Here is a 54,818-nt window from a genome sequence, read left to right as displayed (position 1 = left end):
CGGCGCGGCTCTGGTGGCTGGAGCTGGAGGAGGCGATCCGGGCCCTGCCGCGCATCTCGCTCGACCTGCCCGATGGCCGGTTCGATGCGCCGGCCGGCAGCGATGTCGAGAAGCAGAGGGCGTTCGACCAGCTCTACTGGCGTCTGCGCAAGGGACCGGAAGCGATTCTGCTGTCAACGATTTCCGAGCTTGGAAATCAGGCCGGCATCGATCCCTCGGCGCTGGTCGAGCGCGAGTGTTTGCCTGCGCAGACCCTGCGCTCGCTCGCCGGCGCTCCCGGCGTCACCATCGGCGCCCATACGCTGAGCCATCCGATGCTGGCCAAGCACCCGGAGGAGGTCGCGCGCCGCGAGATCATGGCGAGCAAGGCCTGGCTGGAGGAGACGCTTGGCATGCCGATCCGCCACTTCGCCTACCCCGTCGGCGATCCTGGCTCCGCCGGGCCGCGCGAATTCGCACTGGCGAAGGAAGCGGGGTTCGCCAGCGCCGTGACGACCCGTCCGGGCCATCTCTTCGCCGAGCACGCCCAGCATCTGCACGCGCTGCCGCGCGTCTCGCTCAACGGCCTGCACCAGAGCGAGGCGGCGCTCAAGGCGCTGCTGTCGGGACTGCCGTTCCTGCTGTGGAATCGAGGCAGGAAGGTGAGCGTCGGTTAGCCGCGGGCCAGAAAGCGTCAGCGGATCGGCGGGGCGTAGTGCAGGCCGCCTTGCTTCCAGGAGGCATTCAACCCGCGCTCGATCTTCAGGGGGCTGTCCTTGCCGATGTTGCGGTCGAAGACCTCGCCATAGGCGCCGACCTTCCGGACGATGTTCAGCGCCCAGTCGCGCGATAGCCCGAGCGATTCGCCGATCGCGCCTTCGCGGCCGAGCAGGCGCAGGATGTTGGGGTCCTTCGTCGATGCCGCGATCTGCTCGACGGTGCTCGACGTCAGCCCGAATTCCTCGGCCGCATGCATCGCATAGGCCGACCACTTGACCACGTTGTACCAGGTATCGTCGCCCTGCCGAACGGCGGCGCCGAGCGGCTCCTTGGAGAGCGTGTCGGGCAGCACGACGTGCTTTTGCGGCTCCGTCAGCTTCGAGCGAAAGGCGTAGAGGACCGAGCGGTCGGAGCTGAAGGCGTCGCAGCGGCCTGATTGGTAGCCCTGCAGCGCCTCCTCCTGGGAGGCGAACGCCACGATCTCGTTCTTCAGATTATTGGTGCGGAAGAAGTCCGTCAGGTTGAGCTCGGTCGTCGAGCCCTGGTTGGTGCAGAGCGTCGCGCCGTTCAGTTCCTTGCCGGATTTGACCTCACCCGAGCGCACCATGATCCCCTGGCCGTCGTAATAGGTCACGGCGGCGAACAGGATGCCGTTGGTGGTCTCGCGTCCCATCGTCCAGGTCGTCGTGTTGAAGAGGATGTCGACCTCGCCGGATTGAAGCGCCGTGAAGCGAGCCGCAGCCGGGAGCGGCACGATCATGATCTTCTCGGGATCGCCGAACACGGCTGCGGCCACCGCGCGGCAGACATCGACATCGAGGCCGCGATGGCGGCCGGTCGCGTCGGCCAGGGAGAAGCCCGGCGTGCCCATGGTCGAGCTGCATTTCAAGACACCGCGCTGTCTCACGGTTTCCAGTGTGCCGGCTTCTGCGAGCCCTCCGCCAAGCACCAGGGCCAGAGAAGCCAGCTGCAACAACGTCTTCATGACCCGAGCCCCCCATCTCATCCGCGACATGCATCATGCCGGGCGACACTTTCGATCGCGGCGAAACGTTATTGCGGTTGCGACGAGAGAAGCGCTCTGAATGGTCGGTTCGGCCGCACGTTTTTTAAGATCGGCGGCTCAAAAATGCAGGAAACGACAAAGCGCCCCTGGAGGCGCTCGAGTCTGTCGCAATTGGCTTGGGGCGGGCGCAGCCGCGCCAGAGGGCGGATGCGGCGCTCAGGCCTCGTCCTTGCGCTCCATCCACTTGATCAGTGGCAGCAGCGGCAGCACCCAGACCAGCCCGAGCACGACATAGGCGATGGTCTGCACGAGCTTCGAGGCTTCGGTGATCCGGCCCTGCGCCAGCGCCATGGCGACGAGCGCGTAGACACAGACGAAGACGATCATCACGACCGTGCCGACGAGCTTGCGATGGGTCTGCCTCATGGCGATTCTGGTCCGGGCTGCGGCATTGCGGGCGTTGTTCGGGCGTCGACGGCGGACTATCTGTCACCCGCCGCCGTGCTTGTGAAGCATATTCAAGCCTGCTCCCTGCGACCCGAGGTCCCGCCGCCGTGACGATCGCGCTCGATCAGCCTGCCGTTCGGGCCGCTGCGAACCATGCGGGCATCCGCCGCTGGCTCTGGGCGGTCGCCTTCCTCGTCTTCGTCATGGTCGTGGTCGGCGGCGCGACGCGGTTGACCGGCTCCGGCCTCTCGATCACCGAATGGCGGCCCGTCACTGGCGCCATCCCGCCGCTGAACGATGCTGCCTGGGCGCTCGAGTTCGAGAAGTACCGCCTGAGCCCGCAATATCAGCTCCTGAACTCCGGCATGGAGCTCGCCGATTTCAAGTTCATCTACTGGTGGGAATGGGGCCATCGCCAGCTCGGCCGCTTCATCGGGCTGCTCTACCTCGCCGGCTTCCTCGTCGTGCTGCTGCGGCGGTCTATGCCCTGGCGCGAAACGGCGATCCTGTTCGGCATGGGGCTGCTGCTCGGCCTGCAGGGCACGATCGGCTGGATCATGGTCGCCTCTGGCCTGGAGCCCGGCATGGTCGCGGTTGCGCCGGTCAAGCTGACCCTGCATCTGACCTTCGCCGGCTTCTTCTTCGCCAGCGTCGTCGCCTTCGCCACCTGGCTGACGCCCTTGCGCCGGGTCGAGCCGGCATGGGGCAGGGCGGCGGCGTGGCTGCTGCTCCTGCTGCTTTTCGCGCAGGTCGCGCTCGGTGGTCTCGTCGCCGGCTCCAAGGCCGGTTTCACCTTCAACACCTGGCCTCTGATGGACGGGGCGCTGGTGCCATCGCCCGCGACGCTGTTCGCCGGCACGCCGGTCTGGGAGAACTTTGTCGACAATGTCGCGCTGGTGCAGTTCAACCATCGCATCGGCGCCTATGCCCTGCTTGCCTTCGCGCTCTGGCATATGCTGGCCTTGCGCCGCGCCGCTCCGGGCTCAGGCGGTGCCAGGCGCGCGACCGCCATCGTCGGGCTCGTGCTGGCGCAGTCCGCGCTCGGCATCGTGACGCTGCTCCTGGTCGTGCCGCTCTGGGCCGGGCTCGCCCATCAGGCGCTCGGCTTCACCGTATTGGCGATGGGGGTGGTGCATCTGACGCGCACGCAGCAGGCGGTCGTGCCCTTGTCTTTCCGGGGCACGCCGGAGGCGTGAGCCCGGAATCCATGAACGCGACGCTCATGGGTCAGCGGCTGCCGGGTCGCTTTCTTCGTGCAGGTCGTGTTCATGGGTTCCGGGCCCGCCGCTGGCGCGGCGTCCCGGAATGACGGTCCGGTCTGCTCAGGCCAGCGCCTGATCCAGATCGGCGATCAGGTCTTCGGTATCCTCGATGCCGATCGAGAGGCGCACCACCTCCGGGCCGGCGCCCGACGCCGTCTTCTGCGCATCCGAGAGCTGGCGGTGCGTGGTCGAGGCCGGGTGGATCACCAGCGAGCGGGTGTCGCCGATATTGGCGAGATGCGAGAACAGCGAGAGCTTCGAGACGAGCTGGACGCCGGCGTCGTAGCCGCCCTTGAGGCCGAAGGTGAAGACCGCGCCGGCGCCCTTGGGGCAATAGCGCTGGGCGAGTGCGTGGTACTTGTTGTCGGCTAAGCCGGCATAGTTCACCCACTCGACCGCCGGGTGCTTGGCAAGATGCGTCGCCACCGTCAGCGTGTTCTCGCAATGGCGCTGCATGCGCAGCGGCAGCGTCTCGATGCCGGTCAGGATCATGAAGGCGTTGAAGGGCGACAGCGCCGGGCCCATGTCGCGCAGGCCGAGCACGCGGGCCGCTATCGCGAAGGCGAAGTTGCCGAAGGTCTCGCCCAGCACCATGCCGTTATATTCTGGCCGCGGCTTGGACAGCATCGGATAGCGTTCGTCGCCGACCCAGTTGAACGAGCCGCCGTCGACAATGAGGCCACCGATCGAATTGCCATGGCCGCCGAGGAACTTGGTCGCCGAATGCACGACGATGTCGGCCCCGAACTCGAAGGGGCGGATCAAATAGGGGCTCGCCATCGTGTTGTCGACGATCAGCGGGATGTTGTGCTGCTTGGCGATCTTCGAGATGCCCTCGATGTCGACGATGACGCCACCCGGATTGGCGATGGACTCGATGAAGATCGCCTTGGTTTTCGGCGTCACCGCCGCGGCGAAGGCGTCGAGATCGTCGCTGTCGGCCCAGATCACGCTCCAGCCGAAGTTCTTGTAGGAATGGTTGAACTGGTTGATCGAGCCGCCATAGAGCTTCTTGGCCGCTACGAACTCGTCGCCCGGTTGCATCAGCGCGTGAAAGCACAGGAACTCGGCGGCATGGCCGGAGGCCACCGCCAGCGCCGCTGTGCCGCCCTCTAGCGCCGCGACGCGCTCCTCCAGCACCGCGTTGGTCGGGTTGCCAATGCGGGTATAGATGTTGCCGAAGGCCTGCAGTCCGAACAGCGAGGCGGCGTGGTCGACATCGTCGAAGACGAAGGAGGTCGTCTGGTAGATCGGCGTGGCGCGCGCGCCGGTGGCCGCGTCGGGAGCGGCGCCGGCATGGACGGCGAGCGTGTGGAAACCCGGTGCGCGGTCGGTCATGGCGTGCTCCCTGACAATTCTGATCGTGAAACGGTCCCGTTCGATTTAACGAACGGCCTGCGAGGCGTCAAATCAAGCAGTTGCCGCACGCGGGCAATTGCGGCATGGCAGCATCATTGCGTTGGGGGATGGCAATGCGGCGTCTTGCGTACTGGTTTCTATTGGCTCTCGCCTTGTGTGGCGGCGCCCAGCCGGCCCGCGCGATTTGGCTTTCGGAAAGCGGCGACGTCGCCTGGCTCACCGGCTCGATCGAGGTAGGCGACGGTGAGCGATTCAAGGCGTTCCTGGAGCGGCCGCGGGCGAAGCCCTTGCGCGTACTCTATCTGTCGAGCAGTGGTGGCTATATCCTGCCAGCCTTCGCGATCGGTCGGCTCGTTCGCCAGGCTGGGCTGGTTACCGCAGTCGACGCTGGCAGCGCCGCCTGTTCCAGCGCCTGCACCTTTATTTTTGCCGGCGGCGTCCGGCGCCATTACGTCGGCGGCGAAGGGGTCTTCGAAGGCTCGACCGCGCTGTCGGGCCTCGGCTTCCATCCGGCCCGGCGCACCGAGAAGCAAACCGGTCAGACGATCCTGAGTGAAAGCGGCACCACCCGCGTCCGTGCGTTTTATGCTGAAATGGGCATGCCGCGCGCCGTCGAGCTGATGGACAAAGCGGCTTTCAATTCGATGTATCGGCCCAATGGCGCGACCGCGCTCGCCCTCAAGATCGCGACCAGCCTTTCACCGCCCTGAGCCGATGCCTCTGGCAGGCCGCTATTCGGTCAGCTTGATCCCGGTCCTGGCCACCAGCTCGGTCAGGATCGCGCGGTCGCGGGCCATGAAGGCGCCGGTCTCCTGCGGGCTCCAGGCGGCGGGCTCGATCACCAGCTCGCGATAGCGGGCGACGAGCTCGGCATCGGCCATCGCGGCGTTGATCGCGGCGCTGAGGATGCGCAGCGTATCGGGCGCAATGCCGGCCGGCGCAACGAGCGAGGCCCAGCCCGGGTAGACCACGTCGGCGCCCTGTTCCTTCAGCGTCGGCAGATCGGGGAGCTGCGGCTGGCGCGCCTCGGTGGTGACGGCGAGCGCTTTTACCTTGCCGCCCTGGATGTTGCCGAGACTGCCGGCGAAGGGACATCGGCCTTCGCCGGCGAAGAGCGAGAGCGGCGAGATTAGCGATCGCCCGCCGGCGGGGAAGAGTCTTTACGTCCCCGGCCGGTTGATCGTCAGCTTCTGGAAGCCCTTGCCGGAGAGCACAGGCTTCTTCGCCGACAGGATGCGTGAGTTGATGCCCTGCCAGCCGATCTCGCCGGAGAGCCGGCCATACTCGATCTTCGGGCAGCGGTTCATGATCACGGTGACGCCCCTGGCCTCGGCCTTGGCCGCGGCCTCGTCATTGCGCACCGAGAGCTGCATCCAGATCACCTTGGGCAGCGGCGTGAGGCTCAGCGCCTCCTCGGTGATCGGCCCGGCGGCTTCCGAATTGCGGAATATCTCGACCATGTCGACCGGCTGCGGGATGTCCTTCAGCGAGCCATAGACGGTCTTGCCCAGCAGCGTCTGGCCGGCGAGCCCGGGATTGACCGGGATCACGTCATAGTCGCGATCGAGCAGGTACTTGGTGACGATCCAGCTTGGCCGCGCCTCGTTGGCGGAGGCGCCGACCAGAGCGATCGTCTTCACCTCGCGCAGGATGCGGCGAATAAGCGCATCGTCGTAAGAGTCATGGGCCACGAAACGAAAATCCTAGCAGATTGAAATAGTTGCAGGACGTTGTTGAACCGACCGCCAGTGGCGCCGATGCCGGGAACACAGTTTCGCCGCGCTGGTTTGCTTGCTGAAGACGAAAGGGGCGATCCCAGTCTTCTTCATCAGCGAGGAGGGCCTGCCATGTGCGACTACAGTCTGCACCACGTGATGTCGACTCCTGCCAAAGTCGGCGATGTCCTCAAGACCACCAGCTTCGTCGGATCGAGCACCAGGGGCTTCTGCGCCGCCGGTGAGCCGAGCGTGGCTGTCTGCGTCCTGCCCGGCACGGAGCTGGCGTTCTCTAGCGAGATCGAATGCGACCGGGCGATCGGCTTCCTGCCGCATCGCCGGCTCGCGGCGACGGTGGCACGCTTCCGCCAGGTCGATCTCGACAAGCCCTATGCCCATCACGATGCGCTCGAGCTGCCCGACGGGCAGATCGTGCTGCTGACGAACCTGTCGGCAGGCCAGACCGCGACCGTCTTGCAATTGCCGGCGGACGCGCAGGGCGAGCAGGTCAGGAAGGTCGAGCCTGCGCCGGTCGAGCCGGAACCGGTCCACATCTTCGGCATCTGATCGGACGGTCATGGGCGCGTAGTTGCCATTCTCAACGGCGGACCCGTTTCGGGCGGGCCCGCCGAGTTCAGCTATGACGCCAATCCGGCTGGCGCTTCTCCATGAAGGCGCCGATGCCTTCCTCGGCATCGCGCGCCAGCATGTTCTCGACCATCACGGCCGAGGCGTGGTCATAGGCTGCCTTCAGCCCCATCTCGCGCTGCTCGTAGAAGGCGCGCTTGCCGACCTTGACCGTCGCCGCCGACTTCGACGCGATCACCGCCGCGAGCCGCTTGGCTTCCGGGAGCGCTTCGCCAGCGGGCACGACACGGTTGACCAGCCCCATGCGGGCGGCCTCCTGCGCCGGCACCATCTCGCCGAGCAGCAGCATTTCCATTGCATGCTTGGCCGGGAGGTTGCGCGAGAGCGCGACCATAGGCGTCGAGCAGAACAGGCCGATATGGACGCCCGGCGTGCAGAAGCGCGCGCCTTCGCCGGCGACGGCGAGATCGCACGTCGCGACGAGCTGGCAGCCGGCGGCCGTCGCCGTGCCCTCGACGGCGGCGATCACCGGCTGGGGCAGGGCGGTAATCTGCTGCATCATCGCCGAACAGCGCCCGAGGATATCGGCGAAATAAGCGCGGCCGCGGTCGGGATCGGTCCGGCGCGCGCTCATCTCCTTGAGGTCGTGCCCGGCTGAGAACACCGGGCCGGCGGCCGCCAGCACGACGGCGCGGACGTTTGCGTCGGCCGCGATCGCAACCAGCGTCTCCGACAGGGCGGTGAGCATCGCCTCGCTCAGCGGATTGCGTGCCTCCGGGCGGTTCAGGGTCAGGATCGCGATGCCGTCGGCATCCTCGCGCAGCAGCAGCTGCGGTCCGGCATGGGCGTTCATGGCGAAAGCCTTTCGCTGTTTGCCCTATTGTCGGGAGGCGGGCGCCATGCTGCAAGGGGCGTAACGTCCGATCAGACCCCGGTTTTCCGCACGATGACGACCCGCATGAGCGCCACCGAGATCGAGGCTTATCTCGATCAGGTCTTCCCGCAGCTGCACTATGGCGGGCGGACCTATTTCGTCGAGGAGGTCGGCAAGCTCTCGGCGCGCATGCGCTGCGACTACCATGAGAAGCATTTGCGGCCGGGCGGCACCATTTCCGGTCCGACCATGATGGCGCTCGCCGATCTTGCGCTCTATGTCGCGATCCTCGCCCAGATCGGCCCGGTCGGGCTCGCGGTGACGACGAGCCTGACCTACAACTTCCTGCGCAAGCCGGGGCAGGCGGCGCTGATCGCCGAGTGCCAGCTGCTCAAGCTCGGGAAACGGCTCGCGGTGGGCGAGGTCCGGATGTTCTCGGCTGGTGAGAGCGAGATGGTCTGCCACGCCACCGGGACGTATTCGATCCCGGCCGAGCGCTGATTGCGGTATCCTGATACCGTTTCGCGCATTGCCCTGAAAACAATGCATTTTTAGCCGAAGAGGCGTGCTGTCTCTGCTTGACATCGGTAGGGTAGCCGCCTATCCAGCGCCCACACCGCCGCCGGTTCGCTGGCGGCTTGTCCTTTTTTCAAGCAGCCGAAGGGTGCCGCGATGAAGACCATCTCGCTCAAGCCCGCCGATGTCGAGAAGAAGTGGGTTGTGATCGACGCCTCCGGGCTCGTCGTCGGCCGTCTCGCCACCCTGGTGGCGATGCGTCTGCGCGGCAAGCACAAGGCCGCCTACACCCCGCATGTCGACTGTGGCGACAACATCATCGTCATCAACGCCGATAAGGTGGTGCTGACCGGTCGCAAGCGCGACCAGAAGATCTACTACCACCACACCGGCTATGCCGGCGGCATCAAGGAGCGCTCGGCCAAGTTCATTCTCGAAGGTCGCTTCCCCGAGCGCATCGTCGAGAAGGCTGTCGAGCGCATGCTGCCGCGCGGCCCGCTCTTCCGCCAGATCCTCGGCAATCTGCGCGTCTACAAGGGCTCTGAGCATCCGCATGCCGCCCAGTCGCCCGAGGCGCTCGACGTCGCGGCACTCAACCGCAAGAATGCGAGGGTCTGACGATGGCCGAGGTTCTCCAGTCTCTCGAGCAGCTCGGTCAGGTCGCCAAGGGCGTCCAGCCCGAGGCTCCCGTCCACGTCAAGAAGGTCGACGCGCAGGGCCGCGCCTATGCCACCGGCAAGCGCAAGAACGCCATCGCCCGCGTCTGGATCAAGCCGGGCTCCGGCAAGATCACGGTCAACACCCGTGACCAGGAAGTCTACTTCGCCCGCCCGGTGCTGCGCCTGATCCTGCAGCAGCCGCTGATGCTGGTCGATCGCCTGACCCAGTACGACGTCGTCGTCACGGTCAAGGGCGGCGGCCTCTCCGGCCAGGCCGGCGCGGTCCGCCACGGCATCTCCAAGGCTCTGACCTTCTACGAGCCCGAGCTGCGTGGCCCGCTCAAGAAGGAAGGCTTCCTGACCCGCGACTCGCGCGTGGTCGAGCGCAAGAAGTTCGGCAAGGCCAAGGCCCGCCGCAGCTTCCAGTTCTCGAAGCGCTGATTTCTTTATCGGCCTTGGCCAACATCGATCCGAAGGGCGGCTCTCACGAGCCGCCCTTTTTCGTTTTCCGGAAGGGCGCTGAGCGAGCTGAAGAGCGCGGGGAACCCTTCTCCCGCATCGAAGTCGGATTCATCCGACTTCGACACTCTGAGTGCTGATCTCGGGTAGACCCGAGATCAGTGGAGAAGGGCAGGGATGAGGGCCCGTCATACCCTTAGAAGGCGCAGCGGCACCGTCGCGTTCCAACAATCAGCGGCAGTCCCTCACCCCTGCCCCTCTCCCATCCGGGAGAGGGGTTCCCCGCGCCATACGCGGCGAATGCAGTCCGCATTTCAGAAGCTGTTTTCTAGCCAGGCGACGACCTCGGCGCGTCGCGGATGTGGCTTGCCGGCCGGCGGGAACAACATGGTCAGCCGGTCGCCACTCGGAAGTTCGTCGATGAACGGCTGAACCAGCCGCCCGTCCGCCAGATAGGGCGCAACGACACTCCTGCGACCGAGCAGGACACCGGCGCTGCCGAGTGCCGCATCGAGCGCCAGCGCATAAAGCGAATAGGACGGGCCGCGGCCGGCATCGATCCCATTGGCGGAGACGTGGCGCAGCCAGCGCGCCCAATCGCTGCGCCAGACGGCGTCGTGCAGCAGGGTCTGCCCGGCGAGATCGGCCGGTGTCCGCAGGTTGCGGGCGAGCGCCGGGGCGCAGACCGGAAACAGGCTGTCCTCGCCGAGCGCCAGCGCATTGGTTGGTGGCTTGGCGAGATAGAACAGGGCGAGGTCGAAACTGTCGTGCCGGCCCGCGGGTGGCTCCTCCATCGCGCTGATCGAGACCGCAAGTCCCGGGAAGGCCCGCTGCAGCGCCGGCAGGCGTGGCGACAGCCAGAGCTGGGCGATGCAGGGCAGGGCGGCGATGGTGAGCGCCCGGCCGGCATGGCTCGCCTTGAGCTCCTGCACGGTCGTGGCCAGCGCATCGAAGGCGGCGCTGAGCCGTGGCCTTGCCTCCTGCGCGGCCTCGATCAGCGCCACGCCTTGGGGCAAGCGCCGGAACAATTGCAGGCCGAGGAAGGCTTCGAGAAGGCGCACCTGCTGGGCGATGGCGCCTTGTGTCACCCCGATCTCCTCGGCCGCCTTTGAGAAGCTGCCGAGCCGCGCCGCTGCCTCGAAGGCACGCAGCGCGTTGAGCGGCGGCAAGGGAGGGCGGGGCGGTCGGACGGGCATGCTCGATACCGGCGGAGAGGCCGAGATTTTCTAGGCCTCGACGCGACGATAACTGGTTTGCGTCCGCGCCGGCAAATCGCTGCAATGGTGTGACGAAACAAGGCTTGGCGAGGGATGGCGATGACGGTGAAACTGGCGCGGCGCGGCTGGGTGCCGGCGGCGAGCGAGGACTATGTGCTCCGGATCGCCGGCGAGATCGCCGGCCAGGACCGCGCAGCGCGCGAGACCAGGCTCGCCGATCTCGTCGCCGAGAACCGCACCATCCACGAGCGCGACTGCGTCAACCTCAACCCGGCGACCAATGTGATGAACCCGCGCGCCGAGGCGGTGCTCGGGCAGGGGCTGGGCTCCCGGCCCTCGCTCGGCTACCCCGGCGACAAATACGAGATGGGGCTGGAAGCGATCGAGCAGATCGAGGTGATGGCGGCCGAGCTCGCGGCCGAGGTCTTCGGTGCATCCTATGCCGAGATTCGCGTGCCCTCCGGCGCGATCGCCAATCTCTATGTCTTCATGGCGGCAGCCAAGCCCGGCGATGTCGTGATCGCGCCGCCGCCCGCGATCGGCGGCCATGTCACGCATCACGGCGCCGGCGCCGCCGGGCTCTACGGCGTCGTCAGCCATCCCGCCCCCATCGATGCCGACGGCTATACGGTCGATGTCGCGCGCTTGCACGAGGATGCGCTGCGGCTCCGGCCCAAGGTCATCAGCATCGGCGGCAGCCTCAACCTGTTCCCGCACCCGATCCGCGAGATCCGCGCCATCGCCGACGAGGTCGGCGCGATCGTGCTGTTCGATGCGGCCCATCTCTCCGGCATGATCGCAGGTGGTGGCTGGCAGCAGCCGCTGGAGGAGGGCGCTCACGTCATGACGATGAGCACCTATAAGAGCCTGGGCGGTCCGCCCTCCGGCCTGATCGTCAGCAATGACGCCGGTCTCGCCGAGAAGCTCGACGCCATCGCCTATCCCGGCCTGACCGCCAATTTCGACGCGGCGAAGTCGGCGGCGCTGGCGATCACAATGATGGACTGGCAGGAATTCGGTCGCGATTACGCGGCGATGATGGCGGCGACGGCCAAGGCGCTCGCCGAGGCGCTCACGGAGCGGCAGGTCCCGGTCTTCGCCCGCGATCGCGGCATGACGACCTCGCACCAGTTCGCCATCGAGGCCGCGCCTTACGGTGGCGGGCAGGCCGCGGCGAAGCGGCTGCGCGCCGTCAACATCCTGAGCTGCGGCATCGGCCTGCCGCTGGCAGAGGTCGCCGGCGACGTCAACGGGCTCAGGCTCGGCACGCCCGAGATCGTCCGCTTCGGCATGAAGCCCGAGCACATGCCCGAACTCGCCGGCTACATCGCCGATGGGCTCTCAGGCGCGCGCCCGGTCGAGGCGATCGCCAGCGACGTCACCGCCTTCCGCCGGCGGTTCGGCAGGCTGCATTATGTGAGGTGAGGCCGGAGCGCAGATCACGGGCGCGGGGAACCCTTCTCCCGTGTGGGAGAAGGGCAGGGATGAGGGCCTGCCTTATCCGATTGAGGTCGCAGCGGCGCCGCTTCATCCTAACGATCAACGGCGGTCCCTCACCCCTACCCCTCTCCCACACGGGAGAGGGGATCCCGCGCATGCATGACGCGGTTCAGCCGCCATAGCGCTCCAGCATCTCCGCCTGCAGCGCCTCTTCGCCGACGACATGCGCGGCGCCGAGCCAGGCTGACTCGATCTCGCCTGCGGCATTGCGGACGAGACGGGCCGGCTCGCCGGGGCTGGCAAAGCCCGAGGCCTTGACGATCTGGCCGCGATCCTCGGCTTCGGGCACGATCTCGCCGGCATCCAGGAACGGGTTGAGCAGCGCCGGATTGGCGATCAGCACCTTGCCCTCGACCGGGACGAGGTCGCCGGCGCCCCAGACCGTCCAGAGGCGCTTACGCCAGCGCTCGGTCGCTGGTGTCGGCGCGCCGTGCTCGACGAAGGTCCGGAAGATCTGGATCACCCCGTCGAGCCAGGGATGGGCGAGGCCGTCGATGGCATTGGTCAGGACCGAGACGGTGAGACCCTGCTCGGGCACGGTGGCTGTGCGGGTGATGAAGCCCTGGAAACCGCCGGAATGGCCGACCCAGTCCCAGCCATCGCCGCCGCCCGAGATGGTGCCGAGCCCGTAATGGCGGCCGAGGCTGCTTTCGGCGTCGGGCCAGAGCCGGCGCGTCATCTCGCGGCGGCTCAGCGGCGACAGTACGCTGGCTTCAGCCTTCGGTGAGAGCTGGGCGATGTAGCGGGCGATGTCGGCCGCGGTCGCGACGAAGCCGGCGGCCGAGACCATGGCGTTGCCTGGATTGTCGGCCGGAATCACCACGCGCCGGCCGAGCGGCAGCTTGCCGCTATGGCCCTTCGCCATCGGCCCGCTCCAGAGCGTGATGTCGGGCCTGGTCTCTTTCAGCCCGGCAGGGACGACGATCTCGCGGGCGATCCAGTCGGCGTAGGGCTCGCCGGTTACCGCCTCGATGACGAGGCCGAGCAAAGCGAAGCCGTGATTGGAGTATTTGAAGCGCTGCGAGGCCGGGAAGACCGGTGGGCGGGCGAGATCGGCGAGCAGCTCGTCTTTCCGCAGATAGGGCTTGCGATCGAAGAACTGGCCGCAATCGACGCCATCGCGAAGGAGGCCGGCGCTGTTGGAGAGCAGCTGTGTCAGCGTCGCCGCCGCGACCTCGGGGTGCAGGCCTTCGATATAGGCGCCAGCCTTGTCGTCGAGCCGCAGGCGCTCCTGTTCGGCAAGGCGCAGGATGCCGGCGGAGGTGAAGCTCTTCGAATGCGAGGCGATGCGGAAGCCGTGGCGCGGCGTCAGGGCCTCGCCGGTCGCAAGGTCGGCGCTGCCGAAGGCGGCCTCCAGCACGATCTTGCCGCCATCGGCGATCGCGACCGCGCAACCGGGCTGGTCATGGAAACGGCGCTGGAATTCGAGCCAGCTTGCGACATAGTCGAGCGCGGCGGGCAGCCAGGGCTTCATCGGGGAATCCGTCGTCGAGCGGGGCGGGAAACGCAGCTTGGCACGGGTGATTGCGCTGCGTCAGCGCCGGAAAGCGCGGGAGCCATGCATTGCCCGCCGGATCGCCTTGGTCCTTGCCCTCGGCGCCCACGCGTGGCATCCGTCCGGCAACACATAAGGATCGTTACCGTGGACAAGACCGAACTCGCCAAGCTCGAAGCGTATCTGCGCCGCACCTTCGCCAACCACAACATCAGCGTGCGCGCGCGGCTGAAGAAGACCGACTCGGCCGAGGTCTATCTCGCCGACGAGTTCATCGGCATCATCCATGTCGATGATGAGGACGGCGACCGCTCGTTCAACTTCACCATGGCGATCCTCGACGTCGATCTCGAGGACTGACGATAGGTGCTCCGGGTGTTTCAGCCCTCATCCTGAGGAGGCCCGGAGGGCCGTCTCGAAGGATGGTCCAGCTGTCTCCCGAGCCTCCTGAAGCATCCTTCGAGACGCCGCTGCGCGGCTCCTCAGGATGAGGGCTTCAGGGGGAGGGCTTGGGGCTCAGCTCAGCGCATCAGCCGGTCGATGCTGCGGCGTACGCCGCCGATCATCACCTGCCAGTCGGCGACGATGGCGCGCGGAAAGCGGATGTTCACATCGACGCCGCGATGACGGAAGGTCACGCGGCAGGGCTCGTCGAGGCCGCTTTGCGCGGTCTCAACCGGGCAGCGCGCTGCAAAGCCGCGCCCGTCCGGGACCGAGACATAGAACTCGTCGCCCTCATAGGGCGAGCCCTTGCGGAAGCCGCGCACCACCAGCCCGCCCGGATTCGACCAGACCGTCGGCGTCAGGAAGCGGGCATAGACGGAAAGCTGCGTCGCCGGCTCGTTGACCTTGTCCGGCGGGCTCAACGTCACCAGCAGGCGTTGCCGGCTCTCCGGTGTCACCGGGCCAAGGCTCGGCCAGTCAAGGCGCAGGCGCGCCATGCCGACCAGACGCCCCTCGTCGCTGTCGGCACCGGTCAGGTTGGCCGGAATCGCCAGCACCACATCGCCGACCCTCGTAGGATGCAGCTCGGTCCCGGCATCGGGATTGGGGCGGGTCGCGAACAGGGCAAGGCCGGTGCCTGCCAAGCCGAGGACGACGATGGCGGCCGCAAGCCGCAGCAGCGCCCGGTCGCCACGCGGCAGGACGGGTGCAGGGCGACGCCGCAGATGATTGCGGATCAGCGACGCGACATCGGTGGCGCTGTTGAGCGGTTGGGCCTGTTCGGGCGCGGCGTAGAGGCTCATCGGATTCGTCCCTGGGGGCCGGCGCGCGGCCCTGTCAGGAAACTCAACCAGAGCCGCCTTAACGTCCCGTAAACCATGTCCGGGCCGGCGTGGTTAACCATCGGTTAAAGCTTTGCTTCCGCGTTGAGCGACCTTGCGCCATGGTTCGGCAGCATCCGCTGGAAGCCCTTGCCCGTGACGCTCGAACCATCCGCCGTCGAGGCCCTCAAATCGCTGGTTCTCGGCTTCGCCTTCGCCGGGCTGCTGGCGAGTGCCTTCGAACTGTTCACGCAGAAGCGCGTCGGCTTCGAGCTGCTGCAAAGCGGCGGTGTCGGCGCGGTGGCGAGCGTGCCGGTCGTGGTGTTCAGCGCCCCCTTCCTGATCCTGCGCAACACCGTGCGTGGCCGGCGGATCGAAGGGCGGCCCTTCTTCTTCGTCATGGCCGCGAGCATGATCGCCTCGCTCTGGAGCCTGATCAGCGGCCGGGTCGTACTCGATCTCCTGATGATGTTCGGCGCGGCTTGACGACAGGGCCGGCGGCCCTGCAATCCTCGGGCTGAAACGCTCCGGAGGACACGCCATGCCACTTTATTCGCTCGACGGGACCGCGCCGGAGACTCCGCCGGAGGGGCAATGGTGGCTCGCGCCCGATGCCCATGTGATCGGCCGCGTCAGGCTGGCGAAGGATGTCGGGATCTGGTTCGGCGCTGTGCTGCGCGGCGACAACGAATGGATCGAGATCGGCGAGGCTACGAACCTCCAGGAAGGCTGCGTCCTCCACACCGACATGGGGGCGCCGCTCCGGGTCGGCGCCGGCTGCACCATCGGCCACCGCGCCATCCTGCATGGCTGCACCATCGGCGATAACAGCCTGGTCGGCATGGGCGCGACCGTGCTCAACCATGTGAAGATCGGCCGCAACTGCCTGGTCGGCGCCAATGCGCTGGTGACCGAGGGCAAGGAATTCCCGGACAATTCGCTGATCGTCGGCTCACCCGCCCGGGCGATCCGCACGCTCGACGAGGCGGCTGCTGCCGGCATTGCCCGCACGGCCGCCGGCTATTCCGAGCGCTGGAAGCTGTTCGCCAAGGGCATGAAGCGGATCGATTGATCGCTCCGCCCCGTTCCGTCCATTCCTGAAAAAGAAGCGGGCCGGCTCCCGGGGAAGGAGCCGGCCCTGGACGATGCCCGGTCGGGGACGGGTGGGTGGGGACGTGACCGGACTCGTCGTCTGGTGGCGAAGCCCATCCGGGCCTAGCCGATGTCGTGTCGCGCCGGGTTTCGTCCCCGCCCGGCGCGCTGTGTGGTTCAGCGCAGCGAGGCCACCGTCGCGGTCGAGAGGCCGCCGAGCGAGGCCCAGCCGGTGCGGGCCTGGGATTCACGCTTCACATAGGTGTAGCCGGTCTGGCTCCACGGCAGGATCGCGTTGCGCTTGTTGTCGAGGATGAAGTCGCCGCGGTCGGTGCGGATCATCAGCACGGCGTGACCGGCATTCTCCTCGTCGATCACGACGGTGACGCGCATGGCCCGGCGTGGCACGCCGGCCTCGGCCAGGCGCTGGCGCTTCAGCAGGACATAGTCCTCGCAATCGCCCTTGCCGTCGGTCGGGATGTCCCAGCGGTCGACCACGCCCCAATGGTCCTGATCGGTGATCGCTTCGATGTCGCGATTGGCCTTGACGTTGCTTGCGACGATCAGCTTCCACAGCTTCGGCGTCAGCTCGACCGACTCGGCTTCGCGGCTATCGACGGCGCATTCACTTGGGCTGCGCTTGCAGAAGTCCGTCCAGGCATAAGGCGCACGGGCCTCGCCGCCGGCGACGATCGGCGCGCTGGCGATCGGCAGGCCGGCGCTCTGCTGCGCCTCGGCGCCGGTCACGCCGGCGAGAATGATGATGGTGGCAGCGGCGAAGCCGCGAAATCCCCGGAAGTGCGAAAACATGACGTCCCCTTTCCTGTCCCGGGAACGACCATGCTCGTGCGCTGTAGAGATCGCTTGAAATGAAAGCGGACAATTTTACTGAAATCGAGCCTATAGAGCGCAAAAGTACTTAGAGAAAATCGTGTATAAAACCGCTGGTAAGAATTCTCAGCGCTCGCGTCAGAGGTTCTTAACCATGGATTTCCTTAACCATCCAGTCTCTTAACCATGGCTGGAGCGCGCAAGCGGGCCGTATCGCCGGCTGTCGCCACTGAGCGCGAATGATGGGCGCGGGGAACCCTTCTCCCGCATCGAAGTCGGGTCTACCCGACTTCGATCACCCTGAGTGCTGATCTCGGGAAAGCCCGAGATCAGTGGAGAAGGGCAGGGATGAGGGCCTGCCCTCACCGCAGAGGGTTGCAGCGGCTCCGTTGCGTTCAGATAATCAGCGGCGGTCCCTCACCCCTACCCCTCTCCCATCCGGGAGAGGGGTTCCCGCGCATGCCCCTGTGCGGCGCGGAACGACTGCGCCACGAATGTGCGCATCGCGATTGAGGCGAGTCCGCTGGTTATGGAAACCAGCCCTACCAGCGGCGATGGAGCGCTTCAGTCAGAAAAATTGCGTCCGAGACCGCGCTCAGAGCTCGAGATTCTCGTCGAGCAGGTCGGCGGAGAGCGGCATGCGGAACTGGGCGGCATAGCCCCCGTCGAAGCGGCGCACGATCATCGCCGCGGTGCTGCCGAGCCGGATTGCCGTGCCCATCTCGAACTGATGATCGCTGGCGAAGGCCACCCCCGATAGCGAGAAGTCGATCAGCCGCACGGCATGCTCGGTGCCGTCCTCGAGAACCAGGACGCAGCGCGGATTGCGCGGCACGATCCGTTCATGGCGACGGTCCTCGGGCAGGCCGAGTTCCTCGCGATTGGCGAGCCAGGTCAATTGTGCCGTGAACTTTTCGCGCTTGCGGCTCGTCGCGGTGATGGTCATGGCGAAGCCGGCGGGGGTCGTGCGCACCGCCGTGCCCTCGATGCGGCCGAGATGTTCGAGATAGACGATGACGCGATCGCCGATTGCGGCCTTCGCCGGCGCAACCATATGCAAGCCGCCCGGCGAGATGTCGGTGGTCTGGCAGGGATATTCCATGCGATTGGGCAGCATGTAGCGCCCGAGCAGGACGACTTTCATGCGTTGATGCCGCCGGCGCTCGACCGGAACCGAGCCCGTCTTCGGATTTTGGGGCGCCGTCAGCATTGCAGACCTTGTTCCTAACAGGGCCATGCTAGCGGTCCGCCGGTTAAGAGGTGGTTAGTCGTATCAAACACGCCCACCCGGCAGAAGCATCAGTTTCGGCCGCTTGTCCTGGCCGGAAGGCTCTGCCTGACGCAGCGCGCGCGCATCCGGCCAGATCATCCTGAGCGAGATCATCCGCATCGAATCGAGCGTGTCGAGGCCGAGCCATTCCGGTGACAGGGTCGGCGAGAGGGCGCCGAGGATGCGGGCATGGGTGCGCCCGCGATAGCGCAGGGGCAGCAGCAGCAGCTCGAGATGGACAGTGGCGCCGTTCTGCGTCTGCGCCGAGAGGCCGGCGACGGCGCCCGCCGTCTCGTCCATGACGGTCTGGACGAGACGGCGGATGTCGCCTTGCGCCTCGACATCCGGCCAGAGCGCGGTGAAGGCGCGCCCACGCAGTTCGCGTCCAAACAGGGCGCAGAGCCGCGTTCCGGCCAGGCGGAAGACCGGCCCGATCGGCTCGTTCTCGAGCACGAAGGTGTCGGCGAGCGCATGACGCAGCGCGCCCGGCTCGATCTCGCCCCGCTCGGGTGCGCTCCGTTCGCCGCGCAGCGTGTCCCAGTAGTCGAAAACCAGGCGGGTGCTCGGGTTTTTCATGATCCTGTCCAGTCCGGTCTGCGCTGTCCCTGTTCGTGCGAAGGCGTGCCAAATCGGAGCGCATTCGTTCGAGGCGGGGACGGTCGGGTCCTTGCGAATCGGTAGGACGCAGCGCGCATGCCGTCTTGCCACGTGGCCCGGACAGGGGGAGGCGGCAGGGGTTGTTAAGGTTAAGCAAGGGTTAAGCTTGTGGAAGATCGGTAAAATGCCGGATAAATCAGGTGTCGAATTCGAGTCCGTCCGAACCGTTCGGGCTCACTGGAAAGGCGGGGGGCGCGGGGGCGTGACCGGCCGGGGAGGAGAGGGGAGGGCGTCAGCTCTCCCCTTTTCTGTTGCCTGCCGACGACCGATGCGCGACTGAGGGCGTGATGGCGGAACATCCAGACGATCCCTACGGTCCTCCGGCGCGTGAGCCGGTCTTCAATTTGCCCGGTGCCGTCGTCTGGCTGATCGCCGCACTGGCGCTGATCCAGGGCGCGCGCGAGTTGCTCAGCGCTCGCGACGATTTCCTCCTCGTCTCCTGGCTGTCCTTCGTCCCGGCGCGGCTGACGCTCTGGTTCGCGCCCGAGCGTCTCGAGGAGATCGCCCGGAGCCTGGGAACCACAGGAACGCCTGACTTCGTCCAGCGCCTGCAGTTGGTGCGCCTCCTGCTGGCGGATGGCGACGGCCAGCTTTGGACCCTGCTCAGCTACGGGCTGCTGCACGGCTCCTGGCTGCACCTGATCTCGAACGTCGTCTGGCTGGCGGCCTTCGGCAGCCCGGTCGCGCGCCGGCTCGGGGCAGGGCGCTTCCTGCTGCTGATGGCGCTCTCCACCATCGCCGGCGCCTTGCTGCATTGGTGGTCACGCGAACTCGACGTGCTGCCGCTGGTCGGCGCCTCCGCCGGTGTCTCGGGCGCGACGGCGGCGGCGATCCGCTTCGTCTTTTCGCCCGGCGTGCATTTCGGCGGGCTCGGTCACGACGAGGTGGTGCGCGCTATTCCCGCCGAGCCGCTCGGCGGTCTCTGGCGCAACTCGCGGGCCCTGCTCTTCGTGGTGATCTGGTTCGTCACCAACATCCTGTTCGGGGCCGGCCTGGTGCCGATCCTCGGCGAAGAGACCAGCATCGCCTGGGAGGCTCATATCGGCGGCTTCCTCGCCGGGCTCCTGCTGTTCCCGCTGCTGGATCGCGGGCCGGTCCGGCGCCGATCGCAACCATAGCGAGCAGGCTTCGCTTCGCGACCGCCTTGCCGTCGCCTCAGACTTCGCCCACATTGGAGCTAGTCCAGCGTGGCGTCGCGCCGCGGACGGAATGGTCCGTTGGCCCCCGGCGCCGCTCTCGTCGAAACCCATCAACGTGCGCCGGCCAACGGCGCCGCTATCGTCGGAGGAGAAGTCGATGAACGTCGCTCATATTCTCGGCAACAAGGGGGTTGAGGTGGTCTCGGTGCAGCCGCACCGGACGCTTGGCGAGGCGACGCGGACCCTGGCCGAGAAGCGGATTGGTGCCGTGGTCGTGACCGGCGCGGATGGCGGCCTGCTCGGCATCCTGTCCGAGCGCGACATCATCAAGGCCCTGGGCACGGAGGGCGCCGCGGCGCTGGAGACGCCGGTGTCGCGGGCGATGACCGCCAAGGTCGTGACCTGCCGGTCAGACACCAGCGTCGACGAACTGATGGAAATCATGACCTCGGGCCGCTTCCGGCATGTGCCGGTGGTGGATGGCGGCCGCATCGCCGGCATCGTCTCGATCGGCGATGTCGTCAAGCATCGCGTCGCCGAGATCGAGGCCGAGAGCCGGGCGATGCGCGACTATATCGCGATGGCGTGAGACACCCGTCTTCCCTTCGCCCCTTGCGGGAGAAGGTGTCTCGGCGAAGCCGAGACGGATGAGGGGTCGCGCTGTGATTGCTCGTTTGCGTTTCGATAGGCGAAGGGTCGGCAGCGTCGCTCGACCCCTCACCCCGACCCTCTCCCGCAAGGGGAGAGGGGGCGTGGTGTTAGTTCAGCGGCAGGTGGTTGGCGGCGACGATCGCGCCGATCTCGTCGAGCGCGCGTTCGGCCGCCTGCCGGCCGAGCGCGATCGCCTCATCGGCGCGATGGAAGTCGAACAGGCCGACGCGGCCGAGCTTGGGCCCGATCATCACATCGGGCGGATCGCCGGCGAGGCGTGAGCGCGAGATTCGGTCCTGGGTGATGTTGAAGGCATCGACCATCACGCCGGCAAGCCCCGGTTGGTCGTTGTTGGCCTTGCCGACGATGCTGCGCATGCGCTCGCGCATGCCGCCGAACCAGCCGACTGCGGGGCGATGCTCGGGAGCCGGCTCCGGATCGGCATCGGCGCCATAGGACTGGATCACCGTGCCGCGGCCGGTCATGTCGCTGTTCAGGTTGACGCAGAGCACGACATCGGCGCCGAGCGCGCGCGCCACCGTGACCGGCACCGGATTGACCAGCGCCCCGTCCATCAGCCAGCGGCCGCCCAGCTTCACCGGGTCGAACACGCCGGGCAGCGCATAGGAGGCGCGCAGCGCGTCGACCAGCGAGCCGCGGGTCAGCCAGATCTCGTGGCCGGTGCCGAGCTCGGTGGCGACGGCGGCATAGGTCTGTTTCAGCTCGCTGATCTGCAGCCCGGCGAGGTCGCGCTCGAGCAGGCGCTTCAGGCGGCCGCCCGAAATCAGCCCGGCGCCGCCAAGGTGGAAGTCCATCAGGCCGACGACGCGGCGCTTGGTCAGGCCGAGCGCGAACTCGCGCAGCGGCTCCATCTTGCCGGCGGCATAGCAACCGCCGACGACCGCGCCAATCGACGTGCCGGCGATCACCTCAGGCGCGTAGCCGGCCTCGGTCAGGACATCGAGGACGCCGATATGCGCCCAGCCGCGCGCGGCGCCGCCGCCGAGCGCAAGACCGATCCTCGGCCGGCTGAAGCGAGGGGCAGGTTCGGAAACGAGGTCGTTCATCGCAGCTCCGTCGCCGCCCAATCCGAAAGCCCGTCTAGCGATGTTCTCCAGCATCATCGGCGCAATCCCTCCGCGGGAGGTTCAGGATCGCGTCAGCCGATGAGCGAAAGATGAACGGCGCCGGGACCCTAGGCGGCTATCAGTTGCTTTTGAAGGAAACATGAAAGCTTGGTGAAAGGATTGCCAACGAAGCGGACGTTGGCGGTTCAGACGGTCAATGGCCCGTCGGCAGCCACTCCGACAGGCTTAATCCGATAGAAGCAGCTGTGACGGCCCGTATGGCAGCAGCCGCCATCGCCGTCGACATTGACCTTGATCCAGATCGCGTCCTGATCGCAGTCGATCCGCATCTCGATGATGCTCTGGAGCTGGCCGGAGGTCTCGCCCTTGCGCCAGAGCGCCTGACGCGAGCGCGACCAGTACCAGGCCTGCCCGGTCTCGATGCTGAGGCGCAGCGATTCGGCATTCATATGCGCCACCATCAGCACCTCGCCGGTCGCGGCATCTGTGGTGACGCAGGTGACGAGGCCGTCGCGGTCGAATTTCGGCGCGAGTACCGCGCCTTCCTCGATCTCGGCCTTGCTGGAGAGGGTCGGAAAGGCGGTCATGTGAGGATCCTGAAGGGATGGCTGCTGGCTATATAGAGCCGATGAGGCCAACCGTCATTGCGAGCGCAGCGAAGCAATCCAGGGCCGTCGAGCGGGCCCTCGTGGATTGCTTCGTCGCTAACGCTCCTCGCAATGACGGGTGGCGCTACAGCCCCGGCGACTTCACCATGGTGAAGAAGCGTACCTGTTCGGCCGGGTCGCGGAAGCGGCCGGTGTATTGCGTCGTCATCGTCGACGAGCCCTGCTTCTGCACGCCGCGCATCGACATGCACATGTGCTCGGCCTCGACGAGGACGGCGACGCCGCCGGGCTTCAGCGTCCGTTCGATCGCCTTGGCGATCTGCGCCGTCATTGTCTCCTGCGTCTGCAGTCGGCGCGCATAGACCTCGACGACGCGGGCGAGCTTTGACAAGCCGACCACGCCGCCGCTCGGATAGTAGCCGATATGGACCTTGCCGACGAAGGGCACCATGTGGTGCTCGCAATGCGAATAGAACGGGATGTCGCGGACGAGGATCATGTCCTTGTAGCCGTCGACCTCCTCGAAGACGCGCTCGAGCATGTCGTGCGCATCCTCGCGATAGCCCTTGTAGAACTCGCGATAGGCCTTGGCGACGCGCTGCGGCGTATCGAGCAGCCCCTCCCGCGACGGATCGTCGCCGGCCCAGCGGATCAGCGTGCGCACGGCCTCCTCGGCCTCGCCTTGCGTCGGTTGGGTGATGATGAACTTGTCTGCGGAGGGGCTGCGCGCCCGCTCTACGGACAAGGACTTAACCACATTATCCATGTGGAGCCTCCCGTTTCGGTTTCGCCGGCCTAGAGCAGGATGCGAAAAAGTGGAAACCGGTTTTTCGCATGAATCCTGCTCTCACTTTTGATGAGAGACGGATTCAGCTGTCAAATGGGATCCCATTTGACAGCATCCGGCTCTAGCCGGCAGGTCAGACAAGTTCGCCCTCTCGTCCAGCGATGGCTCACTCTCCCTAAGAGCGAGCCGGCACTCTATATTGGTTGCGAAAGCCGGCAACTCCAGACCCGGCGGGACAACCCATGCTGAACGACGTCTACAACAAGCGAATCCTGGAACTGGCAGGAAACATCCCGCTGCTCGAGCGCCTGCCGGCGCCCGATGCGACGGCGACAGCCCATTCGCGCCTGTGCGGTTCGACCGTGACTATCGACCTCACCATGGACGCCGATGTCGTCACCGGCTTCGGCCACGACGTCCGCGCCTGCGCGCTCGGCCAGGCCTCGTCCTCGATCATGGCACGCCATGTCGTCGGCTCGACGGCCACAGAGCTGCGCGAGATTCGTGAGCGGGCCCGCGCGATCCTGAAGGAAGGAGCCGAGCCACCGGGTGGCAAATGGGCCGACCTGTCCGTGCTGGTGCCGGTCCGCGACTTCAAGGCGCGCCACGCCTCGACCATGCTGACCTTCGACGCGGTCGTCGACGCGATCGGTCAGATCGAGGCGAAGCGGGGCGAGCCGGCCGCGGGCTGAAGAGGTTGCCCCGATCCTCGCCGTCTTTCCGGGGCGAGCCGAAGGCCCGAGCCCGGAACCCATGAACACGACGCTTGTCGTCATTGCGAGGAGCGCGAGCGACGAAGCAATCTAGGGAGGCGTAGAGCTCTGCCGCCCCTGGATTGCTTCGCTTCACTCGCAATGACGGAGGGAGTGCCGGGACGGTCGTGTTCATGGGTTCCGGGCCCATCGCTGCGCGATGTCCCGGAATGACGCCTCAGAGGATCATTTCAGCCCGAAGGCCTGCCGGGTTTCGACCCGTGTCTCGTCGAAGCGGACCCTGAATGTCTTGTCGGCGAGCAGCGCCTTGGCGACGACGCGGCCGATCTTGTCGCCGGCCTCCAGATCGGTTGGATAGTGGAAGCCGCAGACGAGGCGGCTCTCGTCATAGCTTTTGACCCGCTCTTCGAATTTGTCGGCGAGTTCCGGAACCGTTTCGGAAAGCAGCGTGGCATAGAGCGCAGCCGTCGCGGCATGAGCCGAGGGGAAGGAGGTGCCTTCCGGTCGCCCGCCGGGACAGGGCTTGACCCTGACCTTGTTCCACATCTGGAAGGGGCGGATACGGCTGGTCAGGCGGTTGACGCTCTTCAGGAGGATGGCGAGCTCGACCTGAGCCTCGCGCATCAGCAGCCGGGTCTCGCGATGGGTGCCCTCGACATAGGCGTGGTCGATGCCGTTCACGAAAGCGTTGAGCGTCTGATACTGGTCGGCGATCGCCTGCTTCTCGCGCTCGGGCGTGCGGGCCGAGGAGATGGCGAGGACCTTCTCGAACTCGGCACGGTGCTCCGGTGAGTTCTGGGCCGGTGGCAGGCCCATCACCTTGGCGACGTCGATTTTGGCGGCGTCGAGCCAGATCAGATAAGCTCTCTGCTGCGCCGCCGCCGGCGTAGCCAGGGCGAGCGCGAGAAGCGGTCCGCAGAGGGCGGAGGCGGAGACAAGGAAACGTGCGCGCATCATGACCGGGATCTGGGAAGGCGGGATCGAAGCGGGGCGATGGAAGGTCGGTGAAAGGGAGTCGGCAGGGGTCAGCCGAGTCATACTTGCCTAAACATGCTGAAAAAAGCCTTTCATGGCGACGGAGCCTCGCGCTTGCACCGCGGCGGGGCGCCCATCTCCTGATCCGTGGTTACCAGCTCAGCCTCTCCATGCTGATCGGCCGGCAGTGCCGGCATTGGCCGTCCTGTTCGGAATACACCGACGAGGCGATCCAGCGCCATGGGCTCTGGGCCGGCGGCTGGGTCGGCTTTGCCCGCATCTGCCGCTGCACGCCGCTCGGAACCTCCGGCATCGACCTGGTCTGCGAGGAACTCCCGCCCGAGGGCTCCTGGTACAAGCCCTGGGCCTATGGCCGCTGGCGCGGAGTGAACAGTCCAGAAAATATCGATATATGACCTAACGTCATGGATGATATTTTTCAGAATTGACCCAGCGTCATGCATGCATTCTTCTATCACAGGTTGTTCTGTGTCAGGGAGCGCGTCATGGCTAGGCTTACCGATCTCGTGCCGGTGCCGAGAGGCATCAATCCGGGCCTCGATGGTACCGGCAATGGTCTCATGCTGGCGACGCTGGGCAATCCGCGCAGCAGCTATGATCAGGAGTGCCGCCCGGTGACGCTGTCCACGCTGAAGGCGCGCATGGTCACCAAAAATGTCGGGCCCTTCAGGGTGACCGGACTCGACAATGCTGTCGCCTCGCTGAAGGCCGTGATGGCGGACATCAAGACGGAGCAGCAAGAGGTCCACGACAAGCTCTCTACGGCCGGCATGCTCTGCTGCCGTTTTGTGCGTGGCTCCACGACATCGATCAGCAATCATTCCTGGGGCACGGCGATCGACCTGAAGATCGATGGTGTGCTCGACGCTCGCGGCGACAAGAAAGTCCAGCGTGGTCTCACCCTGATCGCGCCGATCTTCAATCGTCATCAATGGTTCTGGGGGGCGGGCTTCCCCACAGAAGACGGCATGCATTTCGAGGTCAGCCGGCAGTTGCTCCCGACGATCGCAGGGGCGCCTGCGGTCACGATCGACGACGGCGTCGTATCGGTCGGCGAGCGTGGCGCGCTCGTTGCCGATCTGCAGCGCAAGCTGAACAAGGCGGGTGAAAAGCTGGACGTCGATGGCATCTTCGGTGGCGATACTCTCGCCGCGGTCAGGGCTTTCCAGGCTCGTAGCGGCTTGGTACCGGATGGTGTCGTCGGGAAACACACCTGGAACAAGTTGAATGCGCTTTGATTGCGGCCGGCGATTGGGAACGATTGCGCTGGTAGTCCTGATCGCCGCCGTGTCGATCGACGCCGTTGCGGCGTCGATCTCTTCCTATACCGACCTCAAGACCTGCCGGCCTCTGGCGCGTCTGGTGCTTCCCGAGCGCCAGCTCGGCGCCGAAGAGGGCTCGAGGCTCCGCCGCTGCCTCGGGCCGAAAGGAATCAGCGCCGTCATCGTCGATGATGGCGAACGAAGCTGGCTGGTGCTCGAAGCTGCGGGGACGCTCTACCCCTTGTCCCGCGCGATGGTCGAGACGTTCTCGCTCGGCAATTTTCCGGCCGTGGCGGAACCCGGCAAGCTTGAATGGCGAAGCGACGCAAAGGGGAGCGTCGTCGGTCTGATCGTGCGTGTGCGCTATCAGCGCAGGGATGTCCCGGCGACAGCGCCGTCGTCCAACGCCTCGACTTTGATGGCATTCAGGATCAGGCCGGGCTCGGAGCCGGAGCTGGCGGGCGTCTCGACCGACAACGTGCAAGCACGTGCGCTGATCGACGCAGGCCACTGAACCGGCCTTGGCGCGTGGGGATGTGGCGGGGACGTGGTTGCGTCCGGCTGCCGCCTTGGTGTAGGCCGCCGGCCGGAGGCCGGTCCCGGGCGCGGGGTCTCCCTGTTTTCTCAGCGTGCCCGCCTTTGCTTACGGGGCTTGTATCCCCGAGTGAGCAGGAGCCGATCGATGACGATCTCCCTGACATTTCCCGATGGCGCGAAGCGCGAATTCCCTTCCGGCATCACCGGCAAGGAGCTCGCCGGCGGCATTTCCCCCTCGCTCTTGAAGCGCACGGTCGCGATGGCGCTCGACGGCACGGTCGTCGACCTCGCCGATCCGATCACCGCCGACGCGAAGATCGAGTTCCTCAATCGCGAGGATCCGCGCGCGCTGGAATTGATCCGGCACGACTGCGCCCACGTCCTCGCCGAAGCGGTGCAGGAGCTCTATCCCGGCACGCAGGTGACGATCGGCCCGGTCATCGAGAACGGCTTCTTCTACGATTTCTTCCGCAACGAGCCGTTCTCGCCGGAGGATTTCGCGCCGATCGAGAAGAAGATGCGCGAGATCGTCGCGCGCGACAAACCCTTCACCAAGGAAGAGTGGAGCCGCGACAAGGCCAAGGCCTTCTTCCGTGACAAGGGCGAGGCTTTCAAGGTTGAGCTGGTCGATGCGATCCCGGAAGACCAGACGCTGAAGATGTATGCGCAGGGCGACTGGATCGACCTCTGCCGCGGCCCGCACATGACCTCGGTCGGCAAGGTCGGCAACGCCTTCAAGCTGATGAAGGTGGCCGGCGCCTATTGGCGCGGCGACAGCAAGAACCCGATGCTGACGCGCATCTACGGCACCGCCTTCGCCCGGCAGGAGGAGCTCGACGCGCATCTCAAGCAGATCGAGGAGGCCGAGAAGCGCGACCATCGCCGGATCGGCCGCGAGATGGACCTGTTCCACTTCCAGGAGGAGGGGCCGGGCGTCGTCTTCTGGCACTCCAAGGGCTGGCGGCTGTTCCAGGAGGTGCTGACCTATATGCGCCGGCGCCTCGCCGCCGACTATGAGGAGGTCAACGCCCCGCAGGTGCTCGACAAGTCGCTCTGGGAGACCTCGGGCCACTGGGGCTGGTACCAGGACAACATGTTCGCGGTGAAGTCGGCCTCGGCCTTCGAGAACCCGAACGATCCGACGCGCGACCAGAAGGTCTTCGCGCTGAAACCGATGAACTGCCCGGGCCATGTCCAGCTCTTCAAGCATGGCTTGAAGAGCTATCGCGACCTGCCGATCCGGCTGGCCGAGTTCGGCAATGTCCACCGCTATGAGCCCTCGGGCGCGCTGCATGGGCTGATGCGGGTGCGCGGCTTCACCCAGGACGATGCCCATATCTTCTGCACGGAAGAGCAGCTCGCCGCCGAGTGCCTCCAGGTCAACGACCTGATCCTCTCGGTCTATGAGGATTTCGGCTTCACCGAGGAACTCGTCATCAAGCTCTCGACGCGGCCGGAAAAGCGCGTCGGCTCCGATGCGGTCTGGGACCATGCCGAAGACGTCATGACCAGGGTGCTGGAGCAGATCGCGAAGCAGTCCGGCAACCGGATCAGGACCGAGATCAATCCGGGCGAGGGCGCCTTCTACGGGCCGAAGTTCGAATATGTCCTGCGCGACGCCATCGGCCGCGACTGGCAATGCGGCACGACGCAGGTCGACTTCAACCTGCCGGAGCGCTTCGGCGCCTTCTATATCGGCTCGGACGGCGAGAAGAAGCAGCCGGTCATGGTCCACCGGGCGATCTGCGGCTCGCTCGAGCGCTTCGTCGGCATCCTGATCGAGCACCATGCCGGGCATTTCCCGCTCTGGCTGGCGCCCGAGCAGATCGTCGTCTGCCCGATCACCTCCGAGGCCGACGGCTATGGCGAGGAGGTCACCATGGCGCTGCTCTCGGCCGGCCTGCGCGCCCGCGCCGACCTGCGCAACGAGAAGATCAGCTACAAGGTGCGCGAGCACTCGCTGGCCAAGGTCCCGGTCATCCTCGCCGTCGGCAAGCGCGAGGCCGAGGAGAAGACGGTGACCGTGCGCCGGCTCGGCAGCCAGGCCCAGACGGTGATGAGCCTCGACGCCGTGGTCGCGGCCCTGACCGAAGAGGCGACGCCGCCCGATCTCGCCCGCAAGAAGAAGGTCAAGGCGGCCTGAAGCGGCGCGACGGATTCCCTTCCCCCCGCTTGCGGTGGGGAAGGGTTAGGGACGGGGGGCCGCAAAGCAGGGCACGGAGGCTTCTTCCAGCCCTGCGCCGAGCGGCACTGCCCCCCACCCCAGCCCTCCCCACCGCAAGCGGGGGGAGGGAGAAGCGCTGGCGCCTCTGCGACCACCCTCGCCAAAACCCGTCAGCCCGTGCCAAATAGGCGCGATGCTGACGGGTTCCTATCGCAAACGGCTTGAAGCCGATCTCGGTCGTTGGGTGGGGGAGGGGCTGGTCAGCCCCGAGAGCGCTACGACCATCCGCCGCTCGCTGGCGCAGGAGGGCGGCGGCTTCAAGCTGCCGGCCCTGCTCGGCCTGTTCGGCGGGCTCCTGATCGCATCCAGCGTCTCCGCCTTCGTCGCGGCGAACTGGGAAGAGATCCCCCGTCTCGTGAAGCTCGCCATGGTGCTGATCGGCGTCGCCGGCGCGCTCGGCATCGCGGTGCGGCTGGAAAGCCGTGGCTCGACCGGCGGCGCCGATGCCGCCGCGACCTGCGGCACGCTGATCTTCGCCGCCGGCGTCGCGCTCGTCGGCCAGATGTACCACCTGCCGACCGACTGGCCGGGCGGGGCGCTATTGATCGCCATCGGCGCGCTGATCGTCGCCTTCCTGCTGCGCTCGAACGGGGCGCTCGTCGTTGCGCTCGTCGCGATCGCCGCCTGGAGCGGTGGACGTTGGGACGAGCGCGTGGCCAACGCCCATCTCCTGTTCTGGCTTCCCTTCCTGCCGGCGCTCTGGCTCGCCGCGACCCGGCACAACCGCCTCGTCCACCATCTTGCGGTGCTGGTGCTGCTCGGCTGGTTCGCGACCTTGCCGGGTCAATACGCCTTCTTCCGCTTCGATTACGGCCTGCTTGCCTATTGGCTCGCGGTCTCCGCGCTGTTCGTCGCGCTGGGTGCGCTGGCGCTCGACCGCGGCGGGCCAGGCCTGCTCACCGCCTGCCTGCCCTGGGGGCTGATCGGGCTGATCCTGTCGCTGAACGTCGAGCTCGCCCGCATCCTCGAACCCAATCAAGCGAAGGCAGGCACGGCGCTCTGGCTGAACTATTTCGCCTATGCGCTGGCGCTGCCGGCCCTGGCCGGGCTCGGCTTGCTGGCGCGGGAGCGCCGCTTCGCCTGGCCGCTGGCTCTTGCTCTCTTCATGGCGCTGCTGGTGCCGGTGCTGTTCTGGAGCGGCGGTGCGGTCAGCATGGCCGGCAAGATCGTCGTCGCGGCGCTGATCCTCGCCGTCGCGATCGGCATCGTCATTTCCGGCGCGGGTGGCGGCATCCGCCGGCTCAGCATCGCCGGCTCGATCCTGTTCGCCATCGCGATCGTGATCCTGCTCTGGCAGACCATTGGCACCCTGCTCGACCAGTCGCTGTTCTTCCTGGTCGGGGGCGCGCTCCTGATCGGCCTCGCCAGCGGCATGCGCCGGCTCCTCGCCAAGTTCAGCAAGCCGGCGGAGGTCGCGCCATGATCCGCCTGCCGTCCGCCGACGCCTTCATCGGCCGCGTCTCGCCGCTCTGGCGCGGGCTCGCCGCCATCCTGCTGCTCTGTGGGCTCACTCTTGTTCTGGTCGAGTCGCGCGCCCGCATCCTGCGTTCGGGCACCGAGGTCAGGCTGGCGACCGCGCCGGTCGATCCGCGCGATCTCTTCCGCGGCGATTACGTCATCTTGAACTACAAGATCAGTACGCTCGATACCTCGAAACTCGACGGTGACAAGACCTTCGAGCGCAACCAGCCCGTCTTCGTCAGCGTCGCGCCCGGAGCTGATGGCCTGGCCGAAGCGAAGGGCGTCTATCTCGCTCGTCCGGCCGCCGGCGAGACCGTGCTCGAAGGCAAGGTCGTCTCGACCGGCGCCTGTGTGACCAATGCGAACGGCGATCCCGATTGCAATGCCGGCCGCCGCGCCATCCGTGTCGCCTACGGGCTCGAAAGCTATTTCGTGCCTCAGGGCACCGGCCGCGCCATCGAGACCACCGAGCGCAAGCGGCTGGAGATCGTCGCCGCCGTCTCGGCCTCCGGGCAGGCCGCCATCAAGCGCCTGCTGATCGACGGCAAGCTCGTCCATCAGGAGCCGCCTTACTGAAATTTGACGCGGCGCGTGGATGAAGGGCGCGGGGAACCCTTCTCCCGTGTGGGAGAAGGGCAGGGATGAGGGCCTGTCCTATCCGCAGAAGGCGCGACGGCGCCGCATCGCTCAAACAATCAGCCGCAGTCCCTCACCCCTACCCCTCTCCCATCCGGGAGAGGGGATCCCGCGCGAACCCGTTCCCGCTATTGCCGCACCCGCGCCACACCGACGGAACCCTTCCGTGCTGGCGCCGCATGCTCTAGAGCATCAGCCGATTCAACAACGGTTCGGCTTGAAGCGATGTACGACATCAGATGGATTCGCGAGAACGCTGACGCGTTCGATCGGGGCTTGCAGCGGCGCGGGCTTGAGAAACTGTCGTCGTCGCTGCTGGCGCTCGACGACCGGCGCCGGGCCGCCATCAGCAAGTCGCAGGCCGCGCAGGAGCGCCGCAACGCCCTCTCCAAGGAGATCGGCAAGGCGATGGGCCAGAAGGACCTCGCTCTCGCTGAAAAGCTCAAGGCCGAGGTCGCCTCGCTGAAAGAGCACGGGCCGGCGCTGGAGGCCGAGGAGAAGGCTGCCGTCGAGACGCTGAGCGAGCAACTCGCCGCGATCCCGAACATGCCCTTCGACGACGTGCCGGACGGCGCCGACGAGCACGGCAATGTCGTGCTCGAAGGTCACACGCATGGCCAGCAGCCGGAGAAGACGGGTGGTCGGCTGTTCGGCTTCAATCAGATCAAGGAGCATTACGAGCTCGGCGAGGCGCTCGGCCAGATGGACTTCGAGACGGCCGCGAAGCTCTCCGGCTCGCGCTTCGTCGTGCTCGATCGCCAGCTGGCACGGCTCAACCGCGCCATCGGCCAGTTCATGCTCGACATCCATGTCGAGGAGCACGGCTACACCGAGGTCAACCCGCCCCTGATGGTGCGCGACGAGGCGATGTTTGGCACGGCTCAGCTGCCGAAGTTCCGCGACGACCAGTTCCGGGCGGGCGAGGATCACTGGCTCATCCCCACCGCCGAAGTCCCGCTGACCAATCTCGTGCGCGAATCCATCCTCTCCGAGGAGGAGCTGCCGCGCCGCTATACTGCGCTCACGCCTTGTTTCCGCTCCGAGGCCGGCTCGGCCGGCCGCGACACGCGCGGCATGCTGCGCCAGCACCAGTTCGAGAAGGTCGAGCTCGTCTCGATCACCGCGCCGGACAAATCGCGCGAGGAGCATGAGCGCATGCTCGCCTGCGCCGAGACCGTTCTGAAGAAGCTCGACCTGCATTATCGGGTGATGACGCTGTGCACTGGCGACATGGGCTTCGCCTCGCAGAAGACCTACGACATCGAGGTCTGGCTGCCGGGCCAGAAGACCTATCGCGAGATCTCGTCCTGCTCGGTCTGCGGCGATTTCCAGGCGAGGCGCATGAACGCCCGCTACAAGACGAAGGACGGCAAGGGGCCGTTCTTCGTCCACACCCTCAACGGCTCGGGCACGGCGGTCGGCCGCGCGCTGATCGCGGTGATGGAAAACTACCAGAACGCCGACGGCTCGATCACGGTGCCGGACGCGCTGGTTCCCTATATGCGCGGCGTGACGCGGATCGAGAAGGCGTGATGGTCGTGAGCGCTCGCTTAGTGGCGCCGGCTCTTCTCCCTCCCCCCTTGTGGGGGAGGGTTGGGGAGGGGGGTATGCGGGTCGCTGGCCTTCATCCCTTGTTCGAGCCCATAAAGCAGGATCATCAGCCGCGCGGCTGTCTACCCCCCTCTCTAGCTCTCCCCCACAAGGGGGGAGAGGATCTGTTGCGGCTCGCCGCCCCCTCATTGCTTTGCTGAGAGACCGTCCGACATGCGCATCCTGGTGACCAATGACGACGGCATCCACGCCGAGGGCCTCGCCGTCCTCGAGCAGATCGCCGCGCAGCTCTCCGACGATGTCTGGGTGGTCGCGCCCGAGACCGACCAGTCGGGCGTGGCGCATTCGCTGTCGCTGTCGAACCCGCTGCGCCTGCGCCAGGTCGAAGAGAAGCGCTTTGCCGTGCAGGGTACGCCGACCGATTGCGTGATCATGGCGGTGCGCTCGGTCATGGCCGAGATGAAGCCCGACCTCGTGCTCTCCGGCGTCAATCGCGGCCAGAACGTCGCCGAAGACGTGACCTATTCCGGCACCATCGCCGCCGCCATGGAGGGTACGCTGCTCGGCATTCCCTCGATCGCGGTGAGCCAGGCCTATATGGCGGGCGACCGCACCAGCATCATCTGGGACTGCGCCCTGCAGCATGCGCCCGGCATCATCCGCCGTTTGCTGGAGGAAGGGATTCCCGACGGCATCCTGTTCAACCTCAACTTCCCGAACGTGGCCCCCAGCGAGGTCGCCGGCGTTGCCGTCACGGCGCAGGGCCGTCGCGACCAGGAACTGATGCGGCTGGAGCCGCGGCGCGACGGGCGTGGCAATCCCTATTACTGGATCGCCTTCCAGCGCGGGAAGCACGAGCCGGCCAACGGCACCGATCTGCGCGCGCTCGCCGAGAAGAAGATCTCGGTGACACCGCTCGAACTCGACCTGACGCATGAGCCGACGATGACACGCTTCGCGCAGCTGTTCGCTTGAACGGCATGCCTGCTGTAGCCCTCATCCTGAGGAGCCGCGAAGCGGCCTCTCGAAGGATGCTCCAGTGCGTTCTGGAACATCCTTCGAGACGCGATCTGCGATCGCTCCTCAGGATGAGGGCTGAGGATTGTGATCGGGGAGTTCGATGACCGAGGAGGGCGCCAGCAGCAGCGAGAGCGAGCGCACCGTCGCCTTCCTGCTGTCGTTGCGCGCACGCGGCGTCCGTGACATCGCGCTGCTCAGGGCCATGGAGCGTGTGCCGCGCGAGCATTTCGCGCCATCGCGCTTTGCCGATCTCGCCCGCCAGGACGTCTCCGTGCCCTTGCCCTGCGGCCAGACCATGACGGCTCCGCACACGGTCGCCGCGCTGGTCGGCGCGCTCGAGATGAAGCCGGATTGCCGCGTGCTCGAAGTCGGCTCCGGCTCCGGCTATGTCGCAGCCCTGCTCGCCGCGATGGGTGGCAAGGTCGTCTCGTTGGAGCGCTACCGCACGCTCGCGCTCGCCGCGCATGAGCGGCTCACCGGAGGCGGTTTCGCCAATCTGGTCGAATTGCGTCATGCCGACGGCCTCCAGCCCGACCGCACGCTCGGCCGCTTCGAGCGCATCCTCGTCAACGGCGTGATGCAGGCGGTGCCCGAGGCGCTGCTCGCCCGGCTGGAGACCGGCGGCCGGCTGGTCGGTGCGCTGCGCGTCGAGGGGGCAGGGCGGCTCGTCGTCGTGACACGCAGCGAAGATGGCTTCGACCACGCGCTCGGGCCGATAATGCGCATTCCGCCGCTTGCGCCGGGATTGTCGCAGGCGCTGTAGGGGCGCCGCTGCTGCCGTCATGCTCGGGCTTGACCTGCGGCTCTTCGGGTTGTTGCGGAAGCATGCCGAAACGCCAGTGCGTTGAGGTATTTGAGCAGGCGGTGATCGAAGTGGCATCCGCGGGGAACCCTTCTCCCGTGTGGGAGAAGGGCAGGGATGAGGGCCTGCCCTATCCGCAAAAAGATGCAACGGCGCCGCATCGCTTCAACAATCAACGTCAGTCCCTCACCCCTACCCCTCTCCCATCCGGGAGAGGGGTTCCCCGCGGGTGTTTCATTCGTTTCAGCTTACTGGACTGAACAGTCGTGGGCTCAGTTCGGTCCCTTCAGACCGTATGAAGCCCGATCGGCACTGGGATTCTCGAATCTCCGCCGGCTCCGTCCGAGAATGCCGATCCCGGCCCCTCGAAAATTTACAAGGCCTGTCAGCAGCGCAACGCCTTCTTAACCTAACCGGCTCTTTAATGCGGACCGTAGAGTTGCGTCGTTCGCGAGTACAGAGTCCATGCGTAAGCAAGTCGAACTGGCCGTGCCGAAGTCCGTGGTTCGCGTCGTGTCGGTCTGCGCCCTTGCAGCCGGTCTGGGCGCCTGCTCCTCGGACACGTTGCGCTTCACCGAGGCGCCCTTCAGCAGCCCCTTCAAGACCGCCGAGGCTCCGGCGTCCCAGCGCGATCCGGCGACGACCGGCTCGATCGGTCGCGGCGCACAACGCCAGTCTTACGAGACGGCCTCCGCCACCGGCAATCCGGGTGTGCGCAGCCAGCCGCTGCCGCCGCCGACCTCCTCGGTTGCACTCCGCTCCACGCCGCCTGCGGCGCCAGCCCCGTCCGTCGGCGGCTCGGCTTCGGGCTGGAGCGCTCAGGGCGGCACGCCGATCGTGGTCGCCCAGGGCGAGACGCTCGAGGTGATCTCCGGCCGCTACGGCGTGCCGCGCGCAGCGCTGATGCAGGCCAATGGTTTGTCGGGTGAGGCCGCCCCGGGCTCCCGCATCATCGTTCCCGTCTACAATGGCGCCGGCGCCCAGAGCGCCGCGCGCCAGCCGGCGCCGACCGACAACCGTTTCGAGCAGCCGCGCCTCGCGCCGCCGCCGGTCTCGCGTCCGGTCGCGTCCGTGCCCGCCAAGCCTGGCGTCGCCCCGAAGGTTGCGGCCGTCGATCCCAGGACGCAGGCCGCCGAGGCCAAGGAGAAGGCCGCGGCCGACGCCAAGCGCATGGGCGAGGCGCGAGCCCGCTTTGCTGCCGAGGCCAAGGCCAAGGCAGCCGCCAAGGCCGGCACGGAAACCAAGACCGCGGCACTGCCGGCTCCGGCCCCCGCGGCCAAGCCGAAGGCTGCCGCGCCGGTCGTCGCCAGTGCGCCGGCCGAGAAGGTCCTGGTCCAGCCGAAGGCCGTTGCGCCCGCTCCGGAGCCCAAGGCCGAGCCGCAGACCACCGCAAGCCTGCCCAAGGCCGAGGAGCCGGCTTCGTCCGGCGCCGAGTTCCGCTGGCCGGCCCGCGGCCGCGTCATCGCCGGCTATGCCGGCAAGGGCGGCAATGAGGGCATCAACATCGCGGTTCCGGAAGGCACGCCGATCAAGGCGGCCGAGGGCGGCGTCGTCGCCTATGCCGGCAGCGAGCTCAAGGGCTACGGCAATCTCGTGCTGATCCGTCACCCGAACGGCTATGTCTCGGCCTACGCCCATAACGGCGAGCTCAGCGTCAAGCGCGGCGAGCAGGTCAAGCGCGGCCAGGTCGTGGCCAAGTCGGGCCAGTCCGGCAACGTCAACTCGCCGCAGTTGCACTTCGAGCTGCGCAAGGGTTCGACCCCGGTCGACCCGATGCCCTATCTCAGCAGCAACTGATCGGTTGACCTTCGACCGGTACTCGCGAGACCCCGCCGGTCGAGACAAGGCGGGGCGGTCCCAGGAAAGGCCGCCCCGTTTTCCTTTTGTCCGAAGCACGTCATGGCCGGGCTTGACCCGGCCATCTCGGGCAGGAAGAGGCTCCGCTTGGAGTTTATCCGCCCCTCTACCCGCGAGGCTATGACAGCCACGGTAGGCTCAATTTCTGATCTCTTTCAGCAGGTCGTCAAAAGGCCGCAAATCCTGCTTCAGCCGTTCAAAATTCTCGGCGATTCTTACCGAGCAGTCTCTACAGTCTCTAGTGACGAAATCCTTGCCAAAGAAGCGGGTTATAAAAAGGTAGAGAATCTCTCCGCTCGTGAGGTCGAGTACGGCAAGATCTCCGCCAAAGGACGTCCCAATCGGGAGCCAGTCTTCCGAAATTCGATTTCCGAGTATGTCAGTTTCATGCAGGATTTGGGCTACCGAGAACAATCGCGCGACATCGGCTATCGGCTCATCCTCAAGCCCGCTTCGGATCGCGCTATCGATCAATATTCCGCCGCCGGTTTCTGAAAGCCAGTTGCGGTAGGCCTTTGGCAGTTTCCTGCCTATCTGATTTTCCAGATCAAGCAGTTCGGCTTCTTCGGGCTGGCCGTTTTCTTGTTCCAAGCGCATTTCATGCCCTCTCCGGCCGCGCCCGCCGATCCCTGCCTTTGACTCGTCATTTCGATCAGAAACGGATGACTAGTCCACTTTCTCCTTCTGTGAAGTCGCTCCAGGTTTGGCAAGCGGGCGCGCGCCTTCTCACCCCTCCAGCCGCTGCTCCAGCCGCCCAGCCAGGTCTTGGATGTACTGCCACGCCGTCCGTCCCGAGCGTGAGCCGCGCGTCGTCGCCCATTCCAGCGCCTCGCGCCGCAACTGCTCGGGCTCGATCTTGAGCCCGAAATGGCCGACATAGCCGTCGATCATCGACAGATACTCGTCCTGGCTGCATTTGTGGAAGCCGAGCCAGAGGCCGAACCGGTCCGAGAGCGAGACCTTCTCCTCGATTGCCTCGCCCGGATTGATCGCGGTCGAGCGCTCGTTGTCCATCATGTCGCGCGGCAACAGATGCCGGCGATTCGAGGTGGCGTAGAACACGACGTTGTCCGGACGCCCTTCGACGCCGCCGTCGAGCGCCGCCTTCAGCGACTTGTAGGAGGTGTCCTGGCCGTCGAAGGACAGATCGTCGCAGAAGACGATGGTGGGGTGCGGATCAGCCTTGAGCAGCCCCATCAGCACGGGCAGGCTCTCGATGTCCTCGCGATGGATCTCGATCAGCTTGAGGGGCAGGGCGCCGGCCGGCAGGCGCTGGTTGGTGTCGGCATGCACTGCCTTGACCAGCGACGATTTGCCCATGCCGCGTGCGCCCCAGAGCAGGACGTTGTTGGCCGGCAGGCCGCGGGCGAAGCGCTCGGTGTTCTCGGCGAGCGTGTCGCGGACGCGATCGACGCCGCGCAGCAGCGAGAGCGCGACGCGGTTGACCTTGGCGACCGGCGCGAGCTCGTGGCCGGCGGCATGCCAGACGAAGGCATCGGCAGCGGTGAGGTCGGCTTTACGCTTGGCCGGCGGAGCGAGGCGCTCGAGCGCGTCGGCGATGCGCAGCAGGGTGGCGAGCGTTTGGTCGATGGCGGTGTCGGTCATCGCAGTTTATCCGCATAACACTGGTGTACCGAACGGTACGGTACGCTCATAACTCTGCTCCGCTTGCGAAGGCAAGGCCATTGCGCGCAGGGCAGGGACAGCTTAGCTGGGGGAGGCGTTCGGGGAACCGGCCGCTTTCGATTGATTTCATGACATCGCTGGCTATAGTCCGCGCGATTTTACCAACCCCCGCGCCGGCCGGCCGTCAATCGGCGGCGACGTGAAGGAGCCTTCCCGTGATCACCCCCGCTTTTGCCCAGGGCCTTGGAGGCGGCGGCACCAATGACATCCTGATGTCGCTGGTCCCGTTCGTCCTGATCTTCGTCATCATGTGGTTCCTGATCATCAGGCCGCAGCAGAAGCGGGTGAAGACGCATCAGGAGATGATCAAGAACGTGCGCCGCGGCGACACGATCATCACCTCGGGCGGCATCATCGCCAAGGTCTCGAAGGTGATCGACGACGCCGAGATCGAGGCCGAGATCGCCGACGGCGTGCGCGTGCGCATTCTCAAGGGCATGGTTTCGGACGTGCGCGCCAAGGGCGAGCCGGTCAAGAGCTGAAGGCCGTGAGGCGCGGGGCTTGAAAGCACCCGCGCCCGCCAACAAGGCTGTCCATAAAGATGCTTCGTCTCCAGGCCCGCAAGGTCATTCTCGTTCTGCTCGTGCTCATCTTCGGCTGCGGCCTCGCCGTGCCGAACCTGTTCTCGCCCGAGACCCGCAAGGCGATCGAGCAGGGCGCTCCGGCCTGGATTCCGCGCTTCCTGCTGCCGATCCACGCGATGACGCTCGGCCTAGATCTGCAGGGCGGCTCGCACGTCCTGCTCGAGATCGACCGCGCCGACCTGATCCGCAGCCAGGTCACGCAATTGCGCGACGATGTCCGCCGCATCCTGCGCGAAGAACGCGTCGGTCTGCAGGGCGGCATCGGCATGACGCCACGCGGCGTGCAGTTGCGCGTGCCTGAGGCGGCCGACCGCGCCAAGCTGATGCCGAAGCTTCGTGAACTCGCCCAGCCGATCGGCACCTTCGGTGCCTTCGGGCCGTCCGGCAACCAGTCGATCGAGGTCAACGAGAATCCCGATGGGCTGATTCAGCTCGGTGTCACCGAAGCCGGCGTGAATGAGCGCATTCGCCGCGCCGTCGAGCAGGCGATCGAAGTCATCCGTCGCCGCGTCGATCAGATCGGTACCACCGAGCCGAACATCCAGCGACAGGGCCTCGACCGTGTCCTCGTGCAGGTGCCAGGCTTGCAGGATCCGCAACAGCTGAAGAGGATTCTCGGCGAGACGGCCAAGCTCCAGTTCCGCATGGTCGCCGACCAGAACGCCGGTGATGTCGACATGCTGCCGTCGCAGGATCAGGGCGGCCAGCCGATCCCGATCAGCCGCCAGGTCATCGTCGAGGGCGAGGATCTGATCGACGCCCAGCCGGCCTTCGACCAGCGCACCAGCCAGCCGATCGTCAATTTCCGCTTCAACATCCGCGGCGCCCAGCGCTTCGGCCAGGCGACCACCGAGAATCTCGGCCGCCAGCTCGCCATCGTGCTCGACAACAAGGTGATCTCGGCCCCGGTGATCCAGTCGCCGATCACCGGCGGCTCGGGTCAGATCTCGGGCAACTTCACCGTCCAGTCGGTCAACGATCTCGCCATCCTGCTGCGCGCCGGCGCGCTGCCGGCGAAGATGACGATCGTCGAGGAGCGTACCGTCGGCCCAGGCCTCGGCCAGGACTCGATCCAGGCCGGCAAGATGGCGACCATCATCGCGACCGTCCTGGTCATCCTCTACATGATCGGCAATTACGGGCTGTTCGGCATCATCGCCAGCATCGCGCTGCTCGTGCACGTCTGCCTGATCCTCGGCCTGATGTCGCTCCTTGGCGCGACCATGACGCTGCCGGGCATTGCCGGCATCGTGCTCACCATCGGCACGGCGGTCGACTCGAACGTGCTGATCTATGAGCGCATGCGCGAGGAATCCCGGATGGGACGGTCGCTGGTCTCGGCGCTGGAAGCGGGCTTCCAGCGCGCCTTCGCCACGATCATCGACTCGAACGTCACCATGCTGATCGCGGCGGTCGCCCTGTTCACGCTCGGCTCCGGTCCGGTGCGCGGTTTCGCCGTCGTCTTCATCCTGGGCATCCTGACCACGGTCATCACCGCGGTGACGCTGACGCGCATGCTGATCGCGCTCTGGTATCGCTGGGCGCGGCCGAAGGCCCTTCCGTTCTGACGCCGCAGGCCAGGAGTTAAACAGACCATGCGCCTGCTTCGCATCGTTCCCGACAACACTCGCTTCCGCATCGTTCACTGGCGGCGTCTTGCCTATCCGTTCTCGGCCGCCTATTCGGTGCTGGTGCTGGTGCTGTTCCTGACGGTCGGCCTCAATTTCGGCATCGATTTCCGCGGCGGCACGCTGCTGGAAATGCAGGCCAAGAGCGGCAAGCCCGACATCGCCCAGGTGCGCCAGACCGCCAACAGCTTCGGCTTCGGCGAAGTCGAGGTGCAGGAGTTCGGCAGCGCCGGCGATCTCTCCATGCGCTTCGCGCTCCAGCCCGGCGGCGAGATCGCCCAGCAGGGCGTGGTAACCAGGGCGCGCGAGGCTTTCTCTGCGACTTACGAGTTCCGCCGGGTCGAGACGGTCGGCCCGCGCGTCTCGGGCGAACTGGTCCAGGCCGGTACGCTGGGCGTCGTGCTCGCGATCCTCGGCGTGCTGGTCTATCTCTGGTTCCGCTTCGAGATGCAGCTCGCCATCGGCGCGATCGTCGGCACCATGCATGACATCGTGCTGACCCTCGGCTTCTTCCTGATCACGCAGCTCGAATTCAATCTGACCTCGATCGCGGCGATCCTGACCATCGTCGGCTACTCGCTGAACGAGACGGTGGTGGTGTTCGACCGCACGCGCGAACTGCTCCGCCGCTACAAGACCATGCCGATCCCGGAACTGCTCGACCTCTCGGTCAACACGACCCTGTCGCGCACCGCGATCACCTCGACCACCACTGTGCTGGCGCTGGTCGCGCTGGTCTTCTTCGGCGGTACGGCGATCGAGGGCTTCGCGCTCGTCATGCTGTTCGGCGTGATCGTCTGCACCTATTCGGCGATGTTCGTCTCGACGCCGGTGCTGCTCTATCTCGACGTCCGCGCCGGCCGCCTCGACCAGAGCGAGGAACTGGCCGAAGCCAAGGCACGGGTCTGAAGCTCGACGCCAAAAGCTGGGTCATCCCGGACGGAGCGAAGCGGAGATCCCGGATCCATTCCGGAGCTTTCCCGAGTAAGGTTCCGGCATGGATCCCGGGTCTCCCGGGATGACTCGCGCTTTTGCTCGCAACCGCGTGAGGCAATCATGGACCGGCGCTTCGACGGCTTCGTTCCCGGCCGGCACCAGATCGATGCCTTCGGCGCCGGTGGCTTCCGCTTCGCCGAGATGAGCCATCGCGGCTCGATCCTGGCGACGCCGTCCGGTGTCCGGATCTGGCCGGTCGCAAGTTTCGCCGAGGTGACCCTCGCCAGCCTGCAGCCGGTCCTCGACGAGGCCGAGGCGATCGATTTCCTGATTCTCGGCATCGGCCGCGAGATCGCCTTCCTGCCGGCTGCCTTGCGTGACCCGTTCAAGGCCGTCGGTATCACTGTCGAGGCAATGGCGACCCCCGCCGCGGCGCGCACCTACAACGTCCTGGTCGGCGAAGAGCGGCGGGTCGCCGCGGCGCTCATCGCCGTGGAATGAGAGCGTCATGCTCGGGCTTGACCCGAGCATCTCATGCCAGAGGAGGCTCCTACTCGCGCCTTCTCGTCATGAGATTCTCGGGTCTGCGCTTTGCTCCGCCCGAGAATGACGGTGGGCGATCAAATCCCACCAGCCATGCCGTTCCCGCGTAGCCAAGCCAGCCGCCCCGGCCTAGACTGCCGGCGCTTCGACCCGTGTGACGACGGGAGCGGGGAGGGCGCATGACCACGAAAACCGAGCACCGCGCTGGCACTGCGCCGGCCCCGCTCTCCCAGGCCTATGGCCATTGCCTTGCGCTCGTGCGCGAGCACGATCCCGACCGCTATATCGCCTCGCTCTATGCACCCGAGGCGCTGCGGCCGGGGCTGTTCGCGCTCTATGCCTTCAGCCATGAGGTCGCCCGCGTGCGCGAGCAGGTCAGCGAGCCGCTGCCCGGCGAGGTCCGCCTGCAATGGTGGCGCGATGTGCTCGAGGCCGGTCCGGACGCGCCCGCGCCGGGGCACCCGGTCGCGCAGGCGCTGCTCGACACCGTCAGGCGCTTTCGCCTGCCAATCGCCCCGCTTTCGGGGCTGATCGAGGCGCGCGTCTTCGACCTTTATGACGACCCGATGCCATCGCTCGCCGATCTCGAAGGCTATGCCGGCGAGACCTCGAGCGCTTTGATCCGCCTCGCCTGCCTCGTCCTGGCGCAAGGCCGTGATCCCGGCAGCGCCACCGCTGCCGGCCATGCCGGTGTCGCCTATGCGCTCTCCGGGCTGATGCGGGCCTTCCCCTGGCATGCGGCGCGCGGTCAGGTCTATCTGCCGGCCGACCTGCTCGCCCGCAACGGCGTCACCCGCGAGGACATCGTGCGCGGCCGTGGCGGGCCGGGCCTGATCTATTCGCTGAAGGAGATGCGGGCACTGGCGCGCATCCACCTGCGCAAGCTCAATGATCTCGGTGCCACCGTGCCAGCGGCGATCAGGCCGGCTTTCTTGGCCGTCGCCCTGGTCGAGCCCTATCTCAGGCAGATGGAGCGGCGCGGCTACGACCCCTACCGCACGATCATCAGCCTCTCGCCGCTCAAGCGGCAGTGGACGCTGTGGCGGGCGGCTCGGACCGCGGGGCGGTAGGACCTCGCGGTGACGGAATAGGGCGCGGGGAACCCTCTCCTGGAAGGAGAGGGCAGGGTGAGGTGTAGGCCCTGTGACCAGTTCCGCGGGCGCTCACCACGCGGCCTGGTTCAGGCTAACGTTTTCAGTCCGAACACCTCACCCCTACCCCTCTCCTTACAGGAGAGGGGATCCCGCGATTTATTCCGCCGCCTGCGCGTTTGCCCCGCCGATCCACCCATCCATCTCCGCCTTTGCCCGCGCCGTCAGCGCCTGCTTGCGGGCAACGCTCTTGGCCGGCCCCTTGAGGCGCTTGCCGTCCGGCCCTTGCGTCGCGACGCCTTCGATATGGGGGAACAGGCCGAAATTGATGTTCATCGGCTGGAAGGAGCGCGGCCCCTCGTCGATGGTGACGATGTGCCCGCCGGTGATGTGGTTGACCAGCGCACCCAGCGCCGTCGTCGCCGGCGGCAGCTCGAGCGGCCGGCCGAGTCGCTCCGCCGCGGCGAGGCGGCCGGTCAGGAGGCCGATCGCGGCGCTCTCGACATAGCCCTCGCAGCCGGTGATCTGCCCGGCGAAGCGCAGGCGCGGATCGGCCTTCAGCCGCAATTGCGGGTCGAGCAGCTCCGGCGAGTTGAGATAGGTGTTGCGGTGGATGCCGCCGAGCCGGGCGAATTCGGCGTTCTGCAGGCCGGGGATCATCCTGAAGATCGCGGCCTGCTCGCTATATTTCAGCTTGGTCTGGAATCCCGTCATGTTGAACAGCGTGCCCAGCGCATTGTCCTGCCGCAGCTGGACGACGGCATAGGCCTTCACCGTCGGATTATGCTTGTTGGTCAGCCCGACCGGCTTCATCGGCCCCCAGCGCAAGGTCTCGCGGCCGCGCTCGGCCATCACCTCGATTGGCAGGCAGCCGTCGAAATAGGGCGTGCCTTCCCATTCCTTGAACTCGGTCTTCTCCGCCGCCAGCAGCGCGTCGATGAAGGCCTCGTACTGGTCACGGTCGAGCGGGCAGTTGATGTAGTCGGCGCCAGTGCCGCCAGGGCCCGCCTTGTCGTAGCGCGACTGGAACCAGGCGACATCCATGTCGACCGAATCGAAATGGACGATCGGCGCGATCGCGTCGAAGAAGGCGAGCTCGCCTGCGCCCGTCAGCGACCGGATGCCTTCGGCCAGTGCCGGCGAGGTCAGGGGGCCGGTCGCGACGATGACCTTGTCCCACGCGGCCGGCGGCAGCCCGGCGATCTCGCCGCGCTCGATCGTGACGTTGGGGTGGGATTCGAGCGCAGCGGTGACGGCGGCTGCGAAGCCATCGCGGTCGACCGCGAGCGCGCCGCCCGCCGGAACCTGATGCGCATCGCCCTTGGCCATGATCAGCGAGCCGAGCCGGCGCATCTCCCAATGCAGCTGGCCGACGGCGTTCGACGACGAATCGTCCGAGCGGAAGGAGTTGGAGCAGACCAGCTCGGCGAGGCTTTCGGTCTTGTGGGCGTCGGTACCGCGCTCGGGGCGCATCTCGTGCAGGATGACGGGAACGCCGGCCTCGGCGATCTGCCAGGCGGCTTCCGAACCGGCGAGGCCACCGCCGACGATGTGGATGGGTGCGATTGTCATGGCCGCGATGTGTCCGCGGCAGCGCCCAAGGTCAAGGGTGCAACGCTAATCCGGCTTCAGAAACGCAAAATGCCCGCTCGAAAGCGGGCATTCGCTCTTCGACCAGACCCTGAGGGGAGGAGCACAGGGCCTAGGAGAAACTAGTCGGGTAGAAATCAGGCAGTCGCGTGGGTGCGGGCGACGTACTGGATGTCCGAGCGCGACAGGCCGAGATCGTCGAGCTCACGGTCGGTGAGGCGGGAGAGCTCGCGGACGGTCTCGCGATAGCGAAGATAGGAGCGGATCTTGGAAGCGATCATGGACAGGAACATGGCGATAACCTTTTGGTTTTTCGGGGTTTGGCCCCGACAGCGATGAATTCGTTGTGCACTGCATATAGAGCGATCACCGTGCCTCTCACAGGGGCGCGGCGTCAGTTCCGTTATGCTTCTTGTGCATGACAAATTAAGAGATCGTTTGGAAAGGACCGCTGACCCGCGCAGGGCGCTTAACGATTTTGTCAGAACAGTGAAAGTTTGGCCTAAATTTTAGGCGACGGAAGCGGTGCCTTCGCCGGGGTTCATCGAGTGCCGCGATTTCGTGCAGAATCGACGCGGTTTGCCATGCGGTTTGCATCGCAGCATTGGTTGCCGAGCCGGGGCGGGGTGCAACGTTCTCTTCACCATGCGCAGTTTCGAGAAGAATCGCCCCTGCTTTCGGCGTCGTCGTCATACGCTCGCATGAGGCCGGCGGCATGATTCGATGATTCCAGCAGGGCGGAGCAGGGCATGCAGGGCTCGGGTTATTGCGAACGGCTGAGCGGCGCCTTCTGGGCCGAGCCGCTCAATGCGATGAGCAATGCCGCCTTCCTGCTGGCGGCGCTGGCGGCATTCCTGCTTTTGCGGCGGCAAGGTCGCCGCGACTGGCCGGTCGAAGCACTGACGGCGCTGGTCGCGATCATCGGCCTCGGCTCCTTCCTGTTCCACACCATGCCGCAGCGCTGGACGCTGCTGGCCGATGTCGTACCGATCCAGCTCTTCGCGCTCTGCTATTTCGGCCTGGCGCTGAACCGGTTCATTGGATTGTCGCCACTGCTGGCAGCGGTCGGCGCGCTCATCTTCCTCGCCGCCTGCTTCGGTCTCGCCTCTGCCCTCGTGCCACTGTTACCGGCCGGCATGCGCGGCTCGGCCGGCTATGCCGGCTTCCTCGTCGGTCTCGGCGGTGTCGCGCTGGCGGCGAGGCTGCGCGCTGACGCCGTCACGGGCGCACGGATCGCGATCGCAGGCCTCGTCTTCGCCTTGTCGCTCACCTTCCGCTCGCTCGATTCCGTCCTGTGCGGTACGGTCCCGTTCGGCCTGCACTGGGGCTGGCACCTGCTCAACGGTCTGCTGCTCTATCTGCTGCTGCGGGCGGCGATCTTCGCGCCGCGCGCCCGCTGAGCCTTGAAATCCGTCATGCTCGGCCGGACCCGAGGGCTTCGCCCGAGAATGACGCTCTTTGTCAGCCACACCGCTCCAGCAGCCTTGACGCCGCGGTCACGCCGTCGAGCGAGAAGGTGTAGCTGGTCTCGTTGCCGCGGGCCGAGCGCGCCGCCAGCACCATCTCGTCGCCGGCCTTCATCGCCGCGAGCAGCTCGCCTTCGCGCTCCAGCCGCTGCAGCCAGGCATTGTTGCCCGAGGTCAGCATCCGGAACGTCTCGTCGCCGATCGTCACCGTGACGGTCGAATCCTTGGCGAAGTCGTAGCCAGTCTGGAAGCTCGACTCGGTGCGGCTCTGGGCGCTCGGCGCGGTCTGCACGAAGAAGAACACGTCTCCATGACGCAAGGTCTCAGGTTTCAGGGCGCCGGGCGACGAGACGATATAGCAACGCTTGCCATTGCTGCCGTCATAGGCCGCCGCATTCCACTGCTTGAACTGGCCCATTGGCTGGGCCGGAGCGGCGAAAGCCGGGGCCGAGGCGGCAAGAAGGCTCAGGGCCGCGGGAAGCGCCAGTCTGATCATCGGGTCATCTCCTGTTTGCATCGCAGGGATGAAAGTGCCGGACTTAACAAGGCGTAAACAAGACCCTCACAATGCCGTGCGACGGAAGGGCGCGGGGGAGGGGGATTAGCCTCCTTCTCCCCTCGGGGGAGAAGGTCCCGGCAGGGGGATGAGGGCGCCTCGACCGGGTGAAACGCTTGCCGCTCGCCCTGCATGACGGGCCCTCATCCGTCAGCGCTTCGCGCTGCCACCTTCTCCCCCGAGGGGAGAAGGAAGGCGCGCGCCAAACCCCGCCCGCAGGCCTGCCTGCGGGCGCTGAAAATACGGGGCTGGCAGAGCGCCGCGAGGCGCGTTGTCGTATCCGCTTCCGTTGAGCCAGGAAGCGGCGCGGATGGTCCCCATCCGCACGCCCCGTGGCGCGCGCAGGCAAGTCTACGCAGCCTGCGCAAGCTTGGCTGCCTGCTTCGGCGTTCTTCAAGTCTCCGGGCCGCGCTTCTGCGAAGCCGGCTGCTGGCCGTGCCGCGATGCCGTCGGAAGCCAGTTCCCCTCTTCGGGGCGTCGCTCCCTCAGCGCCGTCGCAGTGGCCTCTGCAGCCGCTTCATCTAGCGAGCTCCTCGCACAGGGATCGTAGTGTCCCACGCAGACAAGCTTGCGCAGTCTGCGATTCCAGGGTCGGAAGACGCCGCCGCAGGCGGCGGCTTTCGGCGGTGCCCCGAAGCCTCCCGGGAGCGGGGCGTAACCCCCCGCCCGCAGGCGCCGACCCGCCCCTGGCATACCTCCGGACGGCCGCCCCGTTTGGGTGATGGGCGAGGGGATTGTACGGGAGGTTTTGGCAGCGGGGATAGATTCGCCTCTCCCGTCATGGTCGCCCTTGTGGCGACCATCCACGTCTTCACGCCGGAACGACCGGGCGAGCGGCGTTTCGGGGGCCGGTCCCTGCCATCCGCGTCGCAAGGCGTGGATGCTCGGGACAAGCCCGAGCATGACGGAATGGCGGAGGAACCGCGACCCAGCCTTCTCCCGGATGGGAGAAGGTGGCGCGGAGCGCCGGATGAGGGCCTGCGCTTGCCGCAGAAGGCCGCAGCGGCTCCGTTGCATTCAGATGATTAGCGGCGGGCCCTCACCCCTGCCCCTCTCCCATCCGGGAGAGGGGTTCCCCGCGCATTGTCCTGTAAGGGCGGTGCCCCGAAGCCTCCCGGGAGCGGGGGCCCGCCCGCAGGCGCCGACCCGCCTTTGGCATACCTCCGGACGGCCGCCCCGTATGGGTGATGGGCGAGGGGATCATACGGGAGGTTTTGGAGGCGGGGATAAGTTGGTGCTTCTGGTGCTGAGCGTTCACCTTGCTGACCTAAGTCAGCTGCAGTGCGAGCTTGGTAACCGCTCGCTCGTTTTCGGCATGCGCAGCATGAAGTTTGCCATTTTTCCAGCTCCAGACAGTGAAGCCGCTCTTGCCAACTTTCGCGATCTGATTACCGGCTCGCGCCTCGGCTTTGCCTTCTGAAACTAGACGCAAGGTGACCTTTGCTGGTTCGCCCAGCGTGTCGATGTCAAATAGCTTACTTGCGCTGGCCTCATGCAGCAGATGATCGCCCTTTGTATCGATAGCGACCACAGTTTTGTCGACCCAGACTAGGAAGTCAGGCCAGAAGGTTGTCGTGCCGCCCAGGCTAAGTAGTGGAATGTGGAAGCCGCCCCCCTTGGGATTTCGTACCCATGCACGCTGCGTTTTGTCGAGCGCACGCGCAAAGCGTAGCTCCAGATCATTAAACCCCGAATAGCTGTGGTGCAGCGCGCGCGAGAAGGTCTCGGCACTAGCATTGTCGACTAGCACTGGGCCGACTGCATAAGGTGGATCGAAATCGTTCTGGAAAATACGCGAATGTGAAATGTAAGCATCGACTACTTGGTGTGCAATTTTACGTACATGATCTGCCGCCTGGCTAGTCAATTCGATCAATGCATCGAATTTGGGTAGCTCGATGTCGACCAAATTGATCGGGCCGCCTGCACGGCGCAATGCTCCCGAATAAAGCCTCTGAAGTTCACGGCGAAAAATTGACCGAGCCGTGACGCGATTGCTGTGTTCGACGTCGATCCATTCATAGTTGGCCTCGACGCCGACCCCAATCTCCTGAAGTAATAGCATTCGGCTACCTTGGCCGATCGTGTTCGCTCCGCCATCTCGGAAGTCGAGCATGGTGGAGACGATTTGGTCAATTGGCTCTTTGGCGTGAACCGAGTGGATGCCAATCGTCGGCACAGTACGCGCGGGATCGGGAAGCAGCTTTTCGAGGATGCGGCCACCGGGCTGTTTTTTGATCGTCAGTTCAACCGCAGGATGCTCAGAAACAAGCTCCTTACGAATCTCGCCTAGAATTGCATCGAAGGTCCCACGCTCATCTGAGCGAATGTAAAAGTGAGCGGTGTTAAGGGTCGGATCGGCATAATGTTCTGCCCCTGGCTGCCGCAGAACTCGGCCGATTACTTGCGTTATCTGGCGCGTAGAAGCCATCTCTTTGTCGATATAAGCAAAGCTGCAGGTCGGATCGTCCCACCCCTCCTGCAGCGATAGATTGAAAATGATATGCTCGTATTGGCCTTGGATGAAGCTTGTGTAATCATTGTCACCGCCGGCCAGAACGATCATATCTTTGGGGGCTGGAAAGTCTTTGCTGAATTTGATCTGACTATAGATCACGATTTTGGCGGGATCTATCTTGGCCGTTTCAACAAGATGCCGCCAGATCAAAATCGGGCGTGCTTGCCGCTCAGTATAGGGGCGTTTTACGTCCTCCGCGATAGGCACGCCGTCGACCGTATTGGTGCTGCAGACATAAATTGCCTTGGGGCGAAACGGCACTGACAGCTTACTCGCGGAAGTGCGTACTTCCACCATGTCGGCGAGAAGGGCATCGACAGCGGTCTCCATCGGAGTGACATATCCTCCGAGCGCGATACGCTCCTTGACGAGCGCGGCATCGACTACGTCGCGACTGGCAACTGCGGTGGTAAAGTCAGCGTCGGACCAATTCCGATCAGCACGGAGACGCGATAACGTATATTCTAGGCGATCCGGCACGGACGACGTCGCGCTGGCGGAGATCAAGCCATCCGGTGCTAACTCAAGCAATCGTCGAGCCTGAAGGTCCGACAGATTATGTCCTTCGTCGTAAATAACAATCAGTGGCCGACGGATGTTATTAGCTGTCCGGCGTGATTTAATCAAATTCCATAGCGAGTCACTTGCCAAGTCAAGTTGTGCTTGAAAGACTTTGCGTTCGGTGCCCTTCTCGTCCTCAACGGAGAATTTACCAGAAGTCGCAACCAGTAGCAGTGGAATATCGGCATCTTCGATATCGCCCGGTGTGGATTCTAGCAGGGGCTTGACGTTGAAGCCGGAAATATTAGGTGCGTACTTGCCGCTTGAGAGGTTGGCATAGGCCTGAGAGACCACCACCCGCCCCTTGGAAATCCACAACACGATGGGGTTAATGGGCAGCTGATTGCGTAACTGTGATAGTGTGTCAGCTAAGATCAGGGTTTTGCCGCTACCGGTGATAGAGACGAGTGTCTGGACGAAAGGAACTATTGTAGTCCGATCTACCATCAACGGATTAGCGCTATAGGCCGCGAAACGGGAGGCGATCTGCGAAGCCGCCTTCTCTTGGAAGAGAAATAACTCCATCCGTCAGGCCTCGTCCGGCAAGTTATATTCGTCATTCTCGTTCAGGCCGAGATGCGCCAAGATGCGATCTGGAATTTTCCAAAATCGTACATTTGGCGACTGGAATGTCTCGTACCGCGCATAGACATGGTAGGGGGGAGGAATATTGGCGTGCTTCGCTTCCAGTGCCACGGTTTTGTAGCTTTCAAGGCTCAGTGTGCCCGCGGGCCCGGTGCCGTCCCAGATTAGAAAATAGCCCTCTCCGAGGTCGTCAGTGCCAATCAGATACTGATAGTCAGCGCTGTCGAACCGACGCAGATTGGGGGCGCTTCGCCGCTGACTCTCCCAATGCGAGGTTAGGACGATATCGATCAACTCGTCACGCTGCATCGACAGAACAGTCTTTGCATCGATCGTCTTGGTGAGAAGGCGATACTCGAACCCTCCTCCCAAGGGCGCGGCTCGACGCTTCTCTGGTCGTTCACCGGTGACGGCATTGTGCAACCGTCGCCAGGTCAGCGTGCGAGCGTATTTGTCGCCATTCTCGGGCGCACCTTGTTCGATGAGAATGAAACGCCGCTGCGCGTCGGTTTCTTTGTTCAAGGCGAGGACGGCGTGGCCGGTCGTCCCGGAGCCGGCATAGGGGTCAAGCACCGTGCCAGTGGGCGGGCACCAGATCTGGATAATTTTCTTTATTAGCTGAAGCGGCTTGACTGTAGTGAAGCCGTGTCCTTGTCCGACGATCTTGTCGAGCTCCTCGAGGCCCTCGCGGCTTCGCCCAGTCTCAGCAGAACTCCAAGATACGCTGCCAAGCTCCAGTGTCTCCTCTTCCTCGTCCACCCAGAAGGTCGTTGGCACAACGCCTGCCTTGATCTCAGACAGATAGACCTTCGCCATTGGCTTGGCGGAGCCTTTCATGCCGAAATAGAGGCGGGGCCAGGCGCCGGCCTGAAGTTTCGCTTCTGCAAGCGCGCGTGCGGCGGCGAGCGTCCTGTTAGAAAGGGTGAAATTCGCCGCACCCGGCAATGGCGCATCCTGGATCACCAGCGCCTTGGTGCGTCCGTCATTGAGGTCGCGTTCGACGTACTGTGGGCCCCATTCACAAAGCCAATCCTTCATCCGGCGTTTTTCGAACGCCCAGCAGCGATTTTCGCCCGGATAGTGAAGCTCACCGTCGAAAGGGGATTGGATCGCGTAGAGCGCAGTTGGGTGACTATCGGCGCCAGTCCCAGTTAAGTCACCCTGCTTCCATTCCTTACGGGGATCATCATCGGGGTTGCCGAAGCGTGCATTAGATTTGTCCGATCGGTCGAATAATCCAGTCCGGCTCAGTTTCTTGTCTTTAGCATAAACGAGGACATATTCGGTTGTCTGAGATACATGTTTTGAGTTATTTTTAACCGTAGTTTTTTGCCAATTAAGAATTGCCAGGCGGTTTATCTCGCCGAATACTTCATCCATCATCATGCCGAGATGGAATAACTCGTTGTCGTCGATGCAGACAGCAATCACGCCAGAAGGCTTAAGCATGGCTTTCATCATCTGAAGGCGCGGCATCAACGTTTTGATCCATTTAGTATGTCGCGAGCCATCCTCCTTGGCGACGATGGTGCCAAGCTCGGGGTCGTTAGGGTCCTGATCCCAGCGGTCGTTGTAGCGAAAGTTCTGCCCTGTATTATAAGGTGGGTCAGTAAGTATAAGGTCGATCTCGCCGCGGTACTTGTACAGAGTGACCATTGCCTGAAGGTTTTCACCTTCGACTAGTAAGTTGCGCGCTTGGGACTCCGCATCGCCGACATTAAGTCGAGGTTCGCGACGTGTGACGCGTGGGCGCACGCGACGTGCGATTTCCATCGTCGTGCGCTTTCCGAAGAAGCTAAGTGCAACGCCGCTTGACAGCAGGCCGCGCACCATTTGCTCAAGATCAGATCGTTTCAGCTTTGAAAGCTCTTGATCGATCTGAGAGCCTTCCAGCCCCGTCATCACTCAGTCAGCCCCCACAGTCCGCGTTCCGTAGCACATATTGTTCTTACTATGTTCTATTTTCGATCGCAAGAACCGCACAATGCCAGCCTCGCCGCCTTGTGCAAGTTGCTAGCATTTTGCGCAAGCTGCGCGATCTACCAAGACACTACTTTCTGTTGCGCATCAGAACCCAGGGAAGGTTCGACCCGATCGTCTACTCCGCCGCCTGCCTCGCCCCTTTCCCCTTCAACGGCCGCCGCTCCAGCACCTCCTTGAGGAAGCGCGCGGTGTGGCCTTTGCCGATCCGGACGATGTCCTCAGGCGTGCCTTGCGCCACGACCATGCCGCCGCCGTCGCCGCCTTCGGGGCCGAGGTCGAGGACCCAGTCGGCGGTCTTGATCACTTCGAGATTGTGCTCGATCACCACCACGGAATTGCCCTGCTCGACCAGCTCGTGCAGCACCTCCATCAGCTTGGCGACGTCGTGGAAATGCAGGCCGGTGGTCGGCTCGTCGAGGATGTAGAGGGTGCGGCCGGTGGCGCGCTTGGAGAGCTCCTTGGAGAGCTTGACGCGCTGCGCCTCGCCGCCTGACAGCGTCGTCGCCTGCTGGCCGACCTTGACATAGTCGAGGCCGACGCGGGCGAGCGTCACCATCTTCTCGCGGATCGAGGGCACGGCCTTGAACAGCGTCTTGGCCTCCTCGACCGACATGTCGAGCACGTCGGCGATCGACTTGTCGCGGTACTTCACCTCGAGCGTCTCGCGGTCATAGCGCTTGCCCTTGCAGACATCGCAGGTGACGTAGACGTCGGGCAGGAAGTGCATCTCGATCTTGATGACGCCGTCGCCCTGGCAGGCCTCGCAGCGTCCTCCTTTCACGTTGAAGGAGAAGCGCCCCGCTTGATAGCCGCGCGCCTTGGCCTCGGGCAGGCCGGCGAACCATTCGCGGATCGGCGTGAAGGCGCCGGTATAGGTCGCCGGGTTCGAGCGCGGGGTGCGGCCGATCGGCGACTGGTCGATGTCGATGACCTTGTCGAGATGCTCCATGCCCTCGATGCGGTCATGGCTCGCCGGATGCTCGATCGAGCCGTTGAGCTTGCGCGCGATCGCCTTGTAGAGCGTGTCGACGATCAGCGTCGACTTGCCGCCGCCGGAAACGCCGGTGATGCAGGTGAACAGGCCGAGCGGGATGTCGACCGTGACGTCCTTGAGGTTGTTGCCGCGGGCGCCGACGATCCTGAGGGACCGGCCCTTCTGCGGCTTGCGGCGCTTCAGCGGGACGGGGACGCTCATCTCGCCGGTGAGGTATTTGCCGGTCAGCGAGTTCGGGTCGTCCAGAATGTCCTGCGGCGTGCCCTTGGCCACGATCTCGCCGCCATGGATGCCGGCGCCGGGGCCGACATCGACGACATAGTCGGCGGTCATGATCGCGTCCTCGTCATGCTCGACGACGATCACGGTGTTGCCGAGGTCGCGCAGGCGCCGCAGCGTGCCGAGCAGGCGCTCATTGTCGCGCTGGTGCAGGCCGATCGAGGGCTCGTCGAGCACATAGAGCACGCCGGTGAGGCCCGAACCGATCTGCGATGCCAGCCGGATGCGCTGGCTCTCGCCGCCCGACAGCGTGCGCGAGCCGCGGGCCAGCGTCAGGTATTCGAGGCCGACATCGAGCAGGAAGGTCAGCCGGTCGCGGATCTCTTTCAGGATGCGCGGGGCGATCTCGTTCTGCTTGTGCGAGAGCCGCGAGGGCAGGGCGGTGACCCAGGCGAGCGCGTCCTTGACCGAGAGCTGCGAGATCTCGCCGATATGGCGCATGTCGATCTTGACCGCCAGCGCCTCGGGCTTGAGCCGGAAGCCGTTGCACGCCGCGCAGGGCGTCTCCGACATGAAACGGCCGATCTCCTCGCGGGCCCAGTCGCTCTCGGTCTCCTTCCAGCGCCGCTCCATATTGGTGATCACGCCCTCGAAGGGCTTCTTCACCTCATAGGCGCGCAGGCCGTCATTATAGGCCATGCGCACCGCCTCGGTGCCGGTGCCGAACAGGATCGCGTCGCGGGCGCTCTGCGGCAGCTCGCTCCAGGGCTTGGTGGTCGAGAAGCCGAAATGCTTGGCGAGCGCATCGAGCGTCTGGCCGTAATAGGGCGAGGTCGACTTGGCCCAGGGCGCGATCGCGCCCTTCTTCAGCGAGAGCGCATGATCCGGGACGATCATCTCCGGATCGATCCGCATCTCGTGGCCGAGGCCGTCGCAGACCGGGCAGGCGCCGAACGGGTTGTTGAACGAAAAGAGTCTGGGCTCGATCTCGGGGATGGTGAAGCCGGAGACCGGGCAGGCGAACTTGGAGGAGAAGGTGATGCGGCGGGCCTCGCCGTTCTCCTCCTTCTCGTCGGCATATTCGAAGACGGCGATGCCGTCGGCGAGGTCGAGTGCCTGCTCCAGCGAATCCGCGAGGCGGGCGCCGAGATCGGGGCGGATGACGATGCGGTCGACGACGACGTCGATGTCGTGCTTGAACTTCTTGTCGAGCGCCGGCGCGTCCGGGATCTCGTAGAACTCGCCATTGACCTTGACGCGCTGGAAGCCGCGTTTCAGCCAGTCGGCCATCTCCTTGCGGAACTCGCCCTTGCGGCCGCGGACGACGGGCGCGAGCAGATAGCCGCGGGTCTTCTCCGGCAGCTCGACGAGGCGGTCGACCATCTGCTGCACGGTCTGGCTCTCGATCGGCAGGCCGGTCGCCGGCGAATAGGGGATACCGGTGCGGGCCCAGAGCAGGCGCATATAGTCGTGGATCTCGGTGACGGTGCCGACCGTCGAGCGCGGGTTCTTCGAGGTCGTCTTCTGCTCGATCGAGATCGCCGGCGAGAGCCCGTCGATCTGGTCGACATCGGGCTTCTGCATCATCTCGAGGAACTGGCGGGCATAGGCCGAGAGCGACTCGACATAGCGGCG

Annotated in this window: 54 protein-coding genes (2 of these 54 running past the window's edge); 30 read left to right on the top strand and 24 right to left on the bottom strand. The window is 65.5% G+C overall.

Features of this window, described 5'->3' with window-relative positions:
- Positions 1 to 656: the 3' portion of a polysaccharide deacetylase family protein gene (locus ACSQ24_RS15090; RefSeq protein ID WP_436095458.1), read on the top strand. The gene continues 397 nt to the left of window position 1, outside the view; the window shows 656 of its 1,053 coding nt (coding positions 398–1,053); its start codon lies off the left edge, out of view; its stop codon occupies positions 654 to 656.
- Between the two features lie 17 nt (positions 657 to 673).
- Here the strand turns inward: ACSQ24_RS15090 and ACSQ24_RS15085 are convergent, their stop codons facing one another.
- Together ACSQ24_RS15085 and ACSQ24_RS15080 are read right to left on the bottom strand one after the other, a co-directional pair.
- Entirely contained in the window at positions 674 to 1,684 is a 1,011-nt protein-coding gene (locus tag ACSQ24_RS15085) for an amino acid ABC transporter substrate-binding protein (protein WP_436095457.1), read from the bottom strand.
- A gap of 237 nt (positions 1,685 to 1,921) precedes the next feature.
- Entirely contained in the window at positions 1,922 to 2,131 is a 210-nt protein-coding gene (locus ACSQ24_RS15080; protein ID WP_436095456.1) for a DUF2842 domain-containing protein, read from the bottom strand.
- Positions 2,132 to 2,229: 98 nt separating this feature from the next.
- Between ACSQ24_RS15080 and ACSQ24_RS15075 the strand changes: the two genes are divergently transcribed.
- A complete protein-coding gene (locus ACSQ24_RS15075) occupies positions 2,230 to 3,348 on the top strand; it encodes a COX15/CtaA family protein (RefSeq protein WP_436097899.1) in 1,119 nt (372 codons plus the stop codon).
- A gap of 126 nt (positions 3,349 to 3,474) precedes the next feature.
- Here ACSQ24_RS15075 and ACSQ24_RS15070 read toward each other — a convergent pair whose 3' ends face one another.
- Positions 3,475 to 4,752, bottom strand: coding sequence for an O-acetylhomoserine aminocarboxypropyltransferase (locus tag ACSQ24_RS15070; RefSeq protein ID WP_436095455.1), 1,278 nt, complete (start codon positions 4,750 to 4,752; stop codon positions 3,475 to 3,477).
- Between the two features lie 134 nt (positions 4,753 to 4,886).
- On the opposite strand from ACSQ24_RS15070, the gene ACSQ24_RS15065 reads away from it, so the two are divergent.
- Positions 4,887 to 5,483 carry a hypothetical protein gene (locus tag ACSQ24_RS15065; RefSeq protein ID WP_436095454.1) on the top strand — a complete coding sequence of 199 codons (597 nt, stop codon included), beginning with the start codon at positions 4,887 to 4,889 and terminating at the stop codon, positions 5,481 to 5,483.
- A 21-nt stretch (positions 5,484 to 5,504) separates the two neighbouring features.
- On the opposite strand, the gene ACSQ24_RS15060 is transcribed toward ACSQ24_RS15065, so the two are convergent.
- Together ACSQ24_RS15060 and ACSQ24_RS15055 are read right to left on the bottom strand one after the other, a co-directional pair.
- Positions 5,505 to 5,840 (bottom strand): tripartite tricarboxylate transporter substrate-binding protein, encoded by a 336-nt coding sequence (locus ACSQ24_RS15060; protein ID WP_436097898.1) that lies wholly within the window; start codon positions 5,838 to 5,840, stop codon positions 5,505 to 5,507.
- A gap of 93 nt (positions 5,841 to 5,933) precedes the next feature.
- Positions 5,934 to 6,464, bottom strand: coding sequence for a CoA-binding protein (locus ACSQ24_RS15055; RefSeq protein ID WP_436095453.1), 531 nt, complete (start codon positions 6,462 to 6,464; stop codon positions 5,934 to 5,936).
- Positions 6,465 to 6,620: 156 nt separating this feature from the next.
- Here ACSQ24_RS15055 and ACSQ24_RS15050 point away from each other — a divergent pair, with 156 nt between their 5' ends.
- Positions 6,621 to 7,055 (top strand): hypothetical protein, encoded by a 435-nt coding sequence (locus ACSQ24_RS15050; RefSeq protein WP_436095452.1) that lies wholly within the window; start codon positions 6,621 to 6,623, stop codon positions 7,053 to 7,055.
- A gap of 67 nt (positions 7,056 to 7,122) precedes the next feature.
- On the opposite strand, the gene ACSQ24_RS15045 is transcribed toward ACSQ24_RS15050, so the two are convergent.
- Positions 7,123 to 7,929 (bottom strand): enoyl-CoA hydratase, encoded by an 807-nt coding sequence (locus ACSQ24_RS15045; RefSeq protein WP_436095451.1) that lies wholly within the window; start codon positions 7,927 to 7,929, stop codon positions 7,123 to 7,125.
- A 105-nt stretch (positions 7,930 to 8,034) separates the two neighbouring features.
- Between ACSQ24_RS15045 and ACSQ24_RS15040 the strand changes: the two genes are divergently transcribed.
- The 3 genes from ACSQ24_RS15040 (at position 8,035) to rpsI (ending at position 9,566) form a co-directional block, all read left to right on the top strand.
- The gene (locus ACSQ24_RS15040) at positions 8,035 to 8,451 is read left to right on the top strand and encodes a PaaI family thioesterase (protein ID WP_436095450.1); all 417 of its coding nucleotides are present in this window, start codon (positions 8,035 to 8,037) and stop codon (positions 8,449 to 8,451) included.
- Between the two features lie 171 nt (positions 8,452 to 8,622).
- Positions 8,623 to 9,084: a 50S ribosomal protein L13 gene (gene rplM / locus ACSQ24_RS15035; protein WP_436095449.1), complete on the top strand. Its 462-nt coding sequence runs from the start codon at positions 8,623 to 8,625 to the stop codon at positions 9,082 to 9,084.
- Positions 9,085 to 9,086: 2 nt separating this feature from the next.
- Positions 9,087 to 9,566: a 30S ribosomal protein S9 gene (gene rpsI, locus ACSQ24_RS15030; RefSeq protein WP_436095448.1), complete on the top strand. Its 480-nt coding sequence runs from the start codon at positions 9,087 to 9,089 to the stop codon at positions 9,564 to 9,566.
- Between the two features lie 332 nt (positions 9,567 to 9,898).
- Here the strand turns inward: rpsI and ACSQ24_RS15025 are convergent, their stop codons facing one another.
- On the bottom strand, positions 9,899 to 10,780 hold the full coding sequence (locus tag ACSQ24_RS15025; protein WP_436095447.1) for a LysR substrate-binding domain-containing protein: 882 nt from the start codon (positions 10,778 to 10,780) through the stop codon (positions 9,899 to 9,901).
- Between the two features lie 120 nt (positions 10,781 to 10,900).
- On the opposite strand from ACSQ24_RS15025, the gene glyA reads away from it, so the two are divergent.
- Entirely contained in the window at positions 10,901 to 12,226 is a 1,326-nt protein-coding gene (glyA, locus tag ACSQ24_RS15020; protein ID WP_436095446.1) for a serine hydroxymethyltransferase, read from the top strand.
- A 184-nt stretch (positions 12,227 to 12,410) separates the two neighbouring features.
- Here glyA and ACSQ24_RS15015 read toward each other — a convergent pair whose 3' ends face one another.
- A complete protein-coding gene (locus ACSQ24_RS15015; protein WP_436095445.1) occupies positions 12,411 to 13,775 on the bottom strand; it encodes a serine hydrolase domain-containing protein in 1,365 nt (454 codons plus the stop codon).
- Between the two features lie 168 nt (positions 13,776 to 13,943).
- Here ACSQ24_RS15015 and ACSQ24_RS15010 point away from each other — a divergent pair, with 168 nt between their 5' ends.
- The gene (locus ACSQ24_RS15010; RefSeq protein WP_057192263.1) at positions 13,944 to 14,156 is read left to right on the top strand and encodes a DUF3126 family protein; all 213 of its coding nucleotides are present in this window, start codon (positions 13,944 to 13,946) and stop codon (positions 14,154 to 14,156) included.
- Positions 14,157 to 14,317: 161 nt separating this feature from the next.
- On the opposite strand, the gene ACSQ24_RS15005 is transcribed toward ACSQ24_RS15010, so the two are convergent.
- Positions 14,318 to 15,043 (bottom strand): hypothetical protein, encoded by a 726-nt coding sequence (locus tag ACSQ24_RS15005; RefSeq protein WP_436095444.1) that lies wholly within the window; start codon positions 15,041 to 15,043, stop codon positions 14,318 to 14,320.
- Between the two features lie 174 nt (positions 15,044 to 15,217).
- Here ACSQ24_RS15005 and ACSQ24_RS15000 point away from each other — a divergent pair, with 174 nt between their 5' ends.
- Both ACSQ24_RS15000 and ACSQ24_RS14995 read left to right on the top strand, forming a co-directional pair.
- Entirely contained in the window at positions 15,218 to 15,547 is a 330-nt protein-coding gene (locus ACSQ24_RS15000) for a DUF6949 family protein (RefSeq protein ID WP_436095443.1), read from the top strand.
- Between the two features lie 55 nt (positions 15,548 to 15,602).
- Positions 15,603 to 16,133, top strand: a complete 531-nt coding sequence (locus ACSQ24_RS14995) for a gamma carbonic anhydrase family protein (RefSeq protein ID WP_436095442.1) — start codon at positions 15,603 to 15,605, stop codon at positions 16,131 to 16,133.
- A gap of 197 nt (positions 16,134 to 16,330) precedes the next feature.
- Here ACSQ24_RS14995 and ACSQ24_RS14990 read toward each other — a convergent pair whose 3' ends face one another.
- The 3 genes from ACSQ24_RS14990 to ACSQ24_RS14980 all read right to left on the bottom strand — a co-directional run bounded on the left by ACSQ24_RS14990 (position 16,331) and on the right by ACSQ24_RS14980 (position 18,830).
- The gene (locus ACSQ24_RS14990; RefSeq protein WP_436095441.1) at positions 16,331 to 16,963 is read right to left on the bottom strand and encodes a transglutaminase-like cysteine peptidase; all 633 of its coding nucleotides are present in this window, start codon (positions 16,961 to 16,963) and stop codon (positions 16,331 to 16,333) included.
- Between the two features lie 616 nt (positions 16,964 to 17,579).
- Positions 17,580 to 18,194 carry a PilZ domain-containing protein gene (locus tag ACSQ24_RS14985; RefSeq protein ID WP_436095440.1) on the bottom strand — a complete coding sequence of 205 codons (615 nt, stop codon included), beginning with the start codon at positions 18,192 to 18,194 and terminating at the stop codon, positions 17,580 to 17,582.
- A 63-nt stretch (positions 18,195 to 18,257) separates the two neighbouring features.
- Positions 18,258 to 18,830, bottom strand: coding sequence for a PAS domain-containing protein (locus ACSQ24_RS14980; RefSeq protein WP_436095439.1), 573 nt, complete (start codon positions 18,828 to 18,830; stop codon positions 18,258 to 18,260).
- A gap of 368 nt (positions 18,831 to 19,198) precedes the next feature.
- Between ACSQ24_RS14980 and ACSQ24_RS14975 the strand changes: the two genes are divergently transcribed.
- Positions 19,199 to 20,029 (top strand): rhomboid family intramembrane serine protease, encoded by an 831-nt coding sequence (locus ACSQ24_RS14975; protein ID WP_436095438.1) that lies wholly within the window; start codon positions 19,199 to 19,201, stop codon positions 20,027 to 20,029.
- 178 nt (positions 20,030 to 20,207) lie between these two features.
- Positions 20,208 to 20,639 carry a CBS domain-containing protein gene (locus ACSQ24_RS14970; protein ID WP_436095437.1) on the top strand — a complete coding sequence of 144 codons (432 nt, stop codon included), beginning with the start codon at positions 20,208 to 20,210 and terminating at the stop codon, positions 20,637 to 20,639.
- A gap of 169 nt (positions 20,640 to 20,808) precedes the next feature.
- On the opposite strand, the gene ACSQ24_RS14965 is transcribed toward ACSQ24_RS14970, so the two are convergent.
- From ACSQ24_RS14965 to folE, 3 genes are all read right to left on the bottom strand, one after another.
- A complete protein-coding gene (locus ACSQ24_RS14965) occupies positions 20,809 to 21,768 on the bottom strand; it encodes a patatin-like phospholipase family protein (RefSeq protein ID WP_436095436.1) in 960 nt (319 codons plus the stop codon).
- 206 nt (positions 21,769 to 21,974) lie between these two features.
- Positions 21,975 to 22,376 (bottom strand): phosphoribosyl-AMP cyclohydrolase, encoded by a 402-nt coding sequence (hisI, locus tag ACSQ24_RS14960; protein ID WP_436095435.1) that lies wholly within the window; start codon positions 22,374 to 22,376, stop codon positions 21,975 to 21,977.
- Positions 22,377 to 22,521: 145 nt separating this feature from the next.
- The gene (folE, locus tag ACSQ24_RS14955; protein WP_436095434.1) at positions 22,522 to 23,163 is read right to left on the bottom strand and encodes a GTP cyclohydrolase I FolE; all 642 of its coding nucleotides are present in this window, start codon (positions 23,161 to 23,163) and stop codon (positions 22,522 to 22,524) included.
- 263 nt (positions 23,164 to 23,426) lie between these two features.
- Between folE and ACSQ24_RS14950 the strand changes: the two genes are divergently transcribed.
- On the top strand, positions 23,427 to 23,876 hold the full coding sequence (locus ACSQ24_RS14950; protein WP_436095433.1) for an iron-sulfur cluster assembly scaffold protein: 450 nt from the start codon (positions 23,427 to 23,429) through the stop codon (positions 23,874 to 23,876).
- A 246-nt stretch (positions 23,877 to 24,122) separates the two neighbouring features.
- Here ACSQ24_RS14950 and ACSQ24_RS14945 read toward each other — a convergent pair whose 3' ends face one another.
- Positions 24,123 to 24,854 (bottom strand): phosphatase PAP2 family protein, encoded by a 732-nt coding sequence (locus tag ACSQ24_RS14945; protein WP_436095432.1) that lies wholly within the window; start codon positions 24,852 to 24,854, stop codon positions 24,123 to 24,125.
- An 83-nt stretch (positions 24,855 to 24,937) separates the two neighbouring features.
- On the opposite strand from ACSQ24_RS14945, the gene yidD reads away from it, so the two are divergent.
- The 10 genes from yidD to ACSQ24_RS14895 all read left to right on the top strand — a co-directional run bounded on the left by yidD (position 24,938) and on the right by ACSQ24_RS14895 (position 36,183).
- A complete protein-coding gene (gene yidD / locus ACSQ24_RS14940; protein WP_436095431.1) occupies positions 24,938 to 25,288 on the top strand; it encodes a membrane protein insertion efficiency factor YidD in 351 nt (116 codons plus the stop codon).
- 165 nt (positions 25,289 to 25,453) lie between these two features.
- Positions 25,454 to 26,131, top strand: a complete 678-nt coding sequence (locus ACSQ24_RS14935; RefSeq protein WP_436095430.1) for a peptidoglycan-binding protein — start codon at positions 25,454 to 25,456, stop codon at positions 26,129 to 26,131.
- A gap of 49 nt (positions 26,132 to 26,180) precedes the next feature.
- A complete protein-coding gene (locus ACSQ24_RS14930) occupies positions 26,181 to 26,669 on the top strand; it encodes a hypothetical protein (RefSeq protein WP_436095429.1) in 489 nt (162 codons plus the stop codon).
- Positions 26,670 to 26,837: 168 nt separating this feature from the next.
- Positions 26,838 to 28,835, top strand: a complete 1,998-nt coding sequence (gene thrS / locus ACSQ24_RS14925; protein WP_436095428.1) for a threonine--tRNA ligase — start codon at positions 26,838 to 26,840, stop codon at positions 28,833 to 28,835.
- A gap of 214 nt (positions 28,836 to 29,049) precedes the next feature.
- On the top strand, positions 29,050 to 30,339 hold the full coding sequence (locus tag ACSQ24_RS14920; RefSeq protein WP_436095427.1) for a DUF2157 domain-containing protein: 1,290 nt from the start codon (positions 29,050 to 29,052) through the stop codon (positions 30,337 to 30,339).
- On the top strand, positions 30,336 to 30,953 hold the full coding sequence (locus ACSQ24_RS14915; protein ID WP_436095426.1) for a GDYXXLXY domain-containing protein: 618 nt from the start codon (positions 30,336 to 30,338) through the stop codon (positions 30,951 to 30,953). Before ACSQ24_RS14920 ends, ACSQ24_RS14915 begins: the two co-directional genes overlap by 4 nt.
- Positions 30,954 to 31,238: 285 nt before the next feature.
- Entirely contained in the window at positions 31,239 to 32,546 is a 1,308-nt protein-coding gene (serS, locus tag ACSQ24_RS14910; protein ID WP_436095425.1) for a serine--tRNA ligase, read from the top strand.
- 231 nt (positions 32,547 to 32,777) lie between these two features.
- Positions 32,778 to 33,539 (top strand): 5'/3'-nucleotidase SurE, encoded by a 762-nt coding sequence (gene surE, locus ACSQ24_RS14905; RefSeq protein ID WP_436095424.1) that lies wholly within the window; start codon positions 32,778 to 32,780, stop codon positions 33,537 to 33,539.
- A gap of 145 nt (positions 33,540 to 33,684) precedes the next feature.
- Positions 33,685 to 34,347 carry a protein-L-isoaspartate O-methyltransferase family protein gene (locus ACSQ24_RS14900; protein ID WP_436095423.1) on the top strand — a complete coding sequence of 221 codons (663 nt, stop codon included), beginning with the start codon at positions 33,685 to 33,687 and terminating at the stop codon, positions 34,345 to 34,347.
- A gap of 504 nt (positions 34,348 to 34,851) precedes the next feature.
- On the top strand, positions 34,852 to 36,183 hold the full coding sequence (locus tag ACSQ24_RS14895; protein ID WP_436095422.1) for a peptidoglycan DD-metalloendopeptidase family protein: 1,332 nt from the start codon (positions 34,852 to 34,854) through the stop codon (positions 36,181 to 36,183).
- Positions 36,184 to 36,381: 198 nt separating this feature from the next.
- Here ACSQ24_RS14895 and ACSQ24_RS14890 read toward each other — a convergent pair whose 3' ends face one another.
- Both ACSQ24_RS14890 and ACSQ24_RS14885 read right to left on the bottom strand, forming a co-directional pair.
- On the bottom strand, positions 36,382 to 36,834 hold the full coding sequence (locus ACSQ24_RS14890; RefSeq protein WP_436095421.1) for an SMI1/KNR4 family protein: 453 nt from the start codon (positions 36,832 to 36,834) through the stop codon (positions 36,382 to 36,384).
- Positions 36,835 to 36,969: 135 nt separating this feature from the next.
- Positions 36,970 to 37,848, bottom strand: coding sequence for an ATP-binding protein (locus ACSQ24_RS14885; protein WP_436095420.1), 879 nt, complete (start codon positions 37,846 to 37,848; stop codon positions 36,970 to 36,972).
- A 293-nt stretch (positions 37,849 to 38,141) separates the two neighbouring features.
- On the opposite strand from ACSQ24_RS14885, the gene yajC reads away from it, so the two are divergent.
- The 5 genes from yajC to ACSQ24_RS14860 all read left to right on the top strand — a co-directional run bounded on the left by yajC (position 38,142) and on the right by ACSQ24_RS14860 (position 42,690).
- Positions 38,142 to 38,411 carry a preprotein translocase subunit YajC gene (gene yajC, locus ACSQ24_RS14880; protein WP_436097897.1) on the top strand — a complete coding sequence of 90 codons (270 nt, stop codon included), beginning with the start codon at positions 38,142 to 38,144 and terminating at the stop codon, positions 38,409 to 38,411.
- 59 nt (positions 38,412 to 38,470) lie between these two features.
- A complete protein-coding gene (secD, locus tag ACSQ24_RS14875; RefSeq protein ID WP_436095419.1) occupies positions 38,471 to 40,081 on the top strand; it encodes a protein translocase subunit SecD in 1,611 nt (536 codons plus the stop codon).
- A gap of 27 nt (positions 40,082 to 40,108) precedes the next feature.
- Complete coding sequence (gene secF / locus ACSQ24_RS14870) at positions 40,109 to 41,050, top strand: protein translocase subunit SecF (protein ID WP_436095418.1); 942 nt, start codon at positions 40,109 to 40,111, stop codon at positions 41,048 to 41,050.
- 147 nt (positions 41,051 to 41,197) lie between these two features.
- Complete coding sequence (locus ACSQ24_RS14865) at positions 41,198 to 41,578, top strand: Mth938-like domain-containing protein (RefSeq protein ID WP_436095417.1); 381 nt, start codon at positions 41,198 to 41,200, stop codon at positions 41,576 to 41,578.
- Between the two features lie 221 nt (positions 41,579 to 41,799).
- Positions 41,800 to 42,690 (top strand): phytoene/squalene synthase family protein, encoded by an 891-nt coding sequence (locus ACSQ24_RS14860; protein WP_436095416.1) that lies wholly within the window; start codon positions 41,800 to 41,802, stop codon positions 42,688 to 42,690.
- Between the two features lie 180 nt (positions 42,691 to 42,870).
- Here ACSQ24_RS14860 and trmFO read toward each other — a convergent pair whose 3' ends face one another.
- Complete coding sequence (trmFO, locus tag ACSQ24_RS14855; RefSeq protein WP_436095415.1) at positions 42,871 to 44,283, bottom strand: methylenetetrahydrofolate--tRNA-(uracil(54)-C(5))-methyltransferase (FADH(2)-oxidizing) TrmFO; 1,413 nt, start codon at positions 44,281 to 44,283, stop codon at positions 42,871 to 42,873.
- Positions 44,284 to 44,438: 155 nt separating this feature from the next.
- Positions 44,439 to 44,594 (bottom strand): DUF1127 domain-containing protein, encoded by a 156-nt coding sequence (locus ACSQ24_RS14850; protein WP_110492672.1) that lies wholly within the window; start codon positions 44,592 to 44,594, stop codon positions 44,439 to 44,441.
- A gap of 456 nt (positions 44,595 to 45,050) precedes the next feature.
- Here ACSQ24_RS14850 and ACSQ24_RS14845 point away from each other — a divergent pair, with 456 nt between their 5' ends.
- On the top strand, positions 45,051 to 45,701 hold the full coding sequence (locus ACSQ24_RS14845) for a ceramidase domain-containing protein (protein ID WP_436095414.1): 651 nt from the start codon (positions 45,051 to 45,053) through the stop codon (positions 45,699 to 45,701).
- A gap of 61 nt (positions 45,702 to 45,762) precedes the next feature.
- Here ACSQ24_RS14845 and ACSQ24_RS14840 read toward each other — a convergent pair whose 3' ends face one another.
- The 4 genes from ACSQ24_RS14840 to uvrA all read right to left on the bottom strand — a co-directional run.
- Positions 45,763 to 46,263: an invasion associated locus B family protein gene (locus ACSQ24_RS14840; protein ID WP_436095413.1), complete on the bottom strand. Its 501-nt coding sequence runs from the start codon at positions 46,261 to 46,263 to the stop codon at positions 45,763 to 45,765.
- Positions 46,264 to 47,590: 1,327 nt separating this feature from the next.
- A complete protein-coding gene (locus tag ACSQ24_RS14835) occupies positions 47,591 to 49,927 on the bottom strand; it encodes a DEAD/DEAH box helicase family protein (RefSeq protein WP_436095412.1) in 2,337 nt (778 codons plus the stop codon).
- Positions 49,928 to 49,930: 3 nt separating this feature from the next.
- Positions 49,931 to 51,889, bottom strand: a complete 1,959-nt coding sequence (locus ACSQ24_RS14830; protein ID WP_436095411.1) for a site-specific DNA-methyltransferase — start codon at positions 51,887 to 51,889, stop codon at positions 49,931 to 49,933.
- A gap of 196 nt (positions 51,890 to 52,085) precedes the next feature.
- On the bottom strand, positions 52,086 to 54,818 hold the 3' portion of the coding sequence (gene uvrA, locus ACSQ24_RS14825; protein WP_436095410.1) for an excinuclease ABC subunit UvrA. Its footprint extends 231 nt past the window's final position; only the last 2,733 of its 2,964 coding nucleotides appear in the window; the start codon falls outside the window, past its right edge; its stop codon occupies positions 52,086 to 52,088.

It is taken from the genome of Allobosea sp. LjRoot237, from assembly GCF_964253285.1.
GTDB lineage: Bacteria > Pseudomonadota > Alphaproteobacteria > Rhizobiales > Beijerinckiaceae > Allobosea.
This window is presented reverse-complemented; position numbering and strand designations above follow the sequence as displayed.

Bases quoted from the DNA above. Each gene is read 5' to 3' on its own strand.
- ACSQ24_RS14980 (WP_436095439.1), bottom strand. From the start codon at position 18,830: ATGAAAAACCCGAGCACCCGCCTGGTTTTCGACTACTGGGACACGCTG.
- ACSQ24_RS15070 (WP_436095455.1), bottom strand. From the start codon at position 4,752: ATGACCGACCGCGCACCGGGTTTCCACACGCTCGCCGTCCATGCCGGC.
- hisI (WP_436095435.1), bottom strand. From the start codon at position 22,376: ATGACCGCCTTTCCGACCCTCTCCAGCAAGGCCGAGATCGAGGAAGGC.
- ACSQ24_RS14935 (WP_436095430.1), top strand. From the start codon at position 25,454: ATGCTGGCGACGCTGGGCAATCCGCGCAGCAGCTATGATCAGGAGTGC.
- ACSQ24_RS15065 (WP_436095454.1), top strand. From the start codon at position 4,887: ATGCGGCGTCTTGCGTACTGGTTTCTATTGGCTCTCGCCTTGTGTGGC.
- ACSQ24_RS14995 (WP_436095442.1), top strand. From the start codon at position 15,603: ATGCCACTTTATTCGCTCGACGGGACCGCGCCGGAGACTCCGCCGGAG.
- rpsI (WP_436095448.1), top strand. From the start codon at position 9,087: ATGGCCGAGGTTCTCCAGTCTCTCGAGCAGCTCGGTCAGGTCGCCAAG.
- secF (WP_436095418.1), top strand. From the start codon at position 40,109: ATGCGCCTGCTTCGCATCGTTCCCGACAACACTCGCTTCCGCATCGTT.
- ACSQ24_RS14915 (WP_436095426.1), top strand. From the start codon at position 30,336: ATGATCCGCCTGCCGTCCGCCGACGCCTTCATCGGCCGCGTCTCGCCG.
- ACSQ24_RS15050 (WP_436095452.1), top strand. From the start codon at position 6,621: ATGTGCGACTACAGTCTGCACCACGTGATGTCGACTCCTGCCAAAGTC.
- ACSQ24_RS15045 (WP_436095451.1), bottom strand. From the start codon at position 7,929: ATGAACGCCCATGCCGGACCGCAGCTGCTGCTGCGCGAGGATGCCGAC.
- ACSQ24_RS15040 (WP_436095450.1), top strand. From the start codon at position 8,035: ATGAGCGCCACCGAGATCGAGGCTTATCTCGATCAGGTCTTCCCGCAG.
- ACSQ24_RS15080 (WP_436095456.1), bottom strand. From the start codon at position 2,131: ATGAGGCAGACCCATCGCAAGCTCGTCGGCACGGTCGTGATGATCGTC.
- ACSQ24_RS14860 (WP_436095416.1), top strand. From the start codon at position 41,800: ATGACCACGAAAACCGAGCACCGCGCTGGCACTGCGCCGGCCCCGCTC.
- ACSQ24_RS15005 (WP_436095444.1), bottom strand. From the start codon at position 15,043: ATGAGCCTCTACGCCGCGCCCGAACAGGCCCAACCGCTCAACAGCGCC.
- ACSQ24_RS14965 (WP_436095436.1), bottom strand. From the start codon at position 21,768: ATGAACGACCTCGTTTCCGAACCTGCCCCTCGCTTCAGCCGGCCGAGG.
- ACSQ24_RS15085 (WP_436095457.1), bottom strand. From the start codon at position 1,684: ATGAAGACGTTGTTGCAGCTGGCTTCTCTGGCCCTGGTGCTTGGCGGA.
- ACSQ24_RS14900 (WP_436095423.1), top strand. From the start codon at position 33,685: ATGACCGAGGAGGGCGCCAGCAGCAGCGAGAGCGAGCGCACCGTCGCC.
- ACSQ24_RS14840 (WP_436095413.1), bottom strand. From the start codon at position 46,263: ATGATCAGACTGGCGCTTCCCGCGGCCCTGAGCCTTCTTGCCGCCTCG.
- ACSQ24_RS14895 (WP_436095422.1), top strand. From the start codon at position 34,852: ATGCGTAAGCAAGTCGAACTGGCCGTGCCGAAGTCCGTGGTTCGCGTC.
- ACSQ24_RS14985 (WP_436095440.1), bottom strand. From the start codon at position 18,194: ATGCTGACGGCGCCCCAAAATCCGAAGACGGGCTCGGTTCCGGTCGAG.
- ACSQ24_RS14950 (WP_436095433.1), top strand. From the start codon at position 23,427: ATGCTGAACGACGTCTACAACAAGCGAATCCTGGAACTGGCAGGAAAC.
- thrS (WP_436095428.1), top strand. From the start codon at position 26,838: ATGACGATCTCCCTGACATTTCCCGATGGCGCGAAGCGCGAATTCCCT.
- glyA (WP_436095446.1), top strand. From the start codon at position 10,901: ATGACGGTGAAACTGGCGCGGCGCGGCTGGGTGCCGGCGGCGAGCGAG.
- ACSQ24_RS14850 (WP_110492672.1), bottom strand. From the start codon at position 44,594: ATGTTCCTGTCCATGATCGCTTCCAAGATCCGCTCCTATCTTCGCTAT.
- secD (WP_436095419.1), top strand. From the start codon at position 38,471: ATGCTTCGTCTCCAGGCCCGCAAGGTCATTCTCGTTCTGCTCGTGCTC.
- rplM (WP_436095449.1), top strand. From the start codon at position 8,623: ATGAAGACCATCTCGCTCAAGCCCGCCGATGTCGAGAAGAAGTGGGTT.
- trmFO (WP_436095415.1), bottom strand. From the start codon at position 44,283: ATGACAATCGCACCCATCCACATCGTCGGCGGTGGCCTCGCCGGTTCG.
- ACSQ24_RS14865 (WP_436095417.1), top strand. From the start codon at position 41,198: ATGGACCGGCGCTTCGACGGCTTCGTTCCCGGCCGGCACCAGATCGAT.
- ACSQ24_RS14830 (WP_436095411.1), bottom strand. From the start codon at position 51,889: ATGACGGGGCTGGAAGGCTCTCAGATCGATCAAGAGCTTTCAAAGCTG.
- folE (WP_436095434.1), bottom strand. From the start codon at position 23,163: ATGGATAATGTGGTTAAGTCCTTGTCCGTAGAGCGGGCGCGCAGCCCC.
- ACSQ24_RS14990 (WP_436095441.1), bottom strand. From the start codon at position 16,963: ATGTTTTCGCACTTCCGGGGATTTCGCGGCTTCGCCGCTGCCACCATC.
- ACSQ24_RS14920 (WP_436095427.1), top strand. From the start codon at position 29,050: ATGCTGACGGGTTCCTATCGCAAACGGCTTGAAGCCGATCTCGGTCGT.
- ACSQ24_RS15015 (WP_436095445.1), bottom strand. From the start codon at position 13,775: ATGAAGCCCTGGCTGCCCGCCGCGCTCGACTATGTCGCAAGCTGGCTC.
- ACSQ24_RS14975 (WP_436095438.1), top strand. From the start codon at position 19,199: ATGGCGGAACATCCAGACGATCCCTACGGTCCTCCGGCGCGTGAGCCG.
- yajC (WP_436097897.1), top strand. From the start codon at position 38,142: ATGTCGCTGGTCCCGTTCGTCCTGATCTTCGTCATCATGTGGTTCCTG.
- ACSQ24_RS14885 (WP_436095420.1), bottom strand. From the start codon at position 37,848: ATGACCGACACCGCCATCGACCAAACGCTCGCCACCCTGCTGCGCATC.
- ACSQ24_RS14835 (WP_436095412.1), bottom strand. From the start codon at position 49,927: ATGGAGTTATTTCTCTTCCAAGAGAAGGCGGCTTCGCAGATCGCCTCC.
- ACSQ24_RS14970 (WP_436095437.1), top strand. From the start codon at position 20,208: ATGAACGTCGCTCATATTCTCGGCAACAAGGGGGTTGAGGTGGTCTCG.
- ACSQ24_RS14945 (WP_436095432.1), bottom strand. From the start codon at position 24,854: ATGATGCGCGCACGTTTCCTTGTCTCCGCCTCCGCCCTCTGCGGACCG.
- ACSQ24_RS14845 (WP_436095414.1), top strand. From the start codon at position 45,051: ATGCAGGGCTCGGGTTATTGCGAACGGCTGAGCGGCGCCTTCTGGGCC.
- serS (WP_436095425.1), top strand. From the start codon at position 31,239: ATGTACGACATCAGATGGATTCGCGAGAACGCTGACGCGTTCGATCGG.
- surE (WP_436095424.1), top strand. From the start codon at position 32,778: ATGCGCATCCTGGTGACCAATGACGACGGCATCCACGCCGAGGGCCTC.
- ACSQ24_RS15025 (WP_436095447.1), bottom strand. From the start codon at position 10,780: ATGCCCGTCCGACCGCCCCGCCCTCCCTTGCCGCCGCTCAACGCGCTG.